The following is a 57,671-nucleotide window of genomic DNA, read 5'->3' on the forward strand; positions in this document are numbered from 1 at the left end:
AGCAAAAGAGTGCGGTGATGATGGCAAGAAGGATACACCTGTTCCCATGTCGAACACAGAAGTTAAGCTTCTTCGCGCCGATAGTAGTTGGGGGATCGCCCCCTGCGAGGATAGGTCGTTGCCGTGCAATACACTCAGGATTTGTTGATAACCGGGATAACTGATTATTTTCAGTTTCTGAGTTTTTTGTTCGTGGATTGGTTATATTTTTGCTAAATAGACCCGTTGGTCAAGTGGTTAAGACACCGCCCTTTCACGGCGGTAACATGGGTTCAAATCCCGTACGGGTCATCCTAGGAATGCCGGCTTAGCTCAGCTGGTAGAGCATCGGTATCGTAAACCGAGGGTCACAGGTTCAAATCCTGCAGCCGGCATATATATTTAATATCCCTAGCCGTTTCAAAAAAAGGATGTGTAACATGAGTCAGTAAAATTTTGTTATTAACTCGAAATTGCGAATATAGCGCGTGTTTTTGTTATAAGTAATTCGAAATTAGACAAAAAATTTGACTTGAAAGCACGTTTTTATATGGAATAAAAAAGAGGCTAAGTCAAAATTTATTTTTTGATTCAGTCTCTTTTTGCTGTCAAGACTTTCTGCTTTTCAAATTTTTATGTCGTCTTTTATGAAGTTTATTTTTTTACAGGAAATGTACGGTTTGATTACTTATATGTTAAATTATAGTTATTGTTAATTACGCGATATACAGCATTATAAATAACCAAGATATTGACGTTAAATCTTGGTTTTATGTATTATATAATATGCTCTTAATTAAATAAAGAATGTATTAATTAAAGATTAGGAGGAATTTAGCAATGGATAAAAAAACAACGGATGTAATGTTTTTGGGACATCCACGAGGTTTATCCACACTTTTTTTTACAGAAATGTGGGAACGCTTTAGTTATTATGGTATGAGAGCAATATTGCTTTATTATATGTACTATGCAGTTAATGCTGGCGGACTTGGTTTTAGCAAACCGCTTGCATTATCTATAATGTCCATTTATGGCTCCCTTGTCTATCTTTCAAGTGTTTTGGGAGGATTCGTTAGTGATAGAATTTGGGGAAGTCGTAGAACAGTATTTGTGGGTGGTATTTTAATAATGCTGGGACATGTTGTGTTAGCTACTCCATTTGGAAAATTAGCACTTTTTATTTCGATTGCACTAATTGTCGTAGGAACAGGTCTTTTAAAGCCAAATGTTTCAGAAATGGTTGGCGGTTTATATAACAAAGATGATTCAAGAAGGGATACCGGTTTTAATATTTTTGTTTTTGGAATTAATGTAGGGGCATTTGTTGCCCCAATTATTGTTGGCTATTTGGGACAGAAAGTAAATTTTCATTTAGGTTTTTCACTAGCTGCAGTTGGAATGCTAATTGGTTTAATCCAATATTATTTTGATGGTAATAAATACTTGTCAAAAGATAGTTTATATCCGAATGACCCAATTGATCCAAGTGAATTACAAACAATTATTAGAAAAATAATTCTTTTTTGTGTAGTAATTGCGCTGGTTCTGACTATCATGGGCTTATTCAATCTTTTAACAATCAGTAATATTATTTTATTGATAACTGTTGTTGCTGTATTGGTTCCAATTTATTATTTTGTAATGATGTTAAGTAGCAGAAAGATAACTAAAGTCGAAAAGTCACGTGTATGGGCCTATGTTCCGTTATTTATTGCAAGCATATTATTCTGGTCGATTGAGGAACAAGGGGCTGTTATTTTAGCAATATTTGCCAATGAACAAACTCGTTTAGAATTCTTTGGGTATTTTTTCCCAGCTAGTTGGCTTCAGAGTATGAATCCATTATTTATCATGATATACGCTCCAATTTTTGCAATAATTTGGACTATGTTAGGAAATAAGCAGCCATCTTCCCCAGCTAAATTCTCCTATGGCCTTTTTTTTGCCGGCCTGTCTTTCTTATGGATGATGCTTCCCGGAATCCTATTCAGTACTGATACAAAAGTTGGACCTTTGTGGTTAGTAATGAGTTGGGCTCTAGTAATAATTGGTGAGATGCTTGTTTCGCCAATTGGACTCTCTGCGACAACCAAATTGGCGCCAAAAGTATTTGAATCACAAATGATGAGTATGTGGTTTCTCAGTGATGCAGTTGCTCAGGCGTTTAATTCACAATTAGTAAAATTCTATAGTGTACAAAATGAGGTTATTTATTTTGGTGTAGTGGGTTTTATTACCATTCTTTTTGGAGCTATCTTGTTGGTATTTTCTTCAAAAATAAAGAAGTTAATGAGTGGGATTGAATAAAAAGAATAAAAAACACTTGCACAAGATAGTGAAAAATAGTATTATTATTAGGTCGGAGATAACGGCAGTAATATTGTGGAAGGGTAGCGAAGTGGCTAAACGCGGCGGACTGTAAATCCGCTCCTTCGGGTTCGGTGGTTCGAATCCACTCCCTTCCACCATATTGGGCTATAGCCAAGCGGTAAGGCATCGGGTTTTGATCCCGTGATGCGCTGGTTCGAATCCAGCTAGCCCAATTGTGATAGATGATAGAAGGCGAAATATTTTGTTTCGTTTTTTTTTTGTCTTTTTTTATTTTTTATCAACAAAGATGGAACATGAGCGATTGACTTTTCTAATAAAAATGATACATTCATATTGGTATATATCATTTTGTATAGTGGAGGTTGCAAATGAAAATTGGATTTATAGGTGTTGGAAATATGGCTAAGTCAATTATTGCGGGATGGTTGGCAAAAAAAGTTTTTAAACCCGAAGATATTCTTGTACATAGTGCTCATCAAAATAATTATGAGAAATATGCACATGAAACTGGTGTTACTGCGTGTGTTAGTAATGCTGCTTTGGTTCAAGAAGCAGATGTTATCTTACTAGCCGTGAAACCGTTTATATTGGCTAGTGTCATCGATGAAATAAGAAGTGTAACAACCGAAAAAAAGGTTGTTGTTTCTATGGCAAGTGGTGTTTCCTTGTCAGAAATAGCTACACAATTTAAAGACAAGAGAATTCCAATAATTAGGATTATGCCTAATGTGAATGTCGAAATCAATGAGGGAATGACGGCATTTGTCAGAAATGCTGTTGTGACGGATGTCAGTTATGTACAGACTAAAAGTTTATTTGATAGTCTGGGCCGAACATTGGAAATCCCTGAAAAGGATTTTAGTATTTTTGTAGCTTTAGCAGGTAGTTCCCCTGCTTATGTCTATTATTTTATAGATGCAATGGCACGTTCGGGTGTTAAGTATGGTCTAACTAAGAAACAGGCAACAGAAATATCTGCTCAAGCAGTCTTAGGTAGTGCACAGAAGGTTTTAACAGCAACAAAGTCACCAATGGATATGGTTGATGCTGTATGCTCACCAGGTGGAACGACAATTGCTGGACTATTAGCAATGGAGGAAGCGGGTTTTATGACTGCAGTTGTCAAAGGTATAGATGCAACAGTTTTGAAGGATCAGGCAACACATTAAGAAGGAGACGAAGATATTATGACAAAGGTTTTAAAACATGCTGATATTTTTACTGGTACAGAGGAAATTAAGGATGGGTATCTCCGCTTCTCCGACAAAATCGAAGCCGTAGGATCAATGGCTCAGTATACTGCTAAGGGTGAAGACACAGAAGTACTTGATCTTGAAGGCAAGATAATCGTTCCGGGGTTCATTGATGTTCACAGTCATGGTGGTTATAGTTTTGACGCTATGGATGGAGATGCTGACCAGATTGATGAGATGGTAACGGACATGATTTATGAAGGGATTACGAGTTACTTTGCAACGACAATGACACAGTCGCATGAAAATATAGCCAAGGCAATGGTTGGTATTAAGGAAGCAGCAAGGAGAAATCGTGTGATTCAAGGAATTCACTTAGAAGGCCCATTTATTTCACCTGTTTTTAAAGGGGCTCAGCCAGAAAAATATATCCAAGCACCAGATGTTGAATTGTTTAATAAATGGAATGAGCTTTCTGGTCATTTGGTAAGACTAGTTACTTTTGCCCCTGAACATGAGACTTCAGCAAAATTTGAAGATTATTGTCTGCAAAATGGAATTGTTCCTTCAATTGGACATAGTAATGCTGTGCGAGAACAGCTTAAGCATTCAAAAGCAAGCCATGTTACACACTTATACAATGCACAGCGCGAATTTAAACACCGTCAGCCTGGTGTGACAGGTCATGCGTTACTTGAAGATAACATCTATTGTGAAATGATTGCTGATGGATTTCACGTTGTGCCAGACATGATAAAGTTGGCATACGAAATCAAAGGTCCAGAGCGTATTGAACTGGTTACTGATTCAATGAGAGCTAAGGGAATGCCTGAGGGTGTCTCTGAGCTTGGGGGGCAAAAAGTTATTGTCAAGGATCGCCAGGCACGCTTAGAAACTGGAAATCTAGCAGGTTCGGTATTACAATTTCAAGAAGCATTTCGTAATATTATTACTTACACAGGTTGCGGGATTAAAGAGGCAGTCTTGATGTCATCTGTTAACCAAGCACAAGAATTTGGACTTAGTGCTAAAGGAACACTCGAAGTCGGTAAAGATGCTGATTTGAATATTTTAACCGGTAAATTAAATTTAGTAGCGACATACAGTTATGGCACCTGTTACAAAAAATAAACACGAAAGAGGGAATACTAATGGCATCACCTATTTATATTCAGATTCACAATGAAATTAAGCGTTCAATTGAGTCTGGGAGGTGGAATGTAGGTGAGCGCATTCCTTCAGAACGTGAAATGGCGGTTACTTTCGGCGTAAGTCGAATGACCCTGCGACAAGCAGTAAAAACGCTTGTTGATGAAGGTATTCTTGAAAGACATGTTGGTTCTGGGACATTTGTTGCTCGACAAAAAGTTCAAGAAAAAATGTCGTCCGGTGTAACTAGCTTCTCTGAATTAATGAGAGCCCAAGGTAAAGAACCTGCTAGCAAAACAATCTCTTATCACATTGCAACCCCCTCATTAAGTGAAATGGAAAAATTGAATTTGGTGGAAAAAGAGCTAGTTCTAAGAATGGAAAGGATCAGGTATGCTGATAATGTGCCAATTTGTTTTGAGATTGCTACAATTCCTGAAAAATTGGTGCAGCAATATAGTAAAGAGGAGGTTACAAGTTCCTTGTATCACGCACTTGAAGAGAGTGGTCATATAATTGGGCATGCACAGCAGACTGTCTCAGCAATGTTGGCTTCAGAACAAATCGCTGAGTATTTAGGCATACGTAGAGGGGATGCAGTTTTACGATTACGTCAGATTACTAACTTGGAGGATGGGCAACCATTTGAGTATGTTAGAACTCAATATGTGGGCGAAAGATTCGAGTTTTATTTGGAAAAATAGTTCTTGTTGTTTGATTGCAAAAAAATAGTGAAAACAACTACTAACAAGAAAGTATTAGAAAGGCGGGGAAATTTGAGTACTAACTCAAAATTTCGAATATAGACGGAGAACTTTGATTTATGAAACACGTTTAAAAAGGCTGGGTCAAAATTTAACTTTTGATCCAGCCTACATTTATATTTAAACTTTCTTATCAATTCTTAAGGAAACCAAATTTCTTCAAATAAATCATGATTAAGTACTTTGGCAAGGCGAGCATTCTCCAAAATCTGGCTGGTTCTTGAAATAAACGATATAGCCACTCTATATGATGTTTCTGCCAAAAAAGCGGGGCCCGTTTGACAGTTCCTGCGAGGACATCAAAACTGCCACCAACTCCCATCCAAATTGAAGGAGTGAGCTGACGATATTTGGCAATAAAGAATTCTTGTTTTGGGAAACCTAATGCAACAAAAACAAAGTCAGGCTTACTTGCCGCGATTTCAGTTGCGATTTTTTGTTTATTCTTAAAGTAACCATCATGGTATCCCGCAATTTTTAATGCAGGATAATCATAGCGAACTTTAGTAATTGTTTTTTTGATTATTTCAGGTTTAGCACCTAAGAAATAAACACTTTTTTGTTTTTCATTAGCAAATTCTAATAAGGAACAAAGTGTATCAAAACCAGTTACTCTTTCAGGCAGGGGAGTATTTAATATATTAGCACCTTTAATAATTCCAATTCCATCAGCAATTGTGTAGTCGGCTGATGTGATAATTGTTAGATATTCTGGATTATCTCGCGCATACAAAACAATTTCAGGATTAGCTGTGATTATGAAACGATTCGAATGACTTAGGCTATCTTTTTTTAATTGTTCTAGTAGTTCGCTATTTGTAATCTTGGTAAAATCTATACCAAGAATAGCTATTTTTTTATATTTATCTAACATAATATACCTCTTTTTCAAAAGACTAGCCATAGTATAACAGAAATGACGTGATTATGAAAAAGTGTTATCATAATGCAATAAGCATTGCATAAATGGAAAGCGATACAGCTTTTATTTTTTTGTGTAAATGTAATTACAAATAAATAATATTGCTCAGTTTAACTGAGAAGGGGAAAAAAAGATGGAAATGAATTATCCAGATGATAGTTATGCTTTACACACTGATGAATATCAGATCAATATGATTCAAACGTATTGGCTGAAAGGAATTGATCAAAGGAAAGCAGTTTTTGAACTTTACTTTCGAAAAATTCCTTTTCAAAATGGGTATGCTATTTTTGCTGGTCTAGAACGTGTAATTGATTATCTTAATAAATTACACTTCACCAAAAGTGATCTTAAATATTTGAAAGAAACTGGCAATTTTTCCGATGAATTTTTGGAATATCTAAAGAATTTCAATTTTTCAGCAACACTAAGAGCTGTGGTTGAAGGTGAGGTTGTCTTCAATAATGAGCCAATCTTGCAGGTAGAAGGACCGCTTGCGGATTGTCAGCTTGTTGAAACTGCAATTCTGAATGTGGTCAACTATCAGACATTGATTGCGACCAAGGCAGCCCGTGTGCGTTCAGTCGTGCACGATGATGCCATCATGGAATTTGGAACAAGAAGAGCCCAAGAATTTGATGCAGCCATTTGGGGAACCCGAGCAGCTTATATTGGAGGTTTTGATGCAACGAGCAATGTAAGAGCAAGCAAGATTTTTGGAATTCCAGCTAGTGGAACACATGCACACGCGTTGGTTCAAGCGTATCGTGATGATTATGAGGCGTTTAAAGCATATGCTACTACACACAAAGACTGTGTATTTCTTGTTGATACATATGATACTTTAAGGAGTGGGGTTCCGAATGCAATCAAGGTCGCGAAGGAATTAGGAGACAAGATAAATTTCTTAGGTGTCCGCATTGATTCTGGGGATATGGCATACATCTCTAAACGAGTTAGGGAGCAGTTGGATGAAGCTGGGTTCTCTAGTGCTAAGATTTATGCGTCAAATGATCTTGATGAAAAGACAATTACAAACTTAAAAATGCAAGGGGCAAAGATTGATGTGTGGGGAGTTGGAACTAAGCTAATTACCGCATATGATCAACCTGCACTGGGAGCTGTTTATAAGATGGTTGCAATCGAGAACAGTGAAGGAATCCTTGAAGATACGATTAAATTGTCAAGCAATGCGGAAAAGGTCTCAACACCTGGGAAGAAACAGGTATGGCGCATTACTAAGAAGGCCGATGGTAAATCTGAAGGTGATTACATTGCTTTATGGAATGAGAAGCCTGCAGAGGAAAAAGCACTCTATATGTTCCACCCACAGTACACATATATTAATAAAAATATAACAGATTTTGATGCACGGCCGATTTTAAAAGAAATATTTGTGGAAGGAATACAGGTTTATCAAGCTCCTAGTCTAATAGAAATCAAGGAATATGCGCATGAACGTCTTGACAGTCTCTGGGAAGAATACAAACGTGATCTTAATCCACAAGATTATCCAGTTGACTTGTCTGAAGCATGCTACAATAACAAAATGAAGATAATTAAAGAAATTCGTGAAAGTATCAATAAAAAAGCGTAAAATGATGATAGAAAACATCACATGTGATTATGCATGGTACACAAGGAGGACTTCTAGATGAGAGAGTTACAAAGAAAAATTATCAGTGAGCTGTGTGTTAGTTCCGATTTTGACCCAAAGGCAGAAATTCGGAAAAGTATTGATTTTATGAAGGAGTATCTGAAAAAACATGATTTCTTGAAGACCCTTGTTTTAGGGATATCAGGCGGTCAAGATTCGACTTTGACAGGGACATTAAGCCAGTTAGCAATCAAAGAATTGCGAGCAGAAACGGGTGATACTGAATATCAATTTATCGCTGTGCGCTTACCATATGGCAATCAAGCTGATGAACAAGATGCAATGGATGCAATCGCATTTATGAGCGCTGATAAAACGGTTCGTGTCAACATCAAACCAGCCACGGATGCCATGGTCGAAAGTATTACTGAAAACAGTTTGGAAGTCAGCGATTTTAACCGTGGAAACATCAAAGCACGTGAGCGTATGATTGCCCAATATGGAATTGCAGCTGCTAATAAGGGTGCTGTAGTTGGAACTGATCATGCAGCCGAAGCAGTAACTGGTTTTTATACGAAGTTTGGCGATGGTGGTGCGGATATTACACCTTTATGGCGTTTAGATAAACGGCAAGGTAAGGCAATGCTGGAGATTCTTGAGGCACCAGAGCATTTGTATAAGAAGAAACCAACTGCTGATTTAGAAGATAATCGCCCAGCATTACCAGATGAGGCAGCTTTGGGAGTCACCTACAATGATATTGATAACTATCTGGAGGGACACGATATTGATAGTGCTGCGGCAGAGAAAATTGAAACATGGTATTTGAAGACGCAGCATAAACGACATTCACCAATCACCGTTTATGATGAGTTTTGGAAATAAAAAATTATTAGTGTGGTTAAACCGTAATCCGAAGTGAACTATCACCTTGGAAGTTTAACTATACTATTTTTTTAAAGGAGAATGATAGTGAACGATCTGATATTGACTAAAATTGCAAAGCAACTTAATTTGAAGTATACACAAGTGCAGGCAACTGCAAAAATGTACGATGAAGGTGCAACAGTTCCGTTTATGGCACGGTATCGAAAAGAAAAGACTGGTAACTTAGATGAAGTTAAAATTCGTGAGATTCTTGATAATCAGCAACAACTCGAAAAAATCGAAAAAAGACGCATAGACGTTCAAACTACAATTCAAAAACAAGAAAAAATGACACCGCTTTTGAAGAAAAAGATTGAAGCAGCGGTTACTCTACAAGAAATTGAAGATTTGTATTTACCGTTTAAGAAAAAAAGAAGAACCAGAGCGATGATTGCAAAAGAAGCAGGAATCGAACCACTTGCAAAATGGCTAATGACTGCAAATGCAAAGGATGTAAGGCAGTATGCTGAAAGATTTATAAATCCAGTACAGGATATTTTAGATGTGCAACAAGCCATTTCAGGAGCATGCGATATCATTGCGGAAGAAATCAGCGAAAATGCCTTATATCGTACGAGAATCCGTCAAATTACTAAGCAATTGGGTAAAATAGTAACAAAACCAAAAAAGATAGAAGAAGACGACCAGCAGGTTTTTAAAAATTATTATGATTTTGTAGTGATATATAAAAAAATTGCTAATCATCAAATCTTGGCGATTAATCGTGCCGAAAGACTAGGAATCATCAGCATTGGTATTCAAGTAGATGAAGTTCAAATCTTGGATTATTTAGCAGTTAGAATCATAAAAAATAAAACACCAGAAATTATTAAAATTTTGCAAACAGCAATTGCAGATGGATATAAAAGATTGATTAAACCAGCAATTGAAAGAGAATTGCGCACTGAATTGACACAAAGAGCTAGTGAGCATGCAATTGAAGTCTTTGGAAATAATGTGTATCATCTGCTGATGCAAGCTCCGCTGAAGGGGAAGTGTGTGCTAGGATTTGATCCTGCTTATCGTACAGGTTGTAAACTAGCAGTGGTGGATGAAACAGGACGATTTGAGAGTAAAGCGATTATCTATCCACATAAGCAAAAAAATTCACAAAAAGATGACGCAAGTTGGAAAAAAGCACTCCAGCAATTTGTAGAAATACTTGAAAAAAACAAAGTCGATGTTGTTGCAATAGGCAATGGGACAGCAAGTCGTGAATCTGAGTCTTTTGTAGCAGAAGCTGTGAAGCAGGTTGAGCGGACGGTTGTTTATGCTATTGTGAACGAAGCGGGTGCATCCGTTTATTCGGCAAGTAAAATTGCGCGGGGTGAATTTCCTGATTTTCATGTCGAAGAACGTTCTGCAGTGAGCATTGCAAGACGCTTGCAAGATCCACTGGCTGAATTGGTGAAAATTGACCCACAAGCGATTGGTGTTGGCCAATATCAGCATGACTTACCACAAAGGGAGCTGGGTAATAAGCTAGATGCGATAATTGAAACAGCTGTTAATCAGGTGGGGATTGATTTGAATACTGCAAGTCCGCAACTTTTACAGAATGTTTCTGGATTATCAAGTGCAACTGCAGTAAACATTGTAACTTATCGCAATGAGGTAGGGATGTTTACGCAAAGAAGCGAGTTAAAAAAAGTTCCAAGACTCGGTCCAAAAGCATATGAACAAGCGGCTGGCTTCTTGAGAATAGTTGGAGGAAAGAATCTCTTAGATAACACAGATATTCATCCTGAGAGTTACCGTGTAGCCAAAGATCTGTTGGCAAAATGTAAGATTGTTACCTCAGAGATTGGAACAAATATGGCTGCCACAAACTTGAAAGGTGTAGATGTTCAGGCAATTGCCAATGAACTTGGCGTGGGAACAGCAACGCTTTCAGATATTATTGCAAGTTTGATTAAACCTGGTAGAGATATCAGATCTGATTTGCCTCCAATCTTGTTGCGGAGTGATGTTTTAAAAATATCTGATTTGGAAACAGGGATGAAACTCAAAGGTACAGTCCGTAATGTTATTGATTTTGGTGCTTTTGTAGATATTGGAGTAAAGCAAGATGGTTTGGTTCATCTATCACAATTAAGAAGAGGATTCGTAAAAAATCCTAATGATGTTGTAGCCGTGGGTGATATTGTTGATGTCTGGGTCTTAAATGTTGATGAGCAGAGAAAGAGAATACAATTAACAATGATTTCTCCAGAAAAGAGCTGAATGATCTTGAATAATACATCTTTACAGGAGCTTGTTGAAAAAATCTCACTAGATTCTTTTGGACAAAGTTTCGATTACAATGCAACATTCAACAGTCGGTTACGTACAACTGGTGGAAGATATGATCTTAGAACACATAACATTGATATAAATCCAAAAATGTTAATTGAACATGATGAAGAAACATTGCGTGGTGTAATTAAGCATGAACTATGCCACTATCATCTGCATCTCGATAATAAGGGATATCAGCATAGAGATAGTGATTTTAAGCGGTTATTGACCGAAGTAGCGGGATTAAAGTTTGCACCGCTAAGTATTCCAACACACAGATATGGTTATGTTTGCATAGAATGCAACCAACTTTATGTGAGAAAACGAAGAATAAATCTAGGGAAGTATGTCTGTTCGAAGTGTCATGGTAAATTGAAATTACAAAAAGAGATAGTCTATAAATAAAAAAAGCTTGCCCTTACACCGAGTATTTGGTATAATTATTTCTGTTGTTGCGGGTATGGCGGAATTGGCAGACGCGTCAGACTAAGGATCTGGTGGGCGTTACAGCCCGTGATGGTTCGAATCCATTTACCCGCATCATAGAGGGCTGTTCCAAAATTATTATTTTGGTATGGCTTTTTTATTTATGTATAAGTCGAATAATAGGGTAGCAGACTTGAATGAAGCTACTGTCTAATGAATTAATCGGATATTATGATATAGGAGAATTTATAAGATGCCTAGAGCCGTAAAAATAAAAGCTAGTGCACATTATGTGCCAGAGCGTGTAGTAACTAATACTGAACTATCCAATTATATGGATACTTCGGATGAGTGGATTCAAAAGCATACGGGAATAAAAACACGACATTATGCGATTAATGAGAATACATCAGATCTTTGTGCGAAGGTGGCCAAAAATTTATTAACTGAATCCAAGGTTGAAGCAAGTGAAATTGATTTAATCATAGTAGCTACAATCAGTCCAGATTCAATCACGCCTGCTACAGCAGCACTTGTTCAACAAAAAATTGATGCTGTAAAAGCTTTTTCTTTTGATATAAGTGTTGCTTGTGCGGGCTTTATCTTTGCGCTAAGTACTGCAGAGAAATTTCTGCGTCAGGGAAATTATAATAAGGCAATTGTAATTGCTGCCGAAGTAAATTCAAAAATGATGGATTTTTCTGATCGAACTTCTGCTGTTTTCTTTGGTGATGGGGCTGGTGGAGTATTGCTAACAGCAAGTGATAATCCAGATGATGAAGTATTCATTGCGGAAAAGTTGGAGACAAGTCCAGCACCTAATGTAATTCATAGTGGAAGAATTGCTCCATTAAGCGAGATTTCAAGAAATAGTTATCCTAAGATGGATGCTTTTTATCAGGATGGGCGTGCGGTCTATGAATTTGTAACGTCAATAGTTCCAGAGCATATTACTAATTTGCTTGAACAAAATGGCTATACAAATGCTGAGTTAGAATTAATCGTGACACATCAAGCAAATTTGAGGTTAATTGAAAATATTGCAATTGGGATAAATGTACCCCTAAGTAAGTTTGAAACAAATGTTGAGTTTTATGGTAATACATCTTCAGCGGGAATAGCCATTGGCCTCGATCAAGCACTGAAACGTGGTGAAAGGCCACATGTTGCATTATTAACAGGTTTCGGAGCAGGACTATCATATGGCAGTATGTTGTTAGATTTATCAAGAATATAAAAAAGTTTTACGATATGAAACTTGATTACTTGGAAACAATTAAAATTAGAGACTTAACTAAACGTATAAGCAGGAGGAGTCTGGGTCAAAAGTTAGCTTTTGACCCAGACTCCTTTCTGCTTTATTACGAATAAATGTATTTCATAAGTCAGAATTCTCCGTCTACCTTCAAATTACTCATAGTAAAGCAACCCTGACTATGTTTGTAATTTTGAATTATGTCACAGTCCCGCTGTTTTTTTATAGTGCAAAAAAAGATTGAATCAAAATTTAACCTTGATTCAATCTCTGAACTAATTTAGATTATTTTATAGTTAATAACCATAATGGGAAGGGGAGCTTGAGGAATAGGTGCCATAGGTCGAACGAGAGCTTGAAGAATAAGCACCATAACTTGATGAAGAACTCGAACCATAGGTAGAATTTGAACCATAACTAGATATTTGACCGACAAAAGTTGCATTTGAAGGATTCAATCCTAATTCTGAACGAATTTTATTAGAAATTTTTTGCTTTTCTGCCGCTGTGGCAACCTGATATGATAGACCACCAATTGTTGCATCTTCGCCCTGAAGGACATAGGATTTGATGGTTCCCGCTGCATCCTTATAGTTAGTTTCAATGGTCATCATGTCATTGAAAGTCAGGTCCGTTTGCATATTATCCTTGACTGTATTTAATATTTTTTGGAAGTTGGATATAGAAGAAATCGTCAGCAGCTTAGAAACAATTGCCTCAATTACCTGTTTTTGACGTTTCTGACGACCATAGTCACCTTCTGGATCGGTATACCGCATTCTTGAATATGCCAAAGCTTCATTACCATTTAGAGTTACAGTTTTACCCTTGGTAACATTTGCATAGCTATAATGGAAAGTTAGTAGAGGATCGATTGAAACACCACCAACTGCATTAACTAATTTTGATAATCCACCCATATTGACTAGTAGATAGAAGTCGATTGGAATATGAAGAGTATTTTGCACGGTTGAAATTGCGGCAGATGTTCCTCCAATTGTATAGGCGGAATTAATCTTGTCATAAGAACTAGACGAGCCGGTGATTTTAACCTGCGTATCACGTGGAATACTTGTCAAGGTTGCCTTTTTGGTTTTAGGATTGATTGTAGCAACAATGATTGTATCAGTACGCCCCTTATCAGTTCTCCCTAGGTCACCAGTATCGGTTCCTAGAAGTAAAATGGAAAAAGGTTTTTTCTTCTTTAAAATCTGAGAAACATTTCTTAATTTTTTAACTTTGGTTTTTTGGTACGTTTTGTCAAGAGTTTGTTGAGCAGCTCCTATGAGACTGCGAGCGTAGACGCCAGCTCCATAAAATAAAATCAGTACCACAATCAGTCCAATTAAACTTAATACTCTGCGTTTCTTATGTGGATTCCTTCTGCGATGGTCATGATTGTCTTCCCTTCTTCTCAATGGAGATGACGTTGAAAACTCATTTTTATTATTGTTATTCATCAGTAACTCCTTAATCAACTATTATTATAAGAATTATACTACTAAGAGTTATTAATTGAGTAGCATAACTTAAAATTAAATTTTTTTTAAACTATTTTGAATATTCAAATAAAATAGTCTAATTAAAAAGCAAATAAAATTTTCTCATAAGTTGTGATATACTGATGGATGTTTATACATGAAAGAAAGAAGAGAGATGAGAGGATGAGTGTTTTTGAGCACAGCATTTCGGGTGTGCTGGTAATATTAGTGATGATAGTGCTAGGGTATATTTTGGCAGAACGTGGGTGGTTTGGTGAAAAGTCAACTAAATTAATAGCTAGATTAGTAACACAAATTGCATTACCGTGTTATATGGTGTCAACGATTGTCACGAGATTTAACGCGGATGATTTACCCAGAATGTTGCCAGACTTGAGATTCCCAGTTATTTCGATGGTGATACTAATGGCATTTGCATTTGCAATTGTAAAAATATTTAGGATTCGCAAAAGTCATGCCGGATTATTTTCATCGATGTTTTTCAATTCGAATACAGTTTTTGTAGGTTTACCGATTAACCGTGCACTTTTTGGAGCTGACAGTATACCGTATGTATTAATCTATTATATGGCAAACACTACTATTTTTTGGACATTGGGTACTTACTTAATACAACGAGATGGTGGATTAAAAAGTCAGTTAGATTGGAAGAAGGCTTTAGGTAAGATTTTTTCACCACCACTGATGGGCTTTATAGTAGGAGTCATTTTCGTTTTATTAAAAGTCCAATTACCAGTATTTGTTAAGTCTGACTTGGATTACATTGGTAATCTGACGATCCCACTTTCGATGCTATTTATTGGAATCTCTGTTTCACATGCGGGACTTAATCATCTTGCATTGCATAAAGATAATATCCTAGTATTAATGGGACGGTTCTTATTTGCGCCGGCATTAATGTTTTTGCTAGTTATGCCAGCGGATATGCCGGTTTTGATGAAACAAGTTTTTATACTTCAATCGGCAATGCCTGTTATGACGAATGCTCCAGTCGTTGCGAGTTTGTATGGTGCGGATTCTGATTATGCGGCGGTGATGGTCACAGAAACAACGTTAATCTCACTTGCGGTTGTGCCGATTTTAATGTTAGTTACACAAAGTATTTAAAAAGAGGGGTAGTTGTGAAAAAAACAATAATTTATGTTCTTATATCAACATTTATGTTCAGTTCAATGGAAATAGCGCTAAAGGTTGCCGGTGCGACTTTTAATCCAATTCAATTGAACCTTATTCGTTTCTTTATTGGTGCATTGGTATTGCTGCCATTTGCAAGCAAGGGACTGAAAACAAGCAAACGAAAGCTTGGAAAAGAAGATTGGTATCTTTTTTGTTTGACTGGATTTCTTTGCGTAATTGTTAGTATGACACTTTTTCAGTTGGCTGTTGTGGCAACTAAAGCATCAACAGTTGCAGTTTTGTTCAGTTGTAACCCAGTGTTTGCCCTAATATTTGCATTTATCATTTTACGAGAACATTTGGGAAGAGCGAACTTAATTGCTGTTGTAATATCTATCTTAGGTCTGCTTGTAATCATTGATCCACTGCATCTTACTAAACCAATGGGAATTATTTTGGGCGTTTTAGCAGCAGTCACATTTGGTTTTTATTCAATTATTTCACGTTATGGTTCTATGAAGAGGGGACTAAATGGGATTGTGATGACTTGTTATACATTTGTAGCTGGGACTATTGAATTACTTATACTCTCATTAATTACACATATACCATTTATTGCTAAGTTTTTAGGGAGTGTTCCAAGTCTAAAAACTTTTCAAAATTTGCCAATACTGCAAAATATAACAATTGGTTCACTGCCAATGTTGCTTTATTTGGGTGTCTGTGTCACAGGCGGGGGGTTTGCTTTTTATTTCCTTGCAATGGAGAATTCAAATGTTTCAACAGCTTCCTTAGTATTTTTTATAAAACCGGGATTAGCCCCAATTTTGGCAGCAATGTTGATTGGAGAAAAGGTAACGGGACTTACAATTATCGGAATCATAATTATTTTATTAGGCTCCGTTGTAACATTTTTGGGTAATCGTGTCAAAGAAGAAACGATTATACCCAAAAATTGATGATGGGTTTATATATTTCAAATTTAGAAGGGAATTGTTGTTAAAAACAACTAAGGCCCTTCTTTTTTAGTACTTTTTTACACATGAAGTCCACTAAAAGAATCGATATTAGTGGTTAAACCGATTATGTTCGTAAATTTTAACTAAACGTGTGCATAAGATGGATAAAATATTTGTGATTGCTCTTTGTAACTTTTGAAATATTAATGTAACAGAAATGTCTAAAAGCACCATTCTTGAGCTGATTTTGTAAATATAATGTAATGCTCATTATTGTGCAAGCATGGTAGAATTATTCTTGTAGTTAAATTGTACATAAATAATTAAAAAAAACATTTAATCAAATGTCAGAGGTGTATGTCAGTGGAACATAATTTAATTTCAAAAACTGTACTCGTAGTTGCATCACTTGTAGCAGTTGTTAGCTTAGGAACTAATGCTTCAGCTTCAGATACTGCAACACAGATTAATGATGTTAATCAAAAAATTTCTGATACACAGAAGTTAGTAAGCGAAAGCCAGACGAAGCTTTCAAAGTTACAAGATCAGCAATATTCGGATTCAGTTGAGATTGCTTCATTGACAAAAAATATTAATGCTAGAAGATCTCATTTAGCTGAACAAGCACGTTCGGCACAACAAAATGATACCGGGAGCCTAATTGAGTTCTTAACGGATTCAAAGAGTTTTAGTGATGCAATTGATCGTGTTGCTACTGTTGCAACTATGGTTCAAGCAAATAGTCAAACTTTGCAAGAACAGAAGAGTGATCAGGAAAAAGTTGCGGCTGATAAAAAGCAAGTTGATGAATCTGTTACAGCTCAGAAAAAAGCCAGTGAGAAGTTGAGGAATGATATGGCTGATTTGGCAGTTCAAAAGATTCAATTAAAAGTTAAAAAGGCTAAAGAAGATGATGCAAAGAAACAGGCTGAAGAAGCTTTAGCAGCAGCGCAAAAGGCAGCAGCAGCAGTTAAGGCTGCTAAGAGCAGTGCAGAGGCAAATAGTGCACTTGCGACTGCTACAAAGGCTGTAACAACAGCTTCTTCTGGAAGCAGTAGTACAACTACTTCAAACACTGCTGCAACCAGTTCTAATACTTCTAGCACTACTACAAATAATTCAGCAACTGTAACACAAACTGCCTATTCAACAACAGCAGCAAGTTCAAACGTAGATACGAGTTCAGTTGTTGCGGCTGCATTGTCTTTGACAAAACTGAATATTCCTTATGTTTGGGGTGGAGGATCTCTTTCAGGAATGGATTGTTCAGGCTTGACAGCATATGTTTATTCTAAGTTTGGAGTATCGCTTCCACATAATACTGTTTCGCAAGAGGGATATGTTACATATGAAGCTGTTTCGCAAGCTCAACCGGGAGATTTATTATTCTGGGGTGGCAAAGGCAGTTCGTATCATGTAGCAATTTATATCGGAAATGGCCAGTATGTTCATGCACCAAGAACAGGTGAAACAGTAAAAGTTGGAACAATTTCAGGATATACGCCTTCGTTTGCAGGACGTTTAAAGTAGTAGCATTTTAAATCAACTGACATTTGATTAGTGAAAAGAGTATCGTTAAGTTGGTAAATCTTAAGTTTTAGCATGAAGCTAGATGAAGAATTTTGACTTATGAAGCATGGTTATAAGGAAATAATAAGGAGACCGGGTTGAAAATTAACTTGGGCTCCTATTTCCTTTGAATAAACTATTCTAGATCAAAAAAATCTGATATGATAAAAGCATTAGGTAAAAGGATCAGAGGAGAGAGAAAACATGGTTAAATTAGTTTTGCTAAGACATGGACAGAGTACTGCAAATCTGGCAAATGAATATACTGGCTGGTCGGATTCACCATTAACTCTAGAAGGAGAGCGTCAGGCGAAAAAGGCTGGAGTCCTCTTAAATACAGAAAAAATTATTTTTACTGAATTGCATACATCTGTACTGACACGTGCAATTAAAACCGCAAATATTGTGCTTGAGTGTATTAATCAAAATAGTATCCCAGTTGAAAAAACATGGCGCTTGAATGAAAGACATTATGGGGCTTTACGAGGGTTAAACAAACAATGGACAAGAGAAATTTATGGAGAAAAAGAGGTTGCATTGTGGCGGAGAAGTTTTACCACTGTACCTCCTAGGATGAGTGAGCCGGATGAAGACCGAAGATATTCGGCTTATCCCAAGACGATTCTACCACTGGCAGAAAGTTTAAAGGATGCTTCTGATAGAATTATTCCATATTGGATAGATAGTATTGCACCCAAGTTAATTCATCAAAAAAATCAAATAATTGTTGCACATGGAAGTACCTTAAGAGCATTAATTAAATATATTGAAGAAATCAGTGATTCAGCAATTGATGGTGTCGAAGTCGAAAATGCGGTTCCGATTATCTATGAACTTGATAGTAGATTAAAGATTATTTCCAAAAGAGAATTAAGATAAGTTCATTAATTTTTAGTTGGTTTGCTAGGTTATTCAAAAATAAGAAATTGGAGACTTCTAAATGTAGGAAAGGGGGCGGCCAAATTTAACATTTGGCCACCCCCTTTGTCCTGTATAAACGTATTCCATAGGTCAAAATTCTCCGTCTAACTTTAAATTACTCATAGCAACCTTCTCGCTATGTTCGTAATCTCGAGTTAGTACTCAAATTTTCTCGACTTATGTCATACTCCTCTGCTACACTTAAGTACATATTTTTAGAGATTAAAATATTTCGTTCATCTTCGAGTTTTAACGATGTATCGAAAACTCTTATACAGAAGATGATAATTTATGCCAAAGCACCCATTGGATCCCAAGGCGCAAGGACTTTTGGCTCTTCTTTGAGAACTTCTTGTAATTCTGCAGAGAGAAATTTCTTATTAACGACAATTTGATAGCAATATTCATTCATCCAATCGTTACTCATAACGAAGAAACCGTCTGTACCAACTTTTTTACCCCATGAGTTTTCGACTTTCCATTTAGTTGGTTCATCATCAACCAAATCAACACCAGTTAAAACCATAGCATGAGTCATGAGACTTTCGCCATAGTCCAATCTTTCAGCTTTGGAAATGCTTAAGTCAATATCAAAGAGTTCATCTTTATGGTATAGCGCAGTATCCATAATTCCCTTTTGACGGTCAGAAGACTGGCCGACATCGCAACCAAACCACACACTTTCACCGCTCTGAAGCTGCTTTACTGCAACGTTGCGGAAGGTTGCCATATCAACGTTCAAGTGACGGACTGGGCGACCATCTACGACATTACCAAGCATTTCAACTGTGTACATGTGATTGTATGGTTTATCAGCAGTTGGACCGTTGATGATTGAAACATAATCGTCCAGGTTCCAACCAACATACTTGTTAAAGAAATCAATAGGTGTGATGTTGCGTTCAATATGATAGTTTTTGTCTGAATCGCGATACTCAAAGTCAAAATGAGTAGGTGGTTCACCAAAGCTATAAGCTAACATCCGATATGCATCATCCAGCATCTTCTCTTTTGTATCTTCAAGCTCTTTCTCTGATATTCCATCGGCAACTAAGTTACGCAAAGTCACAGCATCCTTGCGTAATTTTAAGTCGAAAGTGTTATTGAATTCACGTGAAGCAGAAGAGTTGAATGTTTCAGGCATAGCTGATTGAGGAACTACACCATATTTTTCGATGATAGCGACAATCATATCCCACTGCCCACCATCTTGTTGAGGTGTTGTCATCAGGAAGGAAACTTTACGGTCTGATGTTGGTAAAGCAGCTGTGGTAATTACATTTTCATAGAAGTAATTGGCTTTTTCGAGTTTGTCCCAGAAAAATGTATAATTTTGTGAAAGTTCAAAATTCTTTGGTACATTGAATTTATTTTTCATATCATGGCGCATTGTATTCAATGCTGCAAACATCCAACAACGACCTGATTGCTTTTGATTAGCAACATCACCAGTATCCAAGTCAATTGAGAAAACAGGAGTCATGCTGACTTCTGAACGATAATCGGCTGAAGTTGTATAAATTCCATTTTTTGTAACTGCGCGCTCAAGAACTTTGTGTTCTGACCGTCCTGCAAGAGAATTTTTAAATTTTGATAATTGTTGGTGCTTGATAGCTTTGCTCACTATTTGTCACTCTCCTTAAAAAGATATAAGAACATTATATGATAAAAGAAGTAACACGTAAACCTTGCTGGCAATCAGCGCGCTTCTAGAACTTTAGGACCATCATCATAGCCAACGATAACAGTGTTAACGGTGTTTAGGAAGAGACCATGTTCAACGACACCAACTTGTGTTTTTAAATAAGCAGCAAGCTTCAGTGGATTCGTTATTTGTCCTAAATGTAAATCAATTATATAATTAGCAGAATCGGTTCGTAGTTTTGCACCGTCAGCAGCCAATCTGAAAGTCGGTTGAAATCCTTTAGAATCAAAACGTGTAAAAACTTTTTGACTGCCATAAGGAATGACTTCAACTGGAAGAGGAAATTTTCCCAATCTATTCACGAGTTTACTTTGATCCACAATCCAGATGTTTTTTTGCGAGTTAGTGGCCACGATTTTTTCGAATAAAAGTGCAGCACCGCCACCCTTGATTCCCTGAAAGTCGGTACTAACCTCATCGGCGCCATCAATCGTAAGATCAATGTGGTCAACTTCATCGACTGACTTTAGTGGGATTCCCAATGAAGTTGCCTGCTTGGCTGTTTCCTCAGAGGTGACCACCCCCGTGATCGATAGCTGTTCTTTTTGAATCTTTTTTGCAAGTTCACTTATCATATATTTAACTGTTGAACCGGTTCCCAAGCCAACAATCATATCATCAACGACCCAATCAACTGCCTTTTTTCCGACAAGAGCTTTTAACTCATCTTGATTCACGATATTCACCTCATTAATTATTTTCTTCTTTGAGTAGATATTGATACTCAGAATGTTTCTCGAAAAACTTCTTTGTATAGGGGCATAACGGGATAATTTTCTTGGACTTGTCAGCGACTTTTGCGAGAAAATCCTTTGTAATTTTTCCAGCTAACCCTGTTCCACGTGCACTCTCATCTACCCAGGTGTGTTCAACCAAGTATGTTTGGGAGTTATCAAGCAATGAAAAGCCAATATGTGCGATAGGTTTTTCATCAGCTTCCGAACGATAATAATCAAAGGAATTTTCTGTGAATTTAGTAATCATATAAAACACCTCTTTTTTTGTTTAATTATAGCATATGAGAAGGTACTGTATCTGTTTATTAAATAATGATAGAATAGTAGAATAAATTATGGAAAGAGTGATATTTTGAGAAGAGGATTTGAGGTAGTAAAACGATTTAACGAAGAAGAAATTACATTGCCAACGCGTGCTACAAAAAATGCAGCAGGCTATGATTTTTATGCGGCGCAGGACTTTGTGCTGCCATCAATCTGGAAGCTTAATTTTCTAAAAATTTTATGGAGTATCAAAAAAAAGCAAGCGATTACGAACATTGATTATGAAAAAGCAAACAAGATCCTTAAGCCCTTTTTAGTTCCCACAGGAGTCAAAGCATACATGGGAACAGAAGAATTTTTGATGCTTGCAAATCGCTCTAGTAACCCACTGAAAAGAAATTTGGTTTTGCCGAACGGAGTGGGAATTGTGGATGCTGATTATTATGGCAATGCTGATAATGATGGAGAGATATTCTTTCAGCTCATGAATTTTGGTATCAGGGATGTGACAATCAAGAAAAATGAGCGAATTGGGCAGGGAATCTTCATTCCGTTTCTAACGGTTGATAGCGAAGAAGAACCATTGAAGAAGCGAACGGGCGGTTTTGGATCATCAGGTAAGTAAAAAACCGTAAAGAATCAGGGAATGATGCTTAAAAAAAGTCAAACATGATATGATGAGTTGAGTAAGTGAAAGAAGGCTAGCAAGTGGTCAAGATTAAAACGCAGTATGTGTGTCAAGACTGTGGATATTCTTCACCTCGATATTTGGGACGTTGCCCAAATTGTGGTGCTTGGAATACATTGGTTGAAGAGGTTGAACAGTCTAATAAAGCCAATAAAAAAGCAAGAGTTAGTTTTAGCGGTAACAGCCCCAGACCACAATTAATTGATGAAGTGGACGTCCAAGATAATCCGCGAACAACGACTGCATCAGTCGAACTTGATCGTGTCTTAGGTGGTGGAATCGTACCAGGTTCTCTTATTCTAATAGGTGGAGATCCTGGAATTGGGAAATCCACGCTGCTGCTTCAACTTTCGGGGCAATTAGCAAAGCAAGAGTTAACGGTTTTGTATGTGTCTGGCGAAGAAAGTGCAATGCAGATTAAGTTACGGGCACAGCGTCTGGGAATAAAAGGGCAGAAGTTTTATTTATACCCAGAGACCGATATGACAAGTATTCATCAATACATTGACAAGTTAAAACCTGATTTTGTAGTCATTGATTCGGTTCAAACCATGCAGGAACCTGAAATGGCTTCCGCGGTCGGGAGTGTTGCACAGATTCGGGAGGTTACAGCTGAGTTAATGCAAATTGCAAAGACTAACGGAATAACCATCTTCATAGTTGGGCATGTCACAAAGGGTGGGGCAATCGCTGGACCCAAAATATTGGAACATATGGTTGATACGGTTCTGTATTTTGAAGGAGATTTACACCATGCATATCGAATTTTGAGGGCTGTAAAAAATCGATTTGGCTCAACAAATGAAATCGGAATTTTTGAAATGAAAGAAGGAGGGCTATATGAAGTTGCCAACCCTTCTGAAATCTTCTTAGAAGAACGACTCAGCGGGGCAACGGGGTCCGCCATCGTTGTTTCTTTAGAGGGTACTAGACCTATTTTAGTTGAAATTCAGGCACTTGTTACACCAACGGCATTTGGAAATGCCAAGCGAACAACGACGGGGCTAGATCATAACCGAATCTCGCTGATTATGGCTGTTCTTGAGAAGCGTGCAGGCCTTTTGCTACAGAATCAAGATGCATATCTAAAGGCAGCTGGTGGTGTGAAGTTGGATGAACCTGCGATTGATTTGGCGATCGCAGTTAGCATTGTTTCAAGTTATCGAGATGCCCAGTCACAAGCAACCGATTGTTTCATTGGGGAACTTGGGTTAACCGGTGAAATCAGAAGAGTTAATCGGATTGAACAAAGGGTTGCTGAAGCTGCAAAGCTTGGTTTCAAAAGGGTAATTTTACCTAAGAATAATTTGGTTGGATGGACTCCCCCGAAAGATATAAAGGTTGTTGGTGTTTCGACTTTAGGCGAAGCGTTGAAGGTGACCTTTAACTAATAATTTAGGAAGGAGAAAGAAATGAGAAAAATAATGATAAAAGTTGTGCTCGCTGTCTTAGGAATTGGTGCAGGATACACCTTCATGCCTCCGGTTTGGTTATTGATAGGTCTTTCAAATCATATCTGGTTTAATAATTTTGCTGTAAATATTTTAATTGGATTAGCAGTAATGCACATTGTTTCAATATTTGTGACTGAGCCGCTGGAGAGATTAATAAAGAGACTAGAAAACAACTTGGCACAACAAAATCCGTATGTAATAATTTCAACTAGTCTTTCGGTCGTTGTAGGCCTGATGATAGCTGCCTTGATATCAACTTTGGTTTCGCATTCACAAGTGTTTTTATTAAACACTGTGATTCCGATAGTTTTAATGGTTATTTTCGGTTATTTGGGATATTTTGTAGGAAGAAATCATCTAGATTTTTTTAAAAAACTTATGAGTAGTAGAAGACAGCGTACAGAAAAAAAAGTAGAGGATCTCGATAATGCTAGCGTTTTGGAGAGAAAAACTGGTGATAACTTTCACCGTTTAAAACTCTTAGATACAAATATCTTGATTGATGGTCGAATTTATGATTTGGTCAATACAGGTTTTATTGAAGGAACATTGATTGTACCAAATTTTGTATTATACGAACTCCAGTATATCGCTGATTCTGCAGATAGCATTAAGAGAGTTCGGGGGCGACGTGGCCTTGACATTCTTAATAAGCTGCGCGCTGATAAAAAAGTTCCCGTTGAAATGTATGAGGGCGACTTTGATGACATTCAAGAGGTCGACAGCAAGTTAATTAAACTGGCCAAACTTCTGGATGCCGTGGTTGTTACAAATGATTATAATTTAAATAAGGTCAGTGAGTTTCAAAATGTTGAAGTGTTGAATGTTAATGCTTTGGCGAAAGCATTAAAACCCAGAGTGGTACCAGGAGAAAAAATGACGGTTACTGTAATCAAGAATGGTACGGAAAGGCAGCAAGGGGTTGCATACTTAGATGATGGAACAATGATTGTCGTTGAAGACGGGCGGTATTATTTGAACAACCCGATTGAAGTGGTAGTGACAAGTGCATTACAAACAGATGCTGGGAGAATGATCTTTGCTAAGCCAGTGCATTCAACTAGAGGAATCAAAGAAAAAAATTAAAATAAGAAACTTTTATTTGGTTGGTTTATTTTTCTGTATATTCATTGTAAAATTATTATTGTATCGATTGTTTTGACTATGGATATTAGTCTGATTAATCAATTCAGAAAAAGAAAGAGGCGCTATAATTGGTAGATAAGAAGATTCGTGTGCGTTATGCTCCAAGTCCAACGGGGCATCTGCATATAGGGAATGCACGAACTGCATTGTTTAATTATTTATTTGCAAGACATAATAACGGAACAATGGTTATTAGAATTGAAGATACTGATTCTAAGAGAAATATTGCAGATGGTGAAAGAAGTCAGTTAGAGAATTTGACATGGTTGGGAATTGATTGGGATGAAGGCCCTGATAAACCAGGAGACTTTGGCCCATATAGACAATCTGAAAGACAAGCAATTTATTTACCTTTGATTAAGCAATTATTAGATAATGGACTTGCATATGAGTCTTATATGACTGAAGACGAGTTGAATGCACAACGTGAAGAACAAAAGGCAAATGGAGAAGCTCCAAGATATATTTATGAATATGCAGGAATGTCTGACGAAGAGATCTCTAAAAAGCAAGCAGAAGCGCAAGCAGCTGGATTAAAACCGGTTGTTAGAATTAGGGTTCCAGAAAATAAGACTTATGAATTTGATGACATGGTTAAGGGTCAAATTAGTTTTGATTCGAATACAATTGGTGGGGATTTTGTTATTCAAAAACGTGATGGGATACCTACATATAACTTTGCAGTTGTTGTAGATGACCATATGATGGAGATTACACATGTGTTGCGTGGTGATGATCATATTGCGAATACACCAAAGCAATTAGTTGTGTATGAAGCGTTTGGCTGGGAAGCACCGATATTCGGTCATATGACATTGATTATTAATACTGAAACCGGTAAAAAATTGAGCAAGCGTGATGAAAGCGTACTTCAATTTATTGAACAATATCGTGCATTGGGATATTTGCCGGATGCGATGTTCAACTTCATTACATTATTGGGATGGTCTCCAGTGGGTGAAAAAGAAATTTTTAACCGTAAAGAACTGATTAGTATGTTTGATCCTAAGCGTTTGAGCCGCTCACCAGCATCCTTTGATGGTAAGAAACTTGAATGGATTAACAATCAGTACGTTAAAAATGCTAAAGAAGACGGAGTTGTTGATTCTGCACTTAGGCAGTTGATTCGAGCAGGCAAAGTTGAGGAAAATCCTGATCCTAAAACAATTGAATGGGCTCGCAAGTTAATTAGCTTATTTAAGCAACAAATGTCTTATACGGGTGAAATTGTAAAATTATCAGAAATTTTCTTTGACGAGCCACCGAAGTTAGATGAAGCTGCATTGAAAGAGTTAAGTGATGAAAGTGCAAAAACGGTGTTGAATGAATTTGCGAAAAAAGTGGCAAAGTTGCCAATTTTTGATGCTACTGAGATTCAAAATACGATTTATGCAATTCAAAAAGAAACTGGAATTAGGGGCAGAAAGCTTTACATGCCAATTAGAATTGCAACCACACGTGAAATGCATGGACCAGAGCTGGCAGCTTCAGTTGAGCTGTTAGGCAAAGAAAAGGCTTTAAAGCATCTTGAAAAGACACTGGCTGAGATGTAGTCCAGCTCAATTGCCATGTCTTTTATGAAGCAAGCTAACTTTAGATACGTTTATTTGTAATTTAGTATGAGGGGCTGGGTCAAAAGTTAAATTTTGATCTAGCCTCTTCCTACATGTCTAGTCAATTTTTTAATTTTAGGAAAAGATGCTCCAGAGAACGAAATCTTCTGGTTACTTTGAAAGACCTATCGCAAAGAATGTACTGTACTTTCAATTTGATAGTGAAACCTGAATGTTATATTTTTTACCACAGTCATTTTTTTGTAGATTGCAAGAGATTTGAGGAGTTTATACCACTTTATTGAATAATCGTCTATAATTAAGTATAAAAAAGGAGAAGCAGTGAATGATTCAACTTTATAACACACTCACAAATAAAAAAGAAAATTTCACACCCCTTAATTCAGGACACATTACAATGTATGTATGTGGCCCAACCGTGTATAATTATATCCATATTGGGAATGCGCGGAGTGCAATTGCTTTTGATACAATCCGTCGCTATTTTGAGTATCGTGGGTTTCAAGTTAATTATGTCTCAAATTTCACAGATGTTGATGATAAGATTATTGCTGCCAGCAAGAATCTTAAGATTACGCCGCGTGAGGTTTCTGATAAATACATCAAGGCTTTCTATGAAGATACAGATGCACTTAATATTAAGCGTGCAACTTTGAATCCACGAGTTATGGATACAATGGACGATATTATTAAGTTTATTCAGGTACTAATTGTTAATGGGTACGCGTATGAATCCCAAGGCGATGTTTATTATCGGGCTCGTAAATTTGCAAAATACGGTCAACTTTCTGGACAATCAATCAATGAGCTTGAGCAAGGAGCAAGTGAGCGCCTTAATGATGACGAAGTTCAAAAGAAGGAAGATCCCTTAGACTTTGCTCTTTGGAAGGCAGCAAAAAAAGGTGAAATTTATTGGAAATCACCTTGGGGAAGCGGACGTCCAGGTTGGCACATTGAATGTTCAGTTATGGCAACGAAATTTTTGGGTGATACGATTGATATTCATGCAGGTGGTCAGGATTTGGAATTTCCACATCATGAAAATGAGATTGCACAGAGTGAAGCTAAGACAGGCAAAAAATTTGCGAATTATTGGTTGCATAATGGCTTTGTTACAATTGGTGAAGACGAGGAAAAGATGAGTAAGTCATTGGGAAACTTCATTACTGTTCACGAGATTGTTAAAGAAGTTAGTCCGCAAGTCTTAAGGTTCTTCATGGCGACTACTCAATATCGGCGTCCAATTAAATACAGTAAAGCTAATCTGGAAGATGCAGCTGCAAATTTGAAAAAATTGCAGGGAGCATATGATAATGCTGCCTATCGTCTAAAAGATGCTGAAGAAATGCAAAATGATAATGAAAGCAATGAATATTTAATCCAACAAAAAATTGATTTTGAAGCAGCTATGGATGATGATTTTAATGTCCAAAATGCAATTACAGTTGTTTATGACCTAGCTAAGAAATTAAATGTTTATAGTTCGGAAGATCGAGTAATAAAGAGTACCTTGGAAGAATTTATGCAAATATTGATTAAGGAACTGAATATTTTTGGTATTTTTTTGAATGTTCATAAAGAAACAGATGTTGATGTAAAAGAGGTCAAAGAGCTGATTGAACAGCGCAATGCGGCACGAAGGGATCATAACTTTGAAAAAAGTGATATGATTAGGGATTTATTAAAGGGAAAGGGCATCATACTGGAAGATACTGCACAGGGAACAAGGTGGAAGAAAGATGAATGAAAAAAATGATTTCGAACAGGTAAATGGGATTGCGTTGGCATATATGGGTGATGCAATTTATGAAGTCTATATTCGTAAACATTTGCTTGCTAAGGGGTTAACAAAGCCAAACCATCTTCATAAGACAGCTACTCATTATGTTTCAGCAAAGGCACAGTCTTTTCTGACTGAAAAAATGCAGGAACAAAATATTTTAAATGAGACAGAATTAGAATATTTTAGGCGCGGAAGAAATGCTAAAAGTCATACTTCCGCAAAGAATACGGCAGTGATTACTTACCGTATCTCAACTGGTTTTGAGGCATTGTTCGGTTATCTATTTTTAAGTAATCAGGAAAATCGAGTCGCTGAATTAGCCCAATGGTGTATTGAAATGATTGAAAAGGAGCAAAAATAATTTGGGCAATACAAATAATGATACTGAGTTCGTTATCGGACGGCACCCGGCAACCGAGACGCTCAAAAGCAACCAGGATATTAACAAAGTTTTTGTACAAGAAGAATTAAAGTCTGATGCTATTCGTGATATTATTTCACTAGCACAGAAAAAGAAAATTATTGTTTCCAAAGTTCCTAAGAGTAAATTAGATTTATTGGCTGATGGACAAAATCACCAGGGAATAGTTGTGGCGGTTGCCGCATATAAGTATGCTGAAGTTGATGATATATTTGCAACTGCTGCCAGTAAGAATGAGGATCCTTTTTTCTTAATTCTGGATGGAATTGAAGATCCACACAATTTAGGTTCGATCATGCGAACTGCTGATGCTGCGGGTGTACATGGAATTGTTATTCCTAAAAGACGTGCTGTTCAGCTGACTTCAACGGTAGCGAAAACATCCACTGGAGCAATTGAACATGTCCCAGTTGCACGTGTTACTAATTTAGTGCAATTTGTTAAAGAACTCAAAAAGAAGAATGTTTGGATCTTTGGAACTGATATGAATGGAACTGACTTTCGAAAATGGAATGCAACTGGTGCTGTCGCGTTAATCATTGGCAATGAAGGCAAGGGAATTTCACCTCTCTTGAAGAAAGAGTGTGATGAGATGTTAACAATTCCAATGGTTGGACATGTTCAAAGCCTAAATGCAAGTGTTGCTGCAAGCTTATTGATATACCAAGGATTTTCTTCACGGGGGAATTAGAGATGAAGAAGAACATTCTAATTGTTGATGCTTACAATATGATTGGTAATTGGCCGCAATTAAATAAATTGAAATTATCAGGACATTTAGAAGAAGCCCGCGATACATTGCTGCATGTTTTATCTAATTATAAGAAACAAAGAAATTATCATATCATTGTTGTTTTCGATGCAATGTATGTCCCTGGCCTCAGTAAAAGTTATCAAAAGTATGGATTGGAGATTATCTGGACTGCTGAAGAGCAGACTGCCGATTCATATATCGAATCACTGGCAAAAGAGTTGCAAACTAGACTGACACAAGTGACTGTCGCGACAAGCGATCAAGCAGAGCAATGGACAATTTTTTCTCAAGGCGCATTGCGGATACCTGCTTGGGAGTTGTATCAAGATATTAGTAGAGCTAAGAAGGATGTCAAAAAGCAAGCAAAACAATATCAAGATGAGGCTGCGGTTAGAAAAGTGCCATGGAATGAAGAGCAACTATCACGTTTAGCAGATTTGCGAGATAATATGTCTAAAGATAAAAATGATAATTGACAGTAAAAGGATTATCATGGTAGAGTTAGTCTGACAATTGATAGGAGAAACATTATGGCACAAAAGAAGATAGCTTTAGCTTGTTCAGTGTGTGGATCGCGTAATTATATTATTGCTGCTAATCCAACTAGGCAGGAACGGCTAGAAGTCAAGAAATTTTGTAAATATTGTAATAAGCATACTTTGCACCGTGAGACACGGTAAGGGAGGATTTTCAGTGAAGTTTATTAAAAGTGTTTTTAAAACTATGAAAGATACTACCTGGCCAACTAAGAATGAGGCCGTCAGTGATACAACAACGGTTATATCGACTGCAGTAATGTTTACCATTTTTTTTGCCATTGTTGATTTTCTCGTACAGTGGGTGGTAAGCTTTATTGCATAATAATTTCTAAAAGAGTTACTGAATCGTAGGTAATTTCCAATTTTCTATGATATACTATTTTCGTAGAGGAAACTTCGAATGTTCGAGGTTTTTTTATTTTTGTGTTTTAATTATTTTAGGAGGATAATCTGATGCCAGAATCATTTGAAAAAAACTGGTATGTGCTGCACACATACTCAGGATATGAGAACAAAGTAAGAAAAAACTTAGAATCACGTGCACAGTCAATGGGGATGGAAGATTATATTTTTAGAGTTGTAGTTCCAGAAGAGGAAGAAACGGAAACTACTAAGACAGGTAAGGATAAGGTTGAGACTAAAAAAACATTTCCAGGATATGTTTTAGTCGAAATGGTAATGACGGATCGGTCATGGTATGTTGCACGTAATACTCCAGGTGTAACTGGTTTTGTTGGATCTCATGGGGCAGGAAGTAAGCCGGCACCACTTCTTTCAGATGAAGTGGAGTTAATACTTCGCAGATTAGGGATGAGCTCAAGACATCAGGACTTTGATGTTGAGATAGGCGAGTCAGTTACAATTATTGAAGGAGCGTTCAAAGGCCTTGTTGGTAAGATAACTGAAGTTGATAAGGAAAAAATGAAGCTACGTGTCAGTATTGATATGTTCAGTCGAGAAACAGCAACCGAATTAAATTATGATCAGGTTGATAAATTAATTTAGTCTATTTGAAGAAAGTGATTTGATGGACAAGAAAATTAACGTGCCGCTTGTTTTTATACACGGCTATGCTGGCGGATTTTGGTCTTTCTTCAGTATGATACACAAACTAAGAAAGAGACAATTTATTTCCAATCGAATTGTTATTACGGTCTCGCATAAAGGTGTCTTCAGTTTTTCTAAAAAATCAATTCTGAAGGATTCTGGAATTCAGATAATTTTCAGGAATGGGAAGCGAAGCGTTGAACAGCAAGGAACATGGCTGGGAGAAATATTCAGTAAGTTGAAGTCCGAATATGGTGTTGAACAGCTCAATGTTGTAGCCCATTCTATGGGCGCGGTTAGTGTATTATATCTATTAACAAATTTGCAGATTGAAAACTTGCCGAAAATAAAAAAAATGATAATGCTTGGAGCACCATTTGCAGATATTGAGCCAGGAATTGATTCTGCGGAAGTTGAACATATTCAGCTGTCTGAAAAAGGGGTTCCCTTAAAGCAAACGACGAGATACAAATTATTAAAAAAGGGTAGTAAAAATCTCGATAATGATATTGAAGTTTTTAATATCATAGGTAATAGTGATTTTGGCTTTTCTGATGGAAAGGTATCTATTTCTTCAGCAAAAGCTTTACGCTACTTACTTGAAGATGTGGGACACTATCGTGAAAAAATAGTAAGGAATAGAAAAGTAACGCATCGTGAATTACATGAAGATAATGATATTTTGAAGCAGATTATGGAATTCTTATTAAATTAACTTGAATAAAATAAGATAACGTGGTATTGTACAATAGTATGTTTTTCATACAAGTGGGAGGCCAAATTAAGCTGGCCATCCGTACCACACACGGACTTAAGGAGGTATGTACCGTGGCTAAAAAAGTAATTAATGTTGTTAAATTGCAAATTCCTGCTGGGAAAGCAACTCCAGCTCCACCAGTTGGACCTGCTCTAGGTCAAGCTGGTATCAATATCATGGGATTTACAAAGGAATTTAATGCACGTACAGCTGATCAGGCTGGGATGCTTATCCCTGTTGTAATCTCAGTATTTGAAGATCGTTCATTCGAATTTGTTACAAAGACACCGCCTGCAGCAGTTTTGTTAAAGAAGGCTGCTGGTGTTGAACATGGTTCTGGCGAGCCTAACACTAAGAAGGTTGCTACAGTTACAAAGGCACAAGTGAAGGAAATCGCTGAAACAAAAATGCAAGATCTAAACGCTGCAGATGTTGAAGCTGCAATGCGCATGATTGAAGGTACTGCACGAAGCATGGGCTTTGTTGTAGAAGACTAATTTTTCTACGGCCATGCTTCTCAGACGGGCACTCTATGAAAGTAGATGTGCCAAGTGGGAGGTATATCCGTTACACCACATTTGCAAGGAGGAAAACACAAAATGGCTAAAAATAGTAAAAAATATATTGAAGCTTCAAAACAAGTTGAAGCTAATAAGGTTTATAAAGTTGCAGAAGCGGTTGCCTTAGTAAAGAAAATCGATTTCGCAAACTTTGATGCAACAATCGAAGTAGCTTACAATTTGAATCTTGATACAAAACAAGCTGATCAACAATTACGTGGGGCTGTTGTTTTACCAAATGGTACTGGTAAAGATCAAAAGGTTATTGTTTTTGCTAAGGGTGATAAAGCTAAAGAAGCAAAGGCTGCTGGAGCAGATGTTGTTGGCGACGATGATCTAGTTCAACGTATCTCAGATGGTTGGTTGGATTTTGATATTGCAATTGCAACACCTGATATGATGGCTCAAGTAGGTCGTCTTGGACGTGTCCTAGGACCTAAAGGCTTGATGCCTAATCCTAAGACAGGGACAGTTACAATGGATGTTACTAAAGCTGTTTCAGAATCTAAGGCCGGTAAGGTAACTTATCGTACGGATAAAGCTGGTAATGTTCATGTTCCTATCGGAAAGGTTTCATTTGCAGAAGATGCTTTGGTTGGCAACTTCAGTACAATTCATGAAATAATTGCAAAAGCACGTCCTGCATCTGTTAGAGGACAATATATCAAACATGTTTCGTTTGCTTCAACATTTGGTCCAAGTGTTACTATCGATGTTGCAAGCCTTTAATTAATTTTAAGATTATTATTGACTTTGGTCAGTTTATGCGATACTCTGACTACGGTTGATTTTTTATAATGATTCTACCTAAGACTCAGGTGGCGAAAGCCTTAATATATTGCCTGCCGAGGATTTTAAGTGAAACTATATTTTACTTTGAAATTTTCTCTATGTCTTAGTGGACATAGGGTTTTTTATTTTGAACCCTGATACAATGACTAGGAGGTGAATCAAATGAGTAAGGAAATTATCACTAAAAAAGCTGCTGCTGTTGCAGAGGTTGTTGAAAAATTCAATGCTGCTGTTTCATGTGTAGTTGTTGATTATCGTGGTGTTACAGTTGAACAAGTAACTGAATTACGTAAGGAATTACGTGAGGCAGGTGTCGAGATGCGTGTTGTTAAGAACACTTATCTTAAGCGTGCAGCCGATAAGGCCGGTTATGAAGGTTTAGATGCCGTTTTTGCTGGTCCTACAGCTGTAGCCTTTTCTAAGGAAGATGTTGTTGCTCCTGCACGTATTCTTGCAAAATTTGCAAAGGATATTGATACGTTACAGATTAAGGGTGGCATGATTGAAGGTAAGGTTGCATCTTTAGAAGAAATCAACGCACTTGCAACATTACCAAGTCGCGAAGGATTGCTTTCAATGTTACTTTCAGTATTGCAAGCACCTGTGCGCAACGTTGCTTATGCTGTTAAGGCTGTTGCCGAAAGCAAAGATGGCGACGCAGCTTAATTGTCAATTTTAAAAAATAAATTATTTTAATGGAGGATATTAACAATGGCATTAGATACAGAAAAAATCATTGCTGATTTAAAAGAAGCTAGCATTCTTGAATTAAACGACTTAGTTAAAGCTATCGAAGAAGAATTTGGTGTTTCAGCAGCAGCTCCAGTTGCTGCTGCAGGTGCAGGTGCAGGCGAAGCTGCTGCAGAAAAGGATTCATTCGATGTTGAATTAACAGAATCTGGCGACCAAAAGATTAAAGCAATCAAGGCTGTTCGTGAGATTACAGGTCTTGGCTTGAAAGACGCTAAAGGTGTGGTTGATGGTGTTCCTTCAATCGTTAAGGAAGGCGTTTCTAAGGACGAAGCTGAAGAAATCAAGACTAAACTTGAAGCTGTTGGCGGCGTAGTTACTCTTAAGTAATTGCAACTAACTCAAAGAGATTCACTCAGTAATTAATGGGTGAGTCTCTTTTTTTAGCAAATTTATTAAATTTATGAGTTTAGCAGGGCAGATTACTAATAGGTGTGGCATAATAATCAAAGGTTCTTGAATTGGGAGTTGGGGAAAATGAAGAATGGGGTTTCAAAGATTATCTTTTTTCTTGAAAAACGATGGTCTTTAATTAAAGGGTTATTTATTTTTTCAGTATTATGGTTTGTTGCTTTTGAAGTTGGAAGAATCTTTAAGGGCATATCATGGGAGCAAGTTAGATTCAATTTAAGTTCACAATCGCTTGGCAGTATTGGAATAATGACAGTAGCTGGGTTTATCGCTGTTTTACCAATGCTCGTGTATGACTTTGTAATTGTTTCGTTTCTTCCGGGAAAGTATTCTATGCAGGAGATCTTGCGAAATGGATGGATTACAAATACATTTACGAATATTGCTGGTTTTGGGGGCTTTTTGGGGGCAACTTTGCGTGCTAATTTCTATGGTAAAAATGCTTCGAAAAAGCAGGTAATTTTTGCTTTATCCAAAATTGCTTTATTTTTATTATCTGGATTATCATTGTTTTGTATGATTTCTCTGATTATGATTTTTGGCTTTGGATATGATCATCGGTTTGATCAGTATAGTGTTTGGTTAATTGGTGGTGCGTTATATTTTCCTGGAATCATTATGTTTACAAAATTGAATGACTCTAAATTCTTCAATGATCTTTCATGGAAGAAGGAGTTTTTATTAGTATCAGGTTCGGTGCTTGAATGGGGTTTTGCAGCGGGAATGTTTTTGCTGATTGGTGTTTTAATGGGAGTACAGTTCAATATTGGTGAAGTCATGGTATTGTATTTTATCGCATCAATCATTGGAGTAATTTCGTTAGTTCCTGGTGGGTTAGGCTCATTCGATGTATTCATGTTGATTGGTTTGCTTAATTTGGGAGTTGTTAACGGAAAAGGTGTGGCATGGCTGCTATTTTTCAGGTTGTTTTATTACATATTGCCATTTTTTGTTGGGATCTTTCTTTTTGCTAGGAATGCAGGCAAACGACTCAATCTTTTTTTGGATGGAATTCCAAAGTCGATTATTCAGAAAACAGCCCATGTTATCTTGACATTATTTTTGTATGTCTCAGGTAGCTTAATACTGCTAGAGTCAACTGTGCCAAATTTTGCTTTTGGTAATACTGTATTTGTTAAATTATATCCATATACTTTTTTCTTCTTGAATCAATTATCGAGTATTGTCTTTGCCTTTTTGCTGATAGGTGTTGCGAGAGGGATTGAAGCAAAAGTAAAAAAAGCCTATTGGCCAACACTATGCGTGTTGTTAATCGGAATTATAAACACGCTCTGGCGAAGCTTCTCGATAGCAACTGCAATCTTTTTGATATTTGTTACACTTGTGGTGGCCGTTTCTCGCAAGGAATTATATCGTGAGAACTTGACTTATTCTTTTAACAGAATAGTAATGGATATTGTCATGTTTATCGTCGTCTTTGGATTGTATGCCACCGTAGGTATTATGAATGCACCACAACATCTTATACGACATGAGATACCGATTGCACTACTTTTTCCATCAGAAAAAATTTGGTTTTTAGGATTTCTCGGAATGTTGATTGCTGCGATTATATTGATTATTATTTTCAGGTACTTCACTGCTAATAAGTCAATTTTCTCGGATATGGTTTTTCCAGAAAAAAAAGTAAAAGCAGTTGTTGAAAAATATGGAGGTAATGAAACAAGTCATTTGGCTTATCTAAGAGACAAGCAATTTTATTTCTTCCAAAAGAATGAAGAAAATCAGCTTTTTTTCATGTATAAGAAAAAAGCTGATAAGATTATAGTAATGGGTGAACCGGTGGGTAATCGTGAATATCTGAGGGAAGCTGTCACGCAGCTAATGATAGCTGCTGATGTACAAGGATATCAACTTGTTTTTTACGAAATAGGCAATGAATTAACACTTTTGCTGCATGATCTTGGTTTTGATTTCTTAAAAACTGGTGAAGAAGGTTTTGTTGAGTTAGATTCCTTTACACTAGCTGGGAAAAAGCAGCGAGCACAGCGGGCATTAATGAATAAATTTGAACGGGAAAATTATTCATTTTCTTTTGAAATGCCACCATTTTCGCAAGAAAAATTGGCTGAGTTTAAAGAAATATCAGATGAATGGTTGGATGGACAAGTCGAAAAGGGTTTCTCTCTTGGATTCTTTGATGAATATTATCTTAATCAGGCTCCAATCGCTGTGATACGCGACTCAAAGAACCGTGCAATAGCCTTTGCTTCTATGATGCCTACTGGTAGTAAAAGGGTTCTATCAATTGATTTAATGCGTCATAGGAAAGCTGCTCCTTCAGGAATAATGGATAAGATTTTTATAAGTCTTTTCGAATATGGTCGCGCGGAACATTATGAATACTTCAACTTAGGAATGGCACCTTTATCCAACGTAGGGAGATCTTCATACAGCTTCATTGAAGAAAGGGCCGCGCATTTAATTTACGAGTATGGATATCGTATTTACGGATTTCAAGGGTTGAGGGCATATAAGGAAAAATACGTTACGAATTGGTATCCTAAATACACTGCCTATAGACGCAGAAGTTCTGTTATGGTTACGATGGCAGAAGTGGCGAGTGTAGTAAATCAGCCTTCGAAAGGGAGAAAAAGTTTTTTTGCTTTTGCCGCATTTTTCAACAAGTAAATATAACTCAACTCTTTTGTCGCTACTGTTATTGAAGAGAGATGGTAACAAGGGAGAGTAAGATAAGTCGGGGAAATTTGAGTACTAACTTTGAATTTACTTGTATATTTGGTCATAAAAAGTACCCTATAATAATTAGATTTTGTGATGTCTAACTATTATGGGGTACTTCATTTTGACTCAAATTTCCTTATTTATTTTTATGAATAAACGTGTCCTATAAGTCTAAGCGGCATAATTCAAGCTCAGCATTTATAATCCAATATTATAATCTTCATCAGACATTGGTTCAACATCCCCTAAAAGATAACCATTTCCAACTTGTGAAAAGAAATCATGGTTGGAGGTAGAAGTAGAAATGCCATTCATAACAACAGGATCAACATCATCAACCGTATCTGGGAAGAGAGCATCCAGACCGAGATTCATCAGTGCCTTGTTTGCATTGTACCTTAGAAAGGCAAGAACCTTTTCTGTCCAGCCAACAGTATCATATAATTCATGAGTATATTTTTCTTCGTTGTCGTACAAGTCGTAAAGCAGTTCATAGACCCAAGACAACATTTCACTTTGTTGCTTTTCATCAAGTTCGTTGAAACCAAGTTGGAATTTGTATCCAATATATGTTCCATGAACGGATTCATCACGTAAAATCAACTTAATAATTTCACCAACGTTAGCCAACTTATTATGACCAAGCCAATAAAGCGGTGTGTAGAAACCAGAGTAAAAGAGGAACGTCTCAAGAAAGACTGATGCGACTTTCTTCTCTAATGGAGTTCCGGTACGATAAATATTAGTGATTTTATTAGCTTTGTACTGCAAATATTTATTTGTATGCGTCCAGTCAAATATTTCTTCGATCTCTCTAGGTGTATTTAAAGTAGAAAAAATTGAAGAATAACTCTTTGCATGAACAGACTCCATAAACTGAATATTATTTAAAACAGCGCGTTCGTGCTGAGTTCTGATATCCTTCATTAGAGAATCCATACCATCTTGTGACTGAACAGTATCTAACAGCGTTAATCCTCCAAAAACATGTGCGACAACTTCTTTATTTTCGTCGTTGAATTTACGCCAATCGGGTAAATCGTTTGACAGTGGGATTCTTGTATCTAACCAGAATTGTTCTGTTAACTTTTCCCATGTTGCTTTGTCAATTTGATCTTCAAGCTTATTCCAATTAATTGCTCGGTAGAAATCTTCCATTATTATTCAGGCTCCTTAGCTATTAGATAACACAACTTTCACATTCGTTTGCACCAATTTCATTTTGATCATCTGTAAATGTCCGAACATAATAAACTGACTTAATTCCCTTGGCATGTGCGTAGTTACGCAAAATTGTCAAATCACGTGTGGTCATCTTGTTAGTTTTTCCATTTTTCCATTCATACATGCCTTCAGGGATTGTTGAACGCATAAACAGTGTCATACTCATACCTTGATCAATATGCTGTTGTGCTGCAGCATACACATCGATAACTTTGCGCATATCTGTATCATATGCAGACTGATAATAAGGAATTGTATCATTTGAAAGGTATGGAGCTGGATAATAAATTTTGCCGATTTTACGTTCTTGACGTTCTTCAATCCGATTGATTATTGGATGTAAGCTGGCAGTTGTATCATTAATGTATGAGATTGAACCATTAGGAGCAACGGCAAGTCGATTTTGATGGTAGAGCCCATCTTTTTTGATAGCATCCTTGAGTATTTCCCAATCCTGTTTTGAAGGAATAAAAATATTCTTGAAAACTTCTTTGACTTTAGGTGTTTTGGGTTGAAAATCTTGCTCCAAATATTTATTGAAGTATGAGCCATCAGCGTAAGAACTCTTTTCAAAACCGTTGAATACAATACCACGTTCCTTGGCAATCTGATTTGAGGATTGTAAAGACCAATAGTTTAGCAGCATGAAGTAGATGTTGGTAAAATCAATTGATTCTTCAGAACCATAGAAAATGTGATTTTTAGCAAAGAAAGCATGTAATCCCATCGCACCTAATCCAATAGTATGTGCAAGATGATTACCATTTTGAATTGAAGGAACAACATCGATTTCAGAGTGATCGGTAACATAGGTAAGTGCACGCACCATTGCATCAACAGAATTACCAAAATCAGGTGATGCCATCAGATTAACAATATTGGTTGATCCCAAGTTACAGCTGATATCAGTACCAAGTTCGTCAAAATTTTGGCTATTATTAACAAGTGATGGCTTCTGAACTTGAAGAATTTCAGTACAAAGATTACTCATAATGATTTTACCGTCAATCGGGTTATCATGGTTGGCAGTATCAATATTAATAATATAAGGATAGCCAGACTCTTGTTGTAACTTGCTGATTTCAGTTTCGAGATCACGCGCCAAAATCTTTTTCTTAGGAATATTAGGGTTGGCAACAAGATTATCGTATTCTTTTGTGATATCAATATAAGAGAATGGTTTGCCATACTCGCGTTCTACACCCCAAGGATCAAAAAGATACATTTCTTCATTATTACGTGCAAGCTCATAAAATTTGTCAGGCACTACTAATCCCAGTGAAAGTGTCTTAACACGAATTTTTTCATCAGCATTTTCCTTCTTTGCAGATAAAAAGGCAACAACATCTGGATGGAAGATATTCAGGTAAACCACCCCGGCACCTTGACGCTGTCCCAACTGATTTGAGTAAGAAAAGCTATCCTCAAGTAACTTCATGACTGGGACAACTCCTGACGCGGCACCTTGAATGTTCTTAATGGGGGCACCAGCTCCGCGCAAATTACTAAGCGTGATTCCAACACCACCGCCAATTCGTGATAATTGAAGTGCAGAATTTACTCCACGTCCAATAGAATTCATATCGTCTGTAACTTGAATTAAGAAACAAGAAACAAGTTCACCACGACGCTTGCGCCCAGCGTTTAAAAATGAAGGTGTGGCTGGTTGGTAACGCTGATGAACAATTTCATCGGCAAGTGTCAACGCCAACTGCTCATCTCCATCAGCGAAGAATAGTGCATTTGCAGCCACACGATCAATGAAACTTTCAAGATATAGGTTATTATCGTTTGTCTTAAGTGCATACTGTGCATAAAATTTGTAGGCCGCCATGAAAGTCTTGAAAGTAAAGTTCTGTTCAGAAAGGAATGAATATAGTTTCTTAATAAATTGAAAATTATATTTTTCAATGAATTCTTTTTCTAGATAATCGTTGGCTATTAGATAATTAAAACGTTCTTCCAAAGATGAAAATTTCATTGAGTTTGGTTCAATGTTTTCCTTCAAGAAAGCAGCGAGTGCTTCTTTGTCTTTATTGAGTGGAATCTGTCCATTTACTGGAATATTAATTTCATTATTTAAATCATAATAAGTTACATTAGTGCTATCTAGCTGTTTTAATGTCAATCTCATGCACCACTTTCTTAAAATTTTCAATGTCCTTAGGAGTACCGCTGAATTCGAATGAGTATACTAAGGGAACTTGATATTCGCGTGCAATGTCTTTTGCAGTAAAAATAAAAAGCTCGGCAAAATTTCGATTACCTGTGCCCGCAACTCCGAGCAGATTTTGCCGATTAACACTATAGTTTAGAAAATCTTCTATGAATTCTGTTATTTCTTTTTCATAGGTAGGAACCACCAGTATGTAGGGTTCATTTACCGCAAAGAAAGGATTCGTTGGTGTGATTTCAACATACGGAAGATCCAATTTATTTATAAATCTTCGTGTTTGACCGGTCACACTAAAGAAAACAATTTTCATTGTACAGCCAGATTTCTTAAAAGATCAGGACGGAAACCATTGATGATTGGATCATCGTTGTCTTCAATAACGGGGACAGATCGAAATCCTTTCTCCTTAAGATAATCAATATATTGTGGCTCAGTATTTATATTGTGTTCTTCAAAAGAAATATTGTGCTCACTTAAAAACTTTTTAGTCATCTTGCATTGAATGCAATTGTTTTTTGTATAAATAGATAAACTCATAACTAGCACCTCACATTAATTTGTTGTATGATTAGTATACATCATTTATCAGAATAAGCAAGAAACAAATACTATATATTGTGTTTGTTTCTTTTGCTAATATACGACATATAGTGATTTTGTTGGAGCTTAAATTTCTGATAGAATTCAAGTGCCTCAAAAGTTTAGGACAATTATTGAAAAGGTAGGGACAAATGGAAAATTATTATTACTCAAAAAACCCTGAAGTAGTACATGAAGAAAAAAGATGGGCTTTTGATATTTTAGGAAATAAAATTGATTTTGTAACAGACAATGGTGTTTTTTCAAAAACAACTGTTGACTATGGTTCAAGAGCATTAATTGATAATCTAAGAATTGAAGCAATGCATGAGGGTAGGATTTTGGATCTTGGCTGTGGATATGGCCCGATTGGTTTAGGAATAGCGAAAGGAAATCCAAAGTTAGTTGTTGATATGGTAGATGTTAACGAACTTGCACTTTCATTAGCAAAAAAAAATGCGGAATTAAATGAAATTAAAAATGTTAATATTTGGGAATCTGACGTATATAACAAGGTTGAATGTGCAGATTATAACCTGATTATATCGAATCCACCGATTCGTGCGGGGAAGAAGATCGTTTCACAAATTTTGGTCGAAGCAATCAATCATCTTAGTGTTGGTGGCAGACTAGTTGTGGTAATTCAAAAGAAACAAGGGGCACCATCTGCAAAGAAAGTAATGGAAACAGTCTTTGACAATTGTGAGGTAGTGGCAAGAGACAAGGGTTATTTTATTTTAGAAAGTATAAAGAATGTCTAATGTTGGAGGTCGATTTTGATTTTAAGTAATCTGCAGAAGGAATTCTTCATGAAAGAAGCTATCTATGAGGCACAAAAGGCTGCTGTAATTGGTGAAGTTCCTATTGGATGTGTTGTTGTAGTCGCTGGGAAGATTGTCGGTCGCGGTCATAATCTTAGAGAGCATGCACAGGATGCAACAATGCATGCTGAGATATTGGCAATTCAAGAAGCAAATGCTTTTTGCAGAAGTTGGCGTTTGCCCGAAGCCCAGTTATTCGTGACGTTAGAACCTTGCCCGATGTGCAGTGGTGCAATTCTTAATTCAAGAATCAAGCAGGTTTATTATGGAGCGCTGGATCCTAAAGCTGGAGCTGCGGGGTCATTGATGAACTTGCTGAATGATAGTAGATTCAATCATCAGGTGGTTGTTGAAAAAGGATGTCTGGAAGTTGAATGCGCACAGCTGCTTAAGGATTTTTTTAGAAATATTAGGCTAAAAAAGAAGAAATCAAAGCGAAAGGACTAGCATTTTCCTAGGATTTCATGTATCATAGAATATGCCGCAAGGCCTTGGGACAATGTTGTCCTTGTGAACCGTGTCAGGTCCGGAAGGAAGCAGCACTAAGCTCGGTTCGGCATGTGTCTCAAGTTAATATGACATTTATCTCCTGACTGTCTTGTGGTCGGGAGTTTTTTTAAATTGCAAAAGATAGGAGTGTTAGCATGGGATATCAGGCTTTATACCGTGTCTGGCGGCCACAAAAATTTGTTGATTTAGTCGGTCAAAAGATGATAACGCAAACTTTACAAAATGCAATTATGACCCAGCAAACGAGTCATGCTTATCTTTTCACGGGGCCGCGTGGTACGGGTAAAACCTCGGCAGCAAAGATTTTTGCAAAGGCGGTTAATTGTCATAATCAAAAAGATGGTGAGCCTTGTAATGAATGTGCAACCTGTCATGCAATTACTGAAGGACGGCTGAATGATGTAATTGAAATTGATGCGGCTTCTAATAATAGTGTGGATGAGATTCGTGATATCAGGGATAAGGTTAAGTACGCACCAACGCAGGCTGATTATAAGGTATACATTATTGATGAAGTCCATATGCTTTCAACTGGGGCATTTAATGCATTATTGAAGACACTGGAAGAACCACCTAGCAACGTTGTATTTATTTTAGCAACGACTGAGCCGCATAAAATTCCGGCAACAATAATATCGCGAACGCAACGATTTGATTTTAAGAGAATTACTAATGATGATATTATTGCGAGAATGCAGTATATTTTAACAGAAAAAGATTTTAAGTATGAAGAACGCGCTTTGAGAGTCATCGCAAAAGCATCGGCTGGTGGAATGAGGGATGCACTGAGTATTCTGGATCAAGTGCTTTCTTTTGGTAATGATGTCGTAACGCTTGAAAATGCATTGCTTGTGACAGGTAGTGTCAAGCACGAGAAACTCAATCAGTATCTCAAATTAGTTTTTGAAGGTGAGACAGCCTTGGCCCTTCAAACATTGCAAGAAGTAATGGCTGAGGGGAAAGACGCTAACCGCTTGGTAGAAGATGTTATTGATTACTGTCGGGATTTATTATTATATCAGGCTTCTCCCAGCATTGTAGAACAAAATAGTTTGTTGGATATAGACGAGGACTTCAAAGACCTTGCAGATAAAACAAATGTTCAGTCATTGTATAAGGCAATTGATATTTTAAACGAACAGCAGCAAAATATGCGTTTTTCTACACATGCAGACATCTATCTTGAAGTCTTGACCGTCAAATTAGCACAATTAACAAAACAGGTCAAAGTTGCTCAGAAAACTGTTGATGCGATACAAAAAGCGCCCCAAGAAGAAATCACACAGTTGAAATTACAAGTTAAAGAGTTGAAACAAGCTGTTGGTAATTTACAAAAAGGTACAGTAAAACGTGTTGAAACAGTAAAAGAAAAAAAAGCACCTGTAAGAAAAAAGAGCAGTGCAACAATTGATTTAAAAAGGGTATATCCTATACTTGCTGATGCGACAAGAGATGACCTGATAAAGTTAAAAGATATCTGGCCAGATTTGATGAATATGCTGTCAATTACACAGCGTGCAATCATGAATGTTAGCAAGCCTGTAGCTGCTAGTGCAAAGGGTGTGATTGTTAGTTTTGATTATGATTTCTTGTATGAGAAAGCTGATGGAAACACAGCATTAAAGGATAGCCTAATCCAAGGTTTGGAACGATTAATAGGGGAAGATTATAAGCTGGTATTTATGCCAAAAGATAAATGGCCTGAGATTAGGGAGAAATATCTTGTTGAACATCAAGGAAGTTCTGAAAAAGACGAACAGCCTGATAATAGGCCTGATAGTAAAGAGCAAGCAGTAGAGGATTCACAAATTACTGCCGCAAAGCAGCTTTTTGGTGAAGACTTCAATCAGATAGTTAAAATAAAAGAAGACTAAGGAGAAAATTAATTATAATGCGTGGAATGGGAAATATGCAAGGTATGATGAAACAAATGCAGAAGATGCAAAAGAATATGAAGAAGGACCAAGAAGAGCTTGAGAAACAAGAATTTACAGGGAAATCAGCAGATGATTTAGTAGTTGCAACATTTGATGGAAAGAAAGAAATGAAGGATCTTCAAATTAAGCCTGAAGCTGTAGATCCTGACGATATTGATATGCTGCAAGATTTAGTAATAATGGCAGTCAATGATGCAATTGCAAAAATTGACAAGCAAACGCAACAGACAATGGGCAAGTACTCACAAAATATTCCAGGATTTTAATTATAAATTAGGCAGAGAGGAATGTTAATATGCAATATCCAGAACCAATTGCCAAATTGATTGATAGCTACCTAAAATTACCTGGAATTGGGGAGAAAACAGCGACCCGTTTAGCTTTCTTTACAATTGATATGCAAGAAGAGGACGTAAATGATTTTGCACAATCATTAATCACTGCAAAAAAAGATTTGCATTATTGCAGTATCTGCGGAAATATAACGGAAAGCGATCCATGTATCATTTGTGCTGATAAACAGCGGGACCAGACAAAAGTCATTGTTGTTGAACAGCCTAAAGATGTAATGTCACTTGAAAGAATGCGGGAATATCATGGGCTGTATCATGTTTTGCATGGTGTTTTATCTCCCATGGAAGGTAAAGGCCCTGAAGATATTAATATCACTGGCCTCGTCAAAAGACTTCAAAAAAATACGGCTTTGACAGAGGTAATTATTGCAACTAATGCGACTCCAGAAGGCGAAGCAACCGCGATGTATATCTCACGGTTGATTAAGCCAGCACAAATAAAAGTAACGAGATTAGCTCATGGATTAGCGGTAGGCAGTGATATTGAATATGCAGATGAGATGACATTGTTTAAAGCAATTGAAGGTCGTCAAGAAATTTAGAGAGGATGATTGAGATGTTTGGCAAGAAACAGCAGAGGTTAAGAAAAGAATATGATGAAAGACTGCTTAATACGATTGATTTAGCAGCTGCTCAATGGGAACAGGCTAAACAAACTCAAAGGGCAGTCAGAGAAGAAGATAGTGAGTTAATTGCCCAAACCATGCTTGAAGGTGCAAAATATGCATTTCTATATATGGAAGCTCGCAGAAGGAAAGTTCGCGGGCATGTGCAGTCTTCAATAATTGAACATTAAATTTGAAGTTAAGATTGTTAGACAGCTAGGAATTAGTAAAGTAAAATAGAATTATGAGTAAGTTAGTGAGGTCAAATGTGTGAGTGGAAAATTTGTAACTTTTGAAGGCCCAGAAGGATCCGGGAAAACCAGTGTTTTGCAGGGAATAGTTAGTTTATTAAGGAAACATAATAAGAAGTATCTATTAACGAGAGAACCAGGGGGTAATCGCATATCTGAGGCAATTCGGGATATAATTTTAGATACCGAATTGGTTGAGATGGATGCAAGAACTGAGGCTTTGCTTTATGCGGCAGCACGGAGACAGCATTTAATCGAGAGTGTTTTACCAGCATTGAGACAAGAAAAACTAGTTCTTTGTGATCGTTATGTAGATAGTTCAATCGTTTATCAGGGCGCTGGGCGGGGATTGGGTGAAGAAGAAGTCTTACAAATGAATCTTTTTGCTACGGAAGGTCTTACTCCAGATTTTACTTTTTATTTTGATTTATTGCCGAAAATAGGATTAAATCGTATCAAAGAACACAGACAAAACGAGATAAATAGGCTTGATAAGGAGTCCTTGGATTTCCATAACACTGTACATGCTGCATATTTAAAACTCGCACAGAATAATCCTGAACGAATTATTGTGATTGATGCTTCTCGTCCTTTGAATGAAGTTATCGAACTTACAGTTAATCAAATGAGAATAAGATTACCAGATCTTTTTAAATAAGGATTCAAAGATGGAGGAAAAAGAAAATGAAAATGATCATCGCGATTGTCCAAGACAAAGATAGTAATCGATTAAGCAATTTGTTTATTGAATCTAATATTCGTGCAACAAAGTTATCAACAACTGGTGGTTTTCTAAAATCAGGTAATACAACATTTATGATTGGAATTGAAGAAGAACGAATTGAAGAAGTACTCGAGCTTATTCGTGAGACATCAAGAACACGTAAACAATTCATGACACCTCCAATTAATTTAGATGCTTCAATGGACTCGTCTGCTGCGTACCCTGTAGAGGTTCAAGTTGGAGGAGCAACAGTCTTTGTATTACCAATTGATTCTTTCCAACAATTTTAGGTTTGTAGACTATGAGTGATAACAATGAAATCCAAAAGCAGCAAATAGTTTTAACTGATTATTTTGCTAATATGATAAAACAAGGTCACTTAGCACATGCTTACTTATTGACTGGTCCAAAAGGCATCGGTAAAAGAGCATTAGCGTTGTGGGTTATTCAGGGAATCTTCTGTCAAAATAAGATTGCGGGTAGACCTTGTTTAGATTGCGAAGAATGTCGGAGAATTGCAAGCGGTAACCATCCAGATGTTGTACATGTTGCGCCTGACGGGTTATCAATCAAAGTTGATCAGATTCGCTTCTTGAAGTCAGAGTTTAGCAAGAGTGGGATTGAAGGCAAGCAAAAGACCTTTATTATTGAAGATGCTGATAAAATGACGGCAAGTGCTGCTAATAGTCTGTTGAAGTTTCTTGAAGAACCTAGTGGGACTGTAGTTGCATTTTTGTTGACGGAAACGGTCAATCGAATCTTGCCAACAATTGTCTCGCGGTGCCAAGTGTTTGAACTTACACAACCCTCTAGTACTCAACTAGCAGCTGCGTTAAAAAAAATAGGAGTTCCGGCAGATAAAGCAGTTATTTTGGGTAATCTGGCAAATAGTCTAGCTGAATCTGAAAAAATAGCAGCAACTGAAGATTTTGATAAACTTGTCCAGAATGTATGTGTCTGGTACTTACATATTTTACAAGGAGACGCAAGATGTTTTGTGGAAGTTCAAACAAGTTTATTGCCACTAATAAATAATAAAGATGATGAAGTTATTTTATTGAATTTAATAATCTTACTTGTTAAAAACTCAATATCTGTATATTATGGTGAGAAGGATAATATTTTCGTGAAATTTGAAGCAGACTTCACAGTATTAATAGCAGGATTGACAGCTGGCAGGGTTATGGAAGCTGTTGAGTTAGTTCTAGAGACGAGAAGGAAGTTAGCGGTGAATGTCTCGTTCCAGAATGTTATTGAAGCATTGACCATTGATTTAAGTCAATGTTATCACGCATAAACGAAGGTGATTTTTTGAACAAGCGAGAATTATATGATGGATTCTCCGATTTAGGTGCAGAAGCTCAGATGATGATTGAAAAAATTGAACTGATAAAAGCAGAGATGACAAAAGTCATTGAAAAAAATGCAGAATTAGAGATTGAGAACCAGCATTTGCGAGTTCATCTGAAAGAATTAGAAGAACAAAAGCAGTCTGATGAACAAGTCGGATTATCTAAGTCACGCAAAAACTTAGAGATGCTATACGAAGAAGGATTTCATGTATGCAATGTTGATAGTATGTATGGAACGAGAAGAATTAACGATGAACCCTGTGTCTTTTGCCAAGATGTAATTTATGGGGAGAGACGCCAATGACATTAGAGAAGATGAGCAGCTATCGGCAAGAAGAAACCCAAGGGTCACTTTATTTAGTACCAACGCCAATAGGTAATTTGGGGGACATGACCTATCGAGCAGTTGATGTTCTCAAGGAGGCAGATCTAATTGCGGCGGAAGATACGCGTAATACTCAGAAATTATTGAATCATTTTGAAATTAAGACACCGCAGATTAGCTTTCACGAACACAATACACAGGCAAGAATTCCTCAACTATTAAAGAAACTAGCTGAAGGAATTACGATTGCGCAAGTTAGTGATGCAGGGACGCCATCAATTAGTGATCCTGGACATGAATTAGTTGTAGCGTGCATCAATTCAGGAATTTCGGTTATCCCATTACCTGGTGCAAATGCGGGGTTGAGCGCATTGATTGCTTCAGGACTGGTTCCGCAGCCCTTTACATTTATTGGATTTATTTCACGACGAAAAAAGGAAAAAGAAGAGCAGTTGGAATCTCTGGCAAAAAAAGAAGAGACATTGATTTTTTATGAGGCACCGCACCGCCTGAAAAAAACATTAGCGTCCTTTCAGGCCTTTTTTGGTGGAACAAGAAAAATTGTTTTGTGTCGAGAGCTTACCAAAAGATATGAAGAGTTCATCAGAGGTACGGTTGCCGAAGCACTTGAATGGGCCAAAACAGAACAGGTTCGTGGTGAGTTTTGCATTATCATGGAAGGAAGCCCAGATAGCCCAGAAGAAGATGAGTTAGAGGAAATCAGTGGAGTGCCATTAGAAGAACAGGTTGCTAACTTGATTAATAAAGAGGATTATCGGACGAATGATGCAATTAAGGAAGTTGCAAAGAAAAACAATTTGAGAAAGCAAGTAGTTTACAATACTTTTCATCATATTGATGCATAGAGAAAGACGGCGGTTTTTTGAAAGAAAATATTTTTAGTGAGTCCCATAAAGTTCTTTTTTACGAAACTGATCGGACTAGAAAAACAACAATCGGGATGTTGGTAAATATCTTGATGTTGACTTCACAAGATCAGAGTATCCAATTGGGTCTGACTGAAGAAAAATTAAATGAAAAAGGTTATGGCTGGGTAATTACGCAGCATGTCCTGAAAGTTGAAAGATTGCCGGTTTATGGTGAGAATATAAGAATATTTACTAGGGCTGATTCATATAATCGTTATTTTTGTTATCGTGACTTTTGGATTGAGGATGAAAGAGGAACTATCGTTGTAAAAATGCACAGTGTTTTCGTCTTGATGGATCAGAGAAAAAGGAAGATTGCACGTTTGCTGCCAGAGTTTATTGAGCCATATAAGAGCGAATATACTACTAAGATTGAGCGTGTACCTGATCCAAAAAGTGATGACACTAGCCAATTGATTTCAGAAAAAAACTATCGGGTACGCTTTATGGATATTGACTCAAATCAGCACGTTAACAACGTCCACTATTTTGATTGGATGATTGATGGGCTAACTGAGGAGTTCCTAGTGACACACACGCTCGTAGAAATGAATATTAAGTATAAACGTGAGGTTCATTATGGTGAGATGGTTAACACCGAGACTAGGATGGCTGAAAATCAGTTGATAACTTATCATTTGGTTAAAGCGGGTGAAGAAGAAAGCTGCTATGCTTGTTGTACGTGGAGATCTAAAATTAGCAGTTAGAAAAATTTTGTGTGTAAAAATAAAAAAGCATTAGTATGTTAAGCTGGAGGGAACATTCTGTCTAACATATTGATACTTTTTTTAATTTATTAACATGCATAAAGAATTATACTTATGAAACAGCATCACCCAAGAAGTTAGTCAATTCTGTAGTTGAAAGACTTGCACTGAGGCCAACTAATAGCTTGATACGTGCCTTTTGACCATTTAAGCCATGGCAGAACGTAACACCTAGATTGTTTAGTTGGATTCCACCACCATCGTATGAATATACTTTTTGAGCAATGCCGTTGAAGCAGCGTGAAACTAGCACAATCGGTATTTTACGAGCCAGTAATTTCTTAAGTGCAGGTAGAACATGCGGAGGCAAGTTACCAGCTCCTAAGGCCTCAATTACAATACCGTTTGTTTTATCATTGTCCATAAATTCCAATATTTCAGGATCCATCCCGGCGTATGCCTTTATCAGATAGACATGTTTTACAACATGATTGATTGGATGATAGTCGTTGAGCAGCAGTTGTTCATAGAAGAAGACACGATCTTTGGTTACTAATCCAATTGGGCCGAATGTAGGTGTACGGAAGGTTGCAACATTAGTAGTATGCGTTTTTGTAACGTAGCGAGCAGTGTGAATTTCGTCATTCATCACAACCAGTACACCTTTATTTCTTGCTTCATCACTTGCCGCAGTTTGAATGGCTGTTTGAAAATTGTGAAGACCATCAGAACCAATTTCATTTGCGGAACGCATTGCTCCTGTCACAACTACAGGGAAGTCATTTGGAACGGTCAAATCAAGAAAATATGCTGTTTCTTCAAGAGTATCTGTGCCATGAGTGACAACAACACCGTCAATATTTTCCGTTACTGCCTGTAATATTCTTTTTTGCAGTATCAGCATTTCGTCAGGTCCAATATGAGGAGAAGGAAGATTAAAGACGTCCTCTGTAATCAGATTTAATTTACCAAGAAAAGGGTTTTCAAATGTATCTAAGGGATTAGCGCTACCAGGAGCGACACCGCCATCTTCATTTTGCGACATTGCGATTGTACCGCCAGTATGCAGTATGAGTATTGTTTTCATTACTGGGAACCTCCTATAAGAATTGACTGTTTTATTATATACACTCGGTGAATTAAATGCCAGCTATAAAAATAGTTCAAGATAGCTGCTAGTTGACATGTAAAGTATAAGATATATCTGTTAAAATTATAACAAAGAATTATATAGGGGGATCTAAAGTGCAAGTTAGTTTAGGAACAATTATGATTATTTCTTCATGGCTTTTTCTTGTCGCGGTTGGAGCAATGTTAGCAATTAGTTTAAAGGAAAATAAATTTAGATTGTTGAATGGTATTCTGGGCAATGCAACATTGATTGTCCTAGCGATAACAATTGTTTTAACAGCGATCTACAGCCAATTACTATGGCTGGAGTATGGAATTTTAATTTTAGCAGTTATCATATTGATTCCAATCTTCGTCGTATATTTGCTGCTAGGTTTTTTGTTGCTGTGGAATGCTTTGATTGTTTGGCGAAAGGAGAGCCATACTCTCGGCAATATGCTAACATTAATTCTTGGAATAATGATTATCGTTAGTCCACTAGTATTTGGAGGACTGAGAGCAATTTTACCCAGCCATGTAGCAGGGGTGATCATTAGTTCTATTTTAATAGTTGTTGGATATTGTGTTTTTTGGCTGCTGAATTTCATTACATCCTTTTTAATCACACGATTTCTGTCGCCAAGATTGGATAAAAAATATATTATTGTTTTGGGTGCGGGATTATTAGATGGCAATCGTGTTTCACCACTGCTGGCTTCAAGAATTATGAGGGCTAAAGATTTCTGTGAATTACAGTTCAAAAAAAATAAAACCAAACCAATTGTAATTTTTTCAGGTGGTCAGGGTAAAGATGAAACCGTTCCTGAAGGCCAAGCCATGAAAGAATATGCAGTAAGTCATGACATGCAAGATCTAGAGTTATTTACAGAGATAAAGTCAAAAAATACGTACCAGAATATGTTATTCTCAAAGAAAATAGTCATTGAACAGGGATTACCGCTAGATGCAGGTGTTTTTTCAACAAGTGATTATCATACATTTAGGGCAGCAGGATTTGCCAGGTATGTTGGGCTTAATATTGATGGAATTGGTGCTAAAACAAGCAGGTTCTTTATACCTAATGCTTTTATTAGAGAGTATATCGCAATTTTAATGCGGCACAAAAACTTTCACGTGGTGGTACTAACACTATTATTATTGTTGAATCTCGGATTAGCAATTCTTGATGTATATCTTAAGTAGTGAAATTATAAAGGGACTTTCTAAAATGAGTACACCAAAAAGCAGATGTTCTTGCTTAAACTTTAGAAGGTCCTTTTATCTTTTATTAGATTACTTAATTGAAGTATTTTTTTGCTGAATCACTGGATGAGTTAGGAAGGCAGTTTCGTTATATTTTTCAATAATATAGTGATCATTTTGCTCAACAACTTGCGATAAAGATAGATTTGAAAGTCCACTAAGATAGGCATTCCTTGTTAAACGCTGAATGCCTAATTGACTGATTGCGCCATGTGAGACTATAAGAACAACCTGATTATCTTCCATTGTTGCAGTAATATTGGCGATCGCCTGGCAGAATCTTTTTTGAGCATTTAGGAAGGATTCAATTCCTAAGGTTTGGAGACACGGATCATCTGTTCTAGAAGACAATAAAGCAAATTCAAAAGGATAATCTGTCAGCAGTATTTCTTTCTTGAGACCTTCAAAAGAGCCAAACGAAAGCTCTGCTAGGTCTGGGTCAGCTGTTATGTTGAGGTTGGAAGAAATTTGTGAAGAAAGCAATGCTGCAGTTTTATACGCACGTTTAAGTGGACTAGAGTAGACAGCTGAAATACCAGCAAGTTTTAGATAAGCAGCAAGCGCTTTTAAATCAGATTGGATCTCTGGAGTGTCTATAAGTGGACTATCACCATGTGCTCCTTGCAACCTTCCTTCAACATTCCATTGTGTTTTACCATGACGAACAAAAATAATTCTTTTAGCCATTATTAATTTTACCTACTGTATCTCCGCGCAGACCAGTTCGCAAAGTCTCAAGGGAAGTCGCATCAGCAGACGCAATATTACCAAGGTTAACTTGGGGACCGAATTTTAAAATCAAGTCGACTTGCTGTTTTTTCAAAGGTGCTTCAAAGATTAGTTTATCAATCCCGATTTTTGCTAACGTATCGAGTTCTTCCAAAAGGATATTACCATTTTCGTCATAAATACCAATGTTTTTGCCTGCCTCACGCGCTTCAATAATTACTAAGTTTGATCCAGAAGTGAGGTCGGATTTGATTTGTGCTGCTCGAGTTTCAATGCTGAATTTATGATCTAATAGCGGATTTTTTTTGCCAACTTCAGAAATCACAAAGAATCCTTTTTCGCGCGCTAAGAAGATGACATTATCCCGAATTTCTTTAGCAATTGATGTCGAGCCATCACTGACTTCAATTGCATTGAAGCCCAAGCGAGCTGTTTCTTTGAAGAATTGGTCTAGTTTCTTTGTTTGAATTGCAACTTCCAGCAAAGTTCCGCCAGGGTAAGTCAATATCTGATTAGCATGATATATCTTGTTTTTTTGAATTACCAAAGCAGATTCAAAGGTAGCTGCAGTTCCCCAACCAAATTTAATGAAATCAATGTATTCGCCAGCACTTTGGGCTAAATCAGATGCGGCGTTCAAGCCTAGTCCTTTGTCCAGAATCATACTTAGCCCAGTTCTTTTTGTTTTAAGATGAGGAACGTTATTTAAAAAATTATATGCATGCATGAATAATGTCTCCTTTTTGAAGTATTGTTAGTTGTATAAAATCAGTGTAATACAAATGCTTTTGTATGAGATTAGCGAACGGTCAGTACAAGGGTGGCAAAATTTGAGCACTAATCGAAATTATGAATATAGAGTGTCCTTTGCTACGAATGATTTGGAATTAAGGGGAGAATTTTAACTGATAGAACACGTTTATCTGAAATAAAAAAGAAGACAGGTCAAAAGTTGAATTTTGACCTAGCTCCCCTATTCGATTTCCTATAAATGTGTTTCACAAAATTATAAAGTCTTGGCTAATTTTTAACTTTGAATTACTCATAGCAAGTAACACCTTATGAGTAATCTTGTGACAATACCCAAGCTTTAATATCTGATATCGTCGCATTTCCCCTAGTAAAAATTAGTTAATTTTTGTATGCTTCACCAGTGAGCTTTCCGACTGGTTTGAAACAGTCACGAAAGGACTTTTCAAGCAAGTCACTGTTATTATTTTTCTCATAGAAGTAAGCGAGTGTGAATTGAACAAATGGTAGGTAGAAACAGCCACCAATAACTCCAACAAAAGGTCCACCATAAATCATGATTGGTTCCCAAATGTAGAATCCAAAATAAGTAACTATGCTCCAAAGACCAATCCAAACGGCTAGTGGAATACATAAACCGATTAATAATAATAGGTATTTGAAACGTAAACTTCTAATGAAACGTTTGCTTGCCTTTAATGCGTAACGCTGTGATTGTCCCAGAAACTGCGGCTGATTTTCCCGATATAGAAAAAGTGCCTGCGAGTAATCAATCCCTTTCCAAAGTAGTACAACGAAAAAGAGGAATTGTAGAAGAGCCGTAACAATTTCAATTTTGCTAGTAAATAGATGAATCACAAGCAAAGGCAACAACCACAAAAAAATGAATAGTGCAAAGTAGCAGAATAAACGAAGTACTTGATTCTTATTTAATTGCTTAAATTTTTTAAAGACACTAGAGAAAGAAACCTTTGCAAGCTCATTCTTCAGAGTGTCTTGAACAGCATATTGAATAGTTGTTCGAATGAAGAAGCAAAACAGTGCAATTAAGAAGAACAGGATCAGACTGCCAATTATTTCTAAAAGGTTAATGAATATTAGATAGCTTGATTGCCCGTATAATAAAAGTGTAATGCTTGTAGAAATTGATGAAACACCTACCGCGAAAAGTTCATAGTCTAGCAAAAACAATATACTTGCTATAAGAATAAGCAAAACGTATATTATACCAGCAAAAAGCCAATTGTTTTTGAAGATGGTTTTATTCTCTCCAAAGTAAGATTTTAATGGATTATAAAGATTTTTTATCACAATATGTAACCTCATCTCATAAATTATTATTAGCTCATGAATCGATGTTAACACTAATTTGACCTTAAATGCAGAAATAAAGCAAATATTCAAAAAGATATTACATGAATTTCACAAAAAAGGCGATTTTAAAATTGTGAAAACAGGGTGTATCCTGAACTTATTCAGCTGAAACTATAAGTGTTTGAGATATAGTTGCCCTTTTTGAGTTTTACAAATACTATTTTTGATTATTCTGAGAAAAATTGTAACAATTAAGTATGTAAATGTGATACACTATTTTGGTACACACAGTACAAATTTCGGGGTAGAAAATAGAGCGTCAAGTGCTGGAAGGACGGAATGTGTCTTCTGGACGAAAGGCTAGCGCCTGCGGTTTTATTTTCGCATTCGCCGCATTTTTTGTGGCAACTCCAAAGAGGAGATGTCTTATATGAATAGTAGTTTTGTTTCACGTTTGTCGGTGCGCAATATTGTGTTGATGGGCTTATTAATCGCTCTCAATATTGTTGTAGCTAAGTTTTTATCGTTTGGAATCTGGTCTGTTAGAATCAGCTTTACTTTCGTAATAGTATTTTTTATGTCATATTGGTTTGGTCCGTTATTAGGAGCAATTGGTGCGGCATGTGCAGATATTATCGGGACGCTGGTTTTTGGAGGTCTTGGAGGATATTTTGCAGGTTTCACAATTTCCGCTTTTGTAGGGGCTTTTGTCTACGGACTCTTGTTCTATAAGAAGGATATCACTGTGGCAAGAATTATCATTGCCGTATTGGTTAACGTTTTCCTTGTAGATGCAGTAATGAACACCTATTGGTTAACCCTTTTATATCATGCTAATTTTTGGGCAATTTTCCCAATGCGGTTCGTTAAGGAATTGTTAATGATTCCAGTCCAGATTATTTTACTGTATGTTGTTGGCAAGAATAAAGCTTTGGCCGGACTGGTTAAACGGATTGACTGAGTTGTGACAGTAAACAATAAAATTTAAAATTCAAATTAACGATGGCGGAAATTATATATAATTCCACTCATCGTTTTTTTAAACCATATTTTTATAGTAAAATGAAATAGTAGTGAATGTCTGAGAATTGTTCTTAAAGATTTATTACAATGATTAAAAAATTAGCATACAGAACTGTTCATATAATAATTGTGTTAGTATTATTCATGGAATTTAAAGATAAATCGGGGCGGTAAATAAAATGAACATATTGGCAATTGATACCTCAAATCAACCTTTGAGTATTGCAATATTAAAAGATAAAGAGTTAGTAGCAACAATTACCACAAATCAAGCAAGAAATCACAGTGTAACATTGATGCCGCAAATTGCTAATCTATTGAGTAGTGTTGGAATGAAGCCGACAGATATCGATAGATTTGTAGTTGCAAAGGGGCCGGGTTCGTACACTGGTTTACGGATAGGAGTCACAACGGCTAAAACATTTGCATTTACGCTCACAAAAGAGCTGGTGGGGGTTTCAAGCTTAGCAGTTTTAGCGGATGGAATTAATGAAGAAGGAACAATGATAGTTCCGCTTTTTGATGCAAGACGCGGTAATGTCTTCGCTGGGGTTTACAGCAAGGCTGGCATTGAACTTGTTAATGTAATTTCTGATCAACATGTTTCATTAGTCGGGTTGCTTGAGCAAATCAAAAAGTATAAACGGCTGATTTTTGTTGGAAGCGACAGCCACAAATTTAAAAAACAAATTTTAGAGCAGACGAGTAAAGAGCAACAGGTTGCTTTTTCGAGCATGGAAACCGATTATCCGCAAGCTTATCATCTAGGACTGTTGGGCTTAGAAGAAAAACCAGTTGAGATTCATAGCTTTGCACCTGATTATCTGAGATTAACGCAGGCAGAAAGCCAATGGTTAGAAAAGCATCAGGGGGAAGCAGATGAAGCATTTGTTGAGAAAATTTAACAAAATTTTGGATTATTGCTTTAATTACTTTGAAGATACTTCATTAACTTTTGACAATCAAAGAGTTGTAATACATGATAGTGAATATCTTTTATGCAGAGCTGTGGTTCCTGATGTAGCTGAAATGCTTAGACTGCAAAAATTGGTTTACATGGATGATAACTCTTGGGATGAAACAGTTTTTGAGAGTGAATTACGTAATGAAAAGAATAAATTGTATTTAATAATGCGGCAAAATGATCGACTTGTTGCTTTTATTGGTGCATCATTTAACCAAAAAGTCAGAGATGTTCACATCTCAAACGTTGCGGTGGATCCTGATTTTCAAAATCGAGGTTTGGGACAGTTTCTAATTCAAACGATGATTAAGTGTGCAAGGTTCAATGAGTATTCTTCACTGTCTCTTGAAACACGTTTGAGTAATGTGCGTGCTCAAAAACTTTACAGTACAATCGGATTTAAGAACATCGGGTTAAAAAAGTCTTATTATCAGTCTAATCATGAGGATGCTGTAGATATGCGCTTATCAATAAAAAACAAGAAGGAATCGGTAAATGAATAATCAGAAAAGAGAATTGATTTTAGCTTTTGAATCAAGTTGCGATGAAACAAGTGTGGCTGTTATCGAAGATGGTAACAAGATTTTGTCAAACATTGTTGCAACTCAGATTAAAAGTCATAAAAGATTCGGAGGGGTTGTACCAGAGGTTGCGAGCAGGCACCATATTGAGCAAGTGACAATGTGTTTGGAGGACGCTATGGCTGAAGCAAACGTAACATATAGCGATCTTTCTGCGGTAGCAGTCACATATGGGCCAGGACTAGTTGGGGCATTGCTTGTCGGTGTTGCATGTGCCAAGGTAGTTGCATTTTCACATGACTTGCCATTAATTCCTGTGAACCATATGGCAGGGCACATTTATGCTGCAAGATTTACAAGTGAAATCAAATTTCCAGCAATGGCTTTGCTAGTGTCAGGTGGTCATACCGAATTAGTTTATTTACCCAAAGAGAATGAATATCAGATTATTGGCGAGACTCGCGATGATGCAGCAGGTGAAGCTTATGACAAAATCGGTCGTGTTTTGGGATTAACGTATCCTGCG

At 36.9% G+C, this 57,671-nt stretch carries 60 protein-coding genes, 5 tRNA genes, 1 rRNA gene, 1 other RNA gene, 1 riboswitch and 1 other annotated feature (1 of these 69 running past the window's edge); of the genes, 54 read left to right on the plus strand and 13 right to left on the minus strand.

Annotated features, from left to right (window positions below; translation table 11 throughout):
* The first annotated feature begins 10 nt into the window (after positions 1-10).
* From rrf to FFX44_RS02995, 9 genes are all read left to right on the plus strand, one after another.
* Positions 11-127 (plus strand): 5S ribosomal RNA (gene rrf / locus FFX44_RS02955).
* 92 nt (positions 128-219) lie between these two features.
* Positions 220-291, plus strand: a tRNA-Glu gene (locus FFX44_RS02960).
* 10 nt (positions 292-301) lie between these two features.
* Positions 302-374 (plus strand) — tRNA-Thr (locus FFX44_RS02965).
* Between the two features lie 445 nt (positions 375-819).
* Positions 820-2,289 (plus strand): peptide MFS transporter, encoded by a 1,470-nt coding sequence (locus FFX44_RS02970; protein WP_289977747.1) that lies wholly within the window; start codon positions 820-822, stop codon positions 2,287-2,289.
* A gap of 77 nt (positions 2,290-2,366) precedes the next feature.
* Positions 2,367-2,450: transfer RNA gene (locus FFX44_RS02975), tRNA-Tyr, on the plus strand.
* A gap of 3 nt (positions 2,451-2,453) precedes the next feature.
* Positions 2,454-2,525, plus strand: a tRNA-Gln gene (locus tag FFX44_RS02980).
* Between the two features lie 156 nt (positions 2,526-2,681).
* The gene (gene proC, locus FFX44_RS02985; RefSeq protein WP_289977748.1) at positions 2,682-3,482 is read left to right on the plus strand and encodes a pyrroline-5-carboxylate reductase; all 801 of its coding nucleotides are present in this window, start codon (positions 2,682-2,684) and stop codon (positions 3,480-3,482) included.
* An 18-nt stretch (positions 3,483-3,500) separates the two neighbouring features.
* Positions 3,501-4,637, plus strand: a complete 1,137-nt coding sequence (nagA, locus tag FFX44_RS02990) for an N-acetylglucosamine-6-phosphate deacetylase (RefSeq protein ID WP_289977749.1) — start codon at positions 3,501-3,503, stop codon at positions 4,635-4,637.
* 20 nt (positions 4,638-4,657) lie between these two features.
* Entirely contained in the window at positions 4,658-5,359 is a 702-nt protein-coding gene (locus FFX44_RS02995; protein WP_289977752.1) for a GntR family transcriptional regulator, read from the plus strand.
* A gap of 193 nt (positions 5,360-5,552) precedes the next feature.
* Here the strand turns inward: FFX44_RS02995 and FFX44_RS03000 are convergent, their stop codons facing one another.
* The gene (locus FFX44_RS03000) at positions 5,553-6,293 is read right to left on the minus strand and encodes a WecB/TagA/CpsF family glycosyltransferase (RefSeq protein WP_289977754.1); all 741 of its coding nucleotides are present in this window, start codon (positions 6,291-6,293) and stop codon (positions 5,553-5,555) included.
* Positions 6,294-6,474: 181 nt separating this feature from the next.
* Here FFX44_RS03000 and FFX44_RS03005 point away from each other — a divergent pair, with 181 nt between their 5' ends.
* From FFX44_RS03005 to FFX44_RS03030, 6 genes are all read left to right on the plus strand, one after another.
* Positions 6,475-7,938: a nicotinate phosphoribosyltransferase gene (locus tag FFX44_RS03005; RefSeq protein ID WP_289977757.1), complete on the plus strand. Its 1,464-nt coding sequence runs from the start codon at positions 6,475-6,477 to the stop codon at positions 7,936-7,938.
* A gap of 57 nt (positions 7,939-7,995) precedes the next feature.
* Positions 7,996-8,823: an ammonia-dependent NAD(+) synthetase gene (gene nadE, locus FFX44_RS03010; RefSeq protein WP_289977760.1), complete on the plus strand. Its 828-nt coding sequence runs from the start codon at positions 7,996-7,998 to the stop codon at positions 8,821-8,823.
* A gap of 87 nt (positions 8,824-8,910) precedes the next feature.
* A complete protein-coding gene (locus tag FFX44_RS03015) occupies positions 8,911-11,088 on the plus strand; it encodes a Tex family protein (protein ID WP_289977761.1) in 2,178 nt (725 codons plus the stop codon).
* A 6-nt stretch (positions 11,089-11,094) separates the two neighbouring features.
* A complete protein-coding gene (locus FFX44_RS03020; protein WP_289977762.1) occupies positions 11,095-11,547 on the plus strand; it encodes a SprT family protein in 453 nt (150 codons plus the stop codon).
* Between the two features lie 49 nt (positions 11,548-11,596).
* Positions 11,597-11,682 (plus strand) — tRNA-Leu (locus tag FFX44_RS03025).
* 139 nt (positions 11,683-11,821) lie between these two features.
* A complete protein-coding gene (locus tag FFX44_RS03030) occupies positions 11,822-12,805 on the plus strand; it encodes a beta-ketoacyl-ACP synthase III (protein WP_289977764.1) in 984 nt (327 codons plus the stop codon).
* A gap of 314 nt (positions 12,806-13,119) precedes the next feature.
* Here FFX44_RS03030 and FFX44_RS03035 read toward each other — a convergent pair whose 3' ends face one another.
* Positions 13,120-14,283 (minus strand): LCP family protein, encoded by a 1,164-nt coding sequence (locus FFX44_RS03035; RefSeq protein WP_289977767.1) that lies wholly within the window; start codon positions 14,281-14,283, stop codon positions 13,120-13,122.
* Positions 14,284-14,487: 204 nt separating this feature from the next.
* Here FFX44_RS03035 and FFX44_RS03040 point away from each other — a divergent pair, with 204 nt between their 5' ends.
* The 4 genes from FFX44_RS03040 to FFX44_RS03055 all read left to right on the plus strand — a co-directional run bounded on the left by FFX44_RS03040 (position 14,488) and on the right by FFX44_RS03055 (position 18,848).
* A complete protein-coding gene (locus tag FFX44_RS03040) occupies positions 14,488-15,432 on the plus strand; it encodes an AEC family transporter (RefSeq protein ID WP_289977769.1) in 945 nt (314 codons plus the stop codon).
* A gap of 14 nt (positions 15,433-15,446) precedes the next feature.
* Entirely contained in the window at positions 15,447-16,400 is a 954-nt protein-coding gene (locus FFX44_RS03045; protein ID WP_289977771.1) for a DMT family transporter, read from the plus strand.
* Positions 16,401-16,757: 357 nt separating this feature from the next.
* Positions 16,758-17,930 (plus strand): C40 family peptidase, encoded by a 1,173-nt coding sequence (locus FFX44_RS03050; protein WP_289977773.1) that lies wholly within the window; start codon positions 16,758-16,760, stop codon positions 17,928-17,930.
* 243 nt (positions 17,931-18,173) lie between these two features.
* Positions 18,174-18,848: a 2,3-bisphosphoglycerate-dependent phosphoglycerate mutase gene (locus FFX44_RS03055; protein ID WP_289977774.1), complete on the plus strand. Its 675-nt coding sequence runs from the start codon at positions 18,174-18,176 to the stop codon at positions 18,846-18,848.
* Positions 18,849-19,179: 331 nt separating this feature from the next.
* Here the strand turns inward: FFX44_RS03055 and FFX44_RS03060 are convergent, their stop codons facing one another.
* From FFX44_RS03060 to FFX44_RS03070, 3 genes are all read right to left on the minus strand, one after another.
* Positions 19,180-20,514 carry a C1 family peptidase gene (locus FFX44_RS03060; RefSeq protein WP_289977775.1) on the minus strand — a complete coding sequence of 445 codons (1,335 nt, stop codon included), beginning with the start codon at positions 20,512-20,514 and terminating at the stop codon, positions 19,180-19,182.
* A gap of 74 nt (positions 20,515-20,588) precedes the next feature.
* A complete protein-coding gene (gene rpiA / locus FFX44_RS03065) occupies positions 20,589-21,272 on the minus strand; it encodes a ribose-5-phosphate isomerase RpiA (protein WP_289977777.1) in 684 nt (227 codons plus the stop codon).
* A gap of 13 nt (positions 21,273-21,285) precedes the next feature.
* Positions 21,286-21,579 (minus strand): GNAT family N-acetyltransferase, encoded by a 294-nt coding sequence (locus tag FFX44_RS03070; RefSeq protein ID WP_289977779.1) that lies wholly within the window; start codon positions 21,577-21,579, stop codon positions 21,286-21,288.
* A 105-nt stretch (positions 21,580-21,684) separates the two neighbouring features.
* Here FFX44_RS03070 and FFX44_RS03075 point away from each other — a divergent pair, with 105 nt between their 5' ends.
* From FFX44_RS03075 to mprF, 17 genes are all read left to right on the plus strand, one after another.
* Entirely contained in the window at positions 21,685-22,221 is a 537-nt protein-coding gene (locus FFX44_RS03075) for a dUTP diphosphatase (protein ID WP_289977781.1), read from the plus strand.
* A gap of 83 nt (positions 22,222-22,304) precedes the next feature.
* Positions 22,305-23,675 carry a DNA repair protein RadA gene (radA, locus tag FFX44_RS03080; RefSeq protein WP_289977782.1) on the plus strand — a complete coding sequence of 457 codons (1,371 nt, stop codon included), beginning with the start codon at positions 22,305-22,307 and terminating at the stop codon, positions 23,673-23,675.
* Between the two features lie 21 nt (positions 23,676-23,696).
* The gene (locus FFX44_RS03085; protein WP_289977783.1) at positions 23,697-24,824 is read left to right on the plus strand and encodes a PIN/TRAM domain-containing protein; all 1,128 of its coding nucleotides are present in this window, start codon (positions 23,697-23,699) and stop codon (positions 24,822-24,824) included.
* 128 nt (positions 24,825-24,952) lie between these two features.
* Positions 24,953-26,437 carry a glutamate--tRNA ligase gene (gene gltX, locus FFX44_RS03090; RefSeq protein ID WP_289977784.1) on the plus strand — a complete coding sequence of 495 codons (1,485 nt, stop codon included), beginning with the start codon at positions 24,953-24,955 and terminating at the stop codon, positions 26,435-26,437.
* 346 nt (positions 26,438-26,783) lie between these two features.
* A complete protein-coding gene (cysS, locus tag FFX44_RS03095; RefSeq protein ID WP_289977785.1) occupies positions 26,784-28,205 on the plus strand; it encodes a cysteine--tRNA ligase in 1,422 nt (473 codons plus the stop codon).
* Complete coding sequence (locus tag FFX44_RS03100; RefSeq protein WP_289977788.1) at positions 28,198-28,602, plus strand: Mini-ribonuclease 3; 405 nt, start codon at positions 28,198-28,200, stop codon at positions 28,600-28,602. The genes cysS and FFX44_RS03100 overlap by 8 nt, the downstream gene beginning before the upstream one ends.
* Position 28,603: 1 nt before the next feature.
* Complete coding sequence (gene rlmB, locus FFX44_RS03105) at positions 28,604-29,353, plus strand: 23S rRNA (guanosine(2251)-2'-O)-methyltransferase RlmB (RefSeq protein WP_289977789.1); 750 nt, start codon at positions 28,604-28,606, stop codon at positions 29,351-29,353.
* A gap of 2 nt (positions 29,354-29,355) precedes the next feature.
* Entirely contained in the window at positions 29,356-29,892 is a 537-nt protein-coding gene (locus tag FFX44_RS03110; RefSeq protein WP_289977790.1) for an NYN domain-containing protein, read from the plus strand.
* A gap of 54 nt (positions 29,893-29,946) precedes the next feature.
* Entirely contained in the window at positions 29,947-30,096 is a 150-nt protein-coding gene (gene rpmG, locus FFX44_RS03115) for a 50S ribosomal protein L33 (protein WP_057829582.1), read from the plus strand.
* 13 nt (positions 30,097-30,109) lie between these two features.
* Positions 30,110-30,277, plus strand: coding sequence for a preprotein translocase subunit SecE (secE, locus tag FFX44_RS03120; RefSeq protein WP_289977791.1), 168 nt, complete (start codon positions 30,110-30,112; stop codon positions 30,275-30,277).
* A 131-nt stretch (positions 30,278-30,408) separates the two neighbouring features.
* Entirely contained in the window at positions 30,409-30,960 is a 552-nt protein-coding gene (gene nusG / locus FFX44_RS03125) for a transcription termination/antitermination protein NusG (RefSeq protein WP_289977793.1), read from the plus strand.
* 22 nt (positions 30,961-30,982) lie between these two features.
* Positions 30,983-31,717 (plus strand): alpha/beta fold hydrolase, encoded by a 735-nt coding sequence (locus tag FFX44_RS03130; protein ID WP_289977794.1) that lies wholly within the window; start codon positions 30,983-30,985, stop codon positions 31,715-31,717.
* Between the two features lie 113 nt (positions 31,718-31,830).
* Positions 31,831-32,256, plus strand: coding sequence for a 50S ribosomal protein L11 (gene rplK / locus FFX44_RS03135; protein ID WP_003688885.1), 426 nt, complete (start codon positions 31,831-31,833; stop codon positions 32,254-32,256).
* A gap of 102 nt (positions 32,257-32,358) precedes the next feature.
* Positions 32,359-33,048, plus strand: a complete 690-nt coding sequence (gene rplA / locus FFX44_RS03140) for a 50S ribosomal protein L1 (RefSeq protein ID WP_289977797.1) — start codon at positions 32,359-32,361, stop codon at positions 33,046-33,048.
* Between the two features lie 59 nt (positions 33,049-33,107).
* Positions 33,108-33,245: a sequence feature (ribosomal protein L10 leader region), on the plus strand.
* Between the two features lie 28 nt (positions 33,246-33,273).
* Positions 33,274-33,777, plus strand: a complete 504-nt coding sequence (gene rplJ, locus FFX44_RS03145; RefSeq protein WP_289977798.1) for a 50S ribosomal protein L10 — start codon at positions 33,274-33,276, stop codon at positions 33,775-33,777.
* 45 nt (positions 33,778-33,822) lie between these two features.
* Positions 33,823-34,191, plus strand: a complete 369-nt coding sequence (gene rplL / locus FFX44_RS03150) for a 50S ribosomal protein L7/L12 (protein WP_289977799.1) — start codon at positions 33,823-33,825, stop codon at positions 34,189-34,191.
* A gap of 147 nt (positions 34,192-34,338) precedes the next feature.
* On the plus strand, positions 34,339-36,924 hold the full coding sequence (gene mprF, locus FFX44_RS03155; protein WP_289977800.1) for a bifunctional lysylphosphatidylglycerol flippase/synthetase MprF: 2,586 nt from the start codon (positions 34,339-34,341) through the stop codon (positions 36,922-36,924).
* A 252-nt stretch (positions 36,925-37,176) separates the two neighbouring features.
* Here the strand turns inward: mprF and nrdF are convergent, their stop codons facing one another.
* The 4 genes from nrdF to nrdH are packed head-to-tail and all read right to left on the minus strand — an operon-like array spanning position 37,177 to position 40,915.
* Complete coding sequence (nrdF, locus tag FFX44_RS03160; RefSeq protein ID WP_289977801.1) at positions 37,177-38,136, minus strand: class 1b ribonucleoside-diphosphate reductase subunit beta; 960 nt, start codon at positions 38,134-38,136, stop codon at positions 37,177-37,179.
* A gap of 22 nt (positions 38,137-38,158) precedes the next feature.
* Positions 38,159-40,330 carry a class 1b ribonucleoside-diphosphate reductase subunit alpha gene (nrdE, locus tag FFX44_RS03165; protein WP_289977803.1) on the minus strand — a complete coding sequence of 724 codons (2,172 nt, stop codon included), beginning with the start codon at positions 40,328-40,330 and terminating at the stop codon, positions 38,159-38,161.
* A complete protein-coding gene (nrdI, locus tag FFX44_RS03170) occupies positions 40,308-40,688 on the minus strand; it encodes a class Ib ribonucleoside-diphosphate reductase assembly flavoprotein NrdI (protein WP_289977805.1) in 381 nt (126 codons plus the stop codon). The genes nrdE and nrdI overlap by 23 nt, the downstream gene beginning before the upstream one ends.
* Positions 40,685-40,915 (minus strand): glutaredoxin-like protein NrdH, encoded by a 231-nt coding sequence (nrdH, locus tag FFX44_RS03175; RefSeq protein WP_289977806.1) that lies wholly within the window; start codon positions 40,913-40,915, stop codon positions 40,685-40,687. Before nrdH ends, nrdI begins: the two co-directional genes overlap by 4 nt.
* A gap of 194 nt (positions 40,916-41,109) precedes the next feature.
* Here nrdH and FFX44_RS03180 point away from each other — a divergent pair, with 194 nt between their 5' ends.
* The 13 genes from FFX44_RS03180 to FFX44_RS03240 all read left to right on the plus strand — a co-directional run bounded on the left by FFX44_RS03180 (position 41,110) and on the right by FFX44_RS03240 (position 49,471).
* Positions 41,110-41,718: a class I SAM-dependent methyltransferase gene (locus tag FFX44_RS03180; RefSeq protein WP_289977809.1), complete on the plus strand. Its 609-nt coding sequence runs from the start codon at positions 41,110-41,112 to the stop codon at positions 41,716-41,718.
* Between the two features lie 15 nt (positions 41,719-41,733).
* Positions 41,734-42,225, plus strand: coding sequence for a tRNA adenosine(34) deaminase TadA (gene tadA, locus FFX44_RS03185; protein WP_289977810.1), 492 nt, complete (start codon positions 41,734-41,736; stop codon positions 42,223-42,225).
* Positions 42,226-42,266: 41 nt separating this feature from the next.
* Positions 42,267-42,353: signal recognition particle sRNA small type (ffs, locus tag FFX44_RS03190), an RNA gene on the plus strand.
* 69 nt (positions 42,354-42,422) lie between these two features.
* Complete coding sequence (gene dnaX, locus FFX44_RS03195; protein ID WP_289977813.1) at positions 42,423-44,162, plus strand: DNA polymerase III subunit gamma/tau; 1,740 nt, start codon at positions 42,423-42,425, stop codon at positions 44,160-44,162.
* An 11-nt stretch (positions 44,163-44,173) separates the two neighbouring features.
* Positions 44,174-44,491 carry a YbaB/EbfC family nucleoid-associated protein gene (locus tag FFX44_RS03200; RefSeq protein ID WP_289978635.1) on the plus strand — a complete coding sequence of 106 codons (318 nt, stop codon included), beginning with the start codon at positions 44,174-44,176 and terminating at the stop codon, positions 44,489-44,491.
* Between the two features lie 29 nt (positions 44,492-44,520).
* Positions 44,521-45,120, plus strand: coding sequence for a recombination mediator RecR (recR, locus tag FFX44_RS03205; RefSeq protein ID WP_289977815.1), 600 nt, complete (start codon positions 44,521-44,523; stop codon positions 45,118-45,120).
* Between the two features lie 14 nt (positions 45,121-45,134).
* The gene (locus FFX44_RS03210) at positions 45,135-45,374 is read left to right on the plus strand and encodes a YaaL family protein (protein WP_289977818.1); all 240 of its coding nucleotides are present in this window, start codon (positions 45,135-45,137) and stop codon (positions 45,372-45,374) included.
* A gap of 79 nt (positions 45,375-45,453) precedes the next feature.
* Positions 45,454-46,092, plus strand: a complete 639-nt coding sequence (gene tmk, locus FFX44_RS03215; protein WP_289977823.1) for a dTMP kinase — start codon at positions 45,454-45,456, stop codon at positions 46,090-46,092.
* A 26-nt stretch (positions 46,093-46,118) separates the two neighbouring features.
* Entirely contained in the window at positions 46,119-46,448 is a 330-nt protein-coding gene (locus tag FFX44_RS03220) for a cyclic-di-AMP receptor (protein WP_289977826.1), read from the plus strand.
* Positions 46,449-46,459: 11 nt separating this feature from the next.
* Entirely contained in the window at positions 46,460-47,455 is a 996-nt protein-coding gene (gene holB / locus FFX44_RS03225; RefSeq protein ID WP_289977828.1) for a DNA polymerase III subunit delta', read from the plus strand.
* Between the two features lie 14 nt (positions 47,456-47,469).
* Positions 47,470-47,814, plus strand: coding sequence for a DNA replication initiation control protein YabA (locus tag FFX44_RS03230; RefSeq protein WP_289977829.1), 345 nt, complete (start codon positions 47,470-47,472; stop codon positions 47,812-47,814).
* A complete protein-coding gene (gene rsmI, locus FFX44_RS03235) occupies positions 47,811-48,701 on the plus strand; it encodes a 16S rRNA (cytidine(1402)-2'-O)-methyltransferase (RefSeq protein WP_289977832.1) in 891 nt (296 codons plus the stop codon). Before FFX44_RS03230 ends, rsmI begins: the two co-directional genes overlap by 4 nt.
* A 17-nt stretch (positions 48,702-48,718) precedes the next feature.
* The gene (locus tag FFX44_RS03240; RefSeq protein WP_289977833.1) at positions 48,719-49,471 is read left to right on the plus strand and encodes an acyl-ACP thioesterase domain-containing protein; all 753 of its coding nucleotides are present in this window, start codon (positions 48,719-48,721) and stop codon (positions 49,469-49,471) included.
* A 112-nt stretch (positions 49,472-49,583) separates the two neighbouring features.
* Here the strand turns inward: FFX44_RS03240 and FFX44_RS03245 are convergent, their stop codons facing one another.
* Positions 49,584-50,558 carry an asparaginase gene (locus tag FFX44_RS03245; protein ID WP_289977835.1) on the minus strand — a complete coding sequence of 325 codons (975 nt, stop codon included), beginning with the start codon at positions 50,556-50,558 and terminating at the stop codon, positions 49,584-49,586.
* A gap of 158 nt (positions 50,559-50,716) precedes the next feature.
* On the opposite strand from FFX44_RS03245, the gene FFX44_RS03250 reads away from it, so the two are divergent.
* Positions 50,717-51,784, plus strand: coding sequence for a YdcF family protein (locus tag FFX44_RS03250; RefSeq protein WP_289977837.1), 1,068 nt, complete (start codon positions 50,717-50,719; stop codon positions 51,782-51,784).
* A gap of 90 nt (positions 51,785-51,874) precedes the next feature.
* Here FFX44_RS03250 and FFX44_RS03255 read toward each other — a convergent pair whose 3' ends face one another.
* From FFX44_RS03255 to FFX44_RS03265, 3 genes are all read right to left on the minus strand, one after another.
* Positions 51,875-52,531, minus strand: a complete 657-nt coding sequence (locus FFX44_RS03255) for a histidine phosphatase family protein (protein WP_289977838.1) — start codon at positions 52,529-52,531, stop codon at positions 51,875-51,877.
* A complete protein-coding gene (locus FFX44_RS03260; protein ID WP_289977840.1) occupies positions 52,524-53,300 on the minus strand; it encodes a phosphosulfolactate synthase in 777 nt (258 codons plus the stop codon). The genes FFX44_RS03255 and FFX44_RS03260 overlap by 8 nt, the downstream gene beginning before the upstream one ends.
* A 404-nt stretch (positions 53,301-53,704) precedes the next feature.
* Positions 53,705-54,634, minus strand: coding sequence for a hypothetical protein (locus FFX44_RS03265; RefSeq protein WP_289977843.1), 930 nt, complete (start codon positions 54,632-54,634; stop codon positions 53,705-53,707).
* A gap of 301 nt (positions 54,635-54,935) precedes the next feature.
* Positions 54,936-55,032: riboswitch (THF riboswitch) on the plus strand.
* 35 nt (positions 55,033-55,067) lie between these two features.
* Here FFX44_RS03265 and FFX44_RS03270 point away from each other — a divergent pair.
* From FFX44_RS03270 to tsaD, 4 genes are all read left to right on the plus strand, one after another.
* Entirely contained in the window at positions 55,068-55,598 is a 531-nt protein-coding gene (locus FFX44_RS03270) for a folate family ECF transporter S component (protein WP_289977844.1), read from the plus strand.
* A gap of 241 nt (positions 55,599-55,839) precedes the next feature.
* Positions 55,840-56,565 (plus strand): tRNA (adenosine(37)-N6)-threonylcarbamoyltransferase complex dimerization subunit type 1 TsaB, encoded by a 726-nt coding sequence (gene tsaB, locus FFX44_RS03275; protein ID WP_289977847.1) that lies wholly within the window; start codon positions 55,840-55,842, stop codon positions 56,563-56,565.
* On the plus strand, positions 56,540-57,127 hold the full coding sequence (gene rimI, locus FFX44_RS03280; protein ID WP_289977849.1) for a ribosomal protein S18-alanine N-acetyltransferase: 588 nt from the start codon (positions 56,540-56,542) through the stop codon (positions 57,125-57,127). The genes tsaB and rimI overlap by 26 nt, the downstream gene beginning before the upstream one ends.
* On the plus strand, positions 57,120-57,671 hold the 5' portion of the coding sequence (tsaD, locus tag FFX44_RS03285; RefSeq protein ID WP_289977851.1) for a tRNA (adenosine(37)-N6)-threonylcarbamoyltransferase complex transferase subunit TsaD. Its footprint extends 486 nt past the window's final position; the window shows 552 of its 1,038 coding nt (coding positions 1-552); its start codon is at positions 57,120-57,122; the stop codon falls past the right edge of the window. The genes rimI and tsaD overlap by 8 nt, the downstream gene beginning before the upstream one ends.

This window comes from Lactobacillus sp. UCMA15818 (genome assembly GCF_030400225.1).
In the GTDB taxonomy this organism is placed as follows: domain Bacteria; phylum Bacillota; class Bacilli; order Lactobacillales; family Lactobacillaceae; genus Liquorilactobacillus.

Bases quoted from the DNA above. Each gene is read 5' to 3' on its own strand.
- FFX44_RS03220 (WP_289977826.1), top strand. From the start codon at position 46,119: ATGAAAATGATCATCGCGATTGTCCAAGACAAAGATAGTAATCGATTA.
- FFX44_RS03180 (WP_289977809.1), top strand. From the start codon at position 41,110: ATGGAAAATTATTATTACTCAAAAAACCCTGAAGTAGTACATGAAGAA.
- FFX44_RS03255 (WP_289977838.1), bottom strand. From the start codon at position 52,531: ATGGCTAAAAGAATTATTTTTGTTCGTCATGGTAAAACACAATGGAAT.
- FFX44_RS03210 (WP_289977818.1), top strand. From the start codon at position 45,135: ATGTTTGGCAAGAAACAGCAGAGGTTAAGAAAAGAATATGATGAAAGA.
- mprF (WP_289977800.1), top strand. From the start codon at position 34,339: ATGAAGAATGGGGTTTCAAAGATTATCTTTTTTCTTGAAAAACGATGG.
- FFX44_RS03270 (WP_289977844.1), top strand. From the start codon at position 55,068: ATGAATAGTAGTTTTGTTTCACGTTTGTCGGTGCGCAATATTGTGTTG.
- FFX44_RS03260 (WP_289977840.1), bottom strand. From the start codon at position 53,300: ATGCATGCATATAATTTTTTAAATAACGTTCCTCATCTTAAAACAAAA.
- FFX44_RS03030 (WP_289977764.1), top strand. From the start codon at position 11,822: ATGCCTAGAGCCGTAAAAATAAAAGCTAGTGCACATTATGTGCCAGAG.
- nrdF (WP_289977801.1), bottom strand. From the start codon at position 38,136: ATGGAAGATTTCTACCGAGCAATTAATTGGAATAAGCTTGAAGATCAA.
- FFX44_RS02970 (WP_289977747.1), top strand. From the start codon at position 820: ATGGATAAAAAAACAACGGATGTAATGTTTTTGGGACATCCACGAGGT.
- FFX44_RS03050 (WP_289977773.1), top strand. From the start codon at position 16,758: ATGTCAGTGGAACATAATTTAATTTCAAAAACTGTACTCGTAGTTGCA.
- nagA (WP_289977749.1), top strand. From the start codon at position 3,501: ATGACAAAGGTTTTAAAACATGCTGATATTTTTACTGGTACAGAGGAA.
- rimI (WP_289977849.1), top strand. From the start codon at position 56,540: ATGAAGCATTTGTTGAGAAAATTTAACAAAATTTTGGATTATTGCTTT.
- FFX44_RS03035 (WP_289977767.1), bottom strand. From the start codon at position 14,283: ATGAATAACAATAATAAAAATGAGTTTTCAACGTCATCTCCATTGAGA.
- tsaB (WP_289977847.1), top strand. From the start codon at position 55,840: ATGAACATATTGGCAATTGATACCTCAAATCAACCTTTGAGTATTGCA.
- FFX44_RS03055 (WP_289977774.1), top strand. From the start codon at position 18,174: ATGGTTAAATTAGTTTTGCTAAGACATGGACAGAGTACTGCAAATCTG.
- FFX44_RS03100 (WP_289977788.1), top strand. From the start codon at position 28,198: ATGAATGAAAAAAATGATTTCGAACAGGTAAATGGGATTGCGTTGGCA.
- proC (WP_289977748.1), top strand. From the start codon at position 2,682: ATGAAAATTGGATTTATAGGTGTTGGAAATATGGCTAAGTCAATTATT.
- FFX44_RS03085 (WP_289977783.1), top strand. From the start codon at position 23,697: ATGAGAAAAATAATGATAAAAGTTGTGCTCGCTGTCTTAGGAATTGGT.
- rplJ (WP_289977798.1), top strand. From the start codon at position 33,274: ATGAGTAAGGAAATTATCACTAAAAAAGCTGCTGCTGTTGCAGAGGTT.
- FFX44_RS03245 (WP_289977835.1), bottom strand. From the start codon at position 50,558: ATGAAAACAATACTCATACTGCATACTGGCGGTACAATCGCAATGTCG.
- rpmG (WP_057829582.1), top strand. From the start codon at position 29,947: ATGGCACAAAAGAAGATAGCTTTAGCTTGTTCAGTGTGTGGATCGCGT.
- FFX44_RS03005 (WP_289977757.1), top strand. From the start codon at position 6,475: ATGGAAATGAATTATCCAGATGATAGTTATGCTTTACACACTGATGAA.
- rplL (WP_289977799.1), top strand. From the start codon at position 33,823: ATGGCATTAGATACAGAAAAAATCATTGCTGATTTAAAAGAAGCTAGC.
- rsmI (WP_289977832.1), top strand. From the start codon at position 47,811: ATGACATTAGAGAAGATGAGCAGCTATCGGCAAGAAGAAACCCAAGGG.
- FFX44_RS03070 (WP_289977779.1), bottom strand. From the start codon at position 21,579: ATGATTACTAAATTCACAGAAAATTCCTTTGATTATTATCGTTCGGAA.
- nadE (WP_289977760.1), top strand. From the start codon at position 7,996: ATGAGAGAGTTACAAAGAAAAATTATCAGTGAGCTGTGTGTTAGTTCC.
- nrdI (WP_289977805.1), bottom strand. From the start codon at position 40,688: ATGAAAATTGTTTTCTTTAGTGTGACCGGTCAAACACGAAGATTTATA.
- cysS (WP_289977785.1), top strand. From the start codon at position 26,784: ATGATTCAACTTTATAACACACTCACAAATAAAAAAGAAAATTTCACA.
- nusG (WP_289977793.1), top strand. From the start codon at position 30,409: ATGCCAGAATCATTTGAAAAAAACTGGTATGTGCTGCACACATACTCA.
- FFX44_RS03130 (WP_289977794.1), top strand. From the start codon at position 30,983: ATGGACAAGAAAATTAACGTGCCGCTTGTTTTTATACACGGCTATGCT.
- recR (WP_289977815.1), top strand. From the start codon at position 44,521: ATGCAATATCCAGAACCAATTGCCAAATTGATTGATAGCTACCTAAAA.
- rplA (WP_289977797.1), top strand. From the start codon at position 32,359: ATGGCTAAAAATAGTAAAAAATATATTGAAGCTTCAAAACAAGTTGAA.
- FFX44_RS03040 (WP_289977769.1), top strand. From the start codon at position 14,488: ATGAGTGTTTTTGAGCACAGCATTTCGGGTGTGCTGGTAATATTAGTG.
- FFX44_RS03000 (WP_289977754.1), bottom strand. From the start codon at position 6,293: ATGTTAGATAAATATAAAAAAATAGCTATTCTTGGTATAGATTTTACC.
- nrdH (WP_289977806.1), bottom strand. From the start codon at position 40,915: ATGAGTTTATCTATTTATACAAAAAACAATTGCATTCAATGCAAGATG.
- FFX44_RS02995 (WP_289977752.1), top strand. From the start codon at position 4,658: ATGGCATCACCTATTTATATTCAGATTCACAATGAAATTAAGCGTTCA.
- FFX44_RS03110 (WP_289977790.1), top strand. From the start codon at position 29,356: ATGAAGAAGAACATTCTAATTGTTGATGCTTACAATATGATTGGTAAT.
- holB (WP_289977828.1), top strand. From the start codon at position 46,460: ATGAGTGATAACAATGAAATCCAAAAGCAGCAAATAGTTTTAACTGAT.
- dnaX (WP_289977813.1), top strand. From the start codon at position 42,423: ATGGGATATCAGGCTTTATACCGTGTCTGGCGGCCACAAAAATTTGTT.